This window comes from Staphylococcus cohnii species complex 1663, from assembly GCF_041008415.1.
GTDB classification, from domain to species: domain Bacteria; phylum Bacillota; class Bacilli; order Staphylococcales; family Staphylococcaceae; genus Staphylococcus; species Staphylococcus ureilyticus.
On sequence record NZ_JBFDVL010000006.1, the window covers coordinates 57,672 to 115,342 of the forward strand.

General features: G+C 32.4%; 47 protein-coding genes and 1 riboswitch (2 of these 48 cut by a window edge). Of the genes, 30 read left to right on the forward strand and 17 right to left on the reverse strand.

Annotation, left to right across the window (positions count from 1 at the left end; translation table 11 throughout):
• Positions 1-876, forward strand: the 3' portion of a protein-coding gene (locus tag AB1J10_RS08775) for a BCCT family transporter (protein WP_103161376.1). 747 nt of this gene lie to the left of the window's left edge; only the last 876 of its 1,623 coding nucleotides appear in the window; the start codon falls outside the window, past its left edge; it ends in the stop codon at positions 874-876.
• Between the two features lie 201 nt (positions 877-1,077).
• Here the strand turns inward: AB1J10_RS08775 and cudC are convergent, their stop codons facing one another.
• Positions 1,078-1,632 carry a choline uptake/conversion transcriptional regulator CudC gene (cudC, locus tag AB1J10_RS08780; RefSeq protein WP_046206624.1) on the reverse strand — a complete coding sequence of 185 codons (555 nt, stop codon included), beginning with the start codon at positions 1,630-1,632 and terminating at the stop codon, positions 1,078-1,080.
• A gap of 204 nt (positions 1,633-1,836) precedes the next feature.
• Between cudC and betB the strand changes: the two genes are divergently transcribed.
• Positions 1,837-3,330 carry a betaine-aldehyde dehydrogenase gene (betB, locus tag AB1J10_RS08785; protein ID WP_107520873.1) on the forward strand — a complete coding sequence of 498 codons (1,494 nt, stop codon included), beginning with the start codon at positions 1,837-1,839 and terminating at the stop codon, positions 3,328-3,330.
• A 50-nt stretch (positions 3,331-3,380) separates the two neighbouring features.
• Positions 3,381-5,063, forward strand: a complete 1,683-nt coding sequence (betA, locus tag AB1J10_RS08790) for a choline dehydrogenase (protein ID WP_046206626.1) — start codon at positions 3,381-3,383, stop codon at positions 5,061-5,063.
• Between the two features lie 370 nt (positions 5,064-5,433).
• Here betA and AB1J10_RS08795 read toward each other — a convergent pair whose 3' ends face one another.
• Positions 5,434-7,590 (reverse strand): bifunctional glycosyltransferase family 2 protein/CDP-glycerol:glycerophosphate glycerophosphotransferase, encoded by a 2,157-nt coding sequence (locus tag AB1J10_RS08795; protein ID WP_046206627.1) that lies wholly within the window; start codon positions 7,588-7,590, stop codon positions 5,434-5,436.
• Positions 7,591-7,979: 389 nt separating this feature from the next.
• On the opposite strand from AB1J10_RS08795, the gene AB1J10_RS08800 reads away from it, so the two are divergent.
• Entirely contained in the window at positions 7,980-8,606 is a 627-nt protein-coding gene (locus AB1J10_RS08800) for a nitroreductase family protein (RefSeq protein ID WP_064209169.1), read from the forward strand.
• A 384-nt stretch (positions 8,607-8,990) separates the two neighbouring features.
• A complete protein-coding gene (locus AB1J10_RS08805; RefSeq protein WP_107520866.1) occupies positions 8,991-10,133 on the forward strand; it encodes a CapA family protein in 1,143 nt (380 codons plus the stop codon).
• Between the two features lie 105 nt (positions 10,134-10,238).
• On the opposite strand, the gene AB1J10_RS08810 is transcribed toward AB1J10_RS08805, so the two are convergent.
• Positions 10,239-11,177 (reverse strand): nucleoside hydrolase, encoded by a 939-nt coding sequence (locus AB1J10_RS08810; RefSeq protein ID WP_107520865.1) that lies wholly within the window; start codon positions 11,175-11,177, stop codon positions 10,239-10,241.
• A 211-nt stretch (positions 11,178-11,388) separates the two neighbouring features.
• Between AB1J10_RS08810 and AB1J10_RS08815 the strand changes: the two genes are divergently transcribed.
• The 10 genes from AB1J10_RS08815 (at position 11,389) to argB (ending at position 23,642) form a co-directional block, all read left to right on the forward strand.
• Positions 11,389-12,801, forward strand: a complete 1,413-nt coding sequence (locus AB1J10_RS08815; RefSeq protein WP_046206630.1) for an MFS transporter — start codon at positions 11,389-11,391, stop codon at positions 12,799-12,801.
• A gap of 461 nt (positions 12,802-13,262) precedes the next feature.
• Positions 13,263-14,642: a DUF6583 family protein gene (locus AB1J10_RS08820; protein WP_240162563.1), complete on the forward strand. Its 1,380-nt coding sequence runs from the start codon at positions 13,263-13,265 to the stop codon at positions 14,640-14,642.
• A gap of 19 nt (positions 14,643-14,661) precedes the next feature.
• Complete coding sequence (locus tag AB1J10_RS08825) at positions 14,662-15,828, forward strand: ABC transporter permease (protein ID WP_064209172.1); 1,167 nt, start codon at positions 14,662-14,664, stop codon at positions 15,826-15,828.
• Positions 15,825-16,748: an ABC transporter permease gene (locus AB1J10_RS08830; RefSeq protein WP_369003100.1), complete on the forward strand. Its 924-nt coding sequence runs from the start codon at positions 15,825-15,827 to the stop codon at positions 16,746-16,748. The genes AB1J10_RS08825 and AB1J10_RS08830 overlap by 4 nt, the downstream gene beginning before the upstream one ends.
• Positions 16,749-16,758: 10 nt before the next feature.
• Complete coding sequence (locus tag AB1J10_RS08835; protein ID WP_107520863.1) at positions 16,759-17,424, forward strand: ABC transporter ATP-binding protein; 666 nt, start codon at positions 16,759-16,761, stop codon at positions 17,422-17,424.
• Between the two features lie 205 nt (positions 17,425-17,629).
• A complete protein-coding gene (locus tag AB1J10_RS08840) occupies positions 17,630-18,967 on the forward strand; it encodes a gluconate:H+ symporter (protein ID WP_046206635.1) in 1,338 nt (445 codons plus the stop codon).
• Positions 18,968-19,342: 375 nt separating this feature from the next.
• Positions 19,343-20,542, forward strand: a complete 1,200-nt coding sequence (rocD, locus tag AB1J10_RS08845; RefSeq protein ID WP_070037177.1) for an ornithine--oxo-acid transaminase — start codon at positions 19,343-19,345, stop codon at positions 20,540-20,542.
• A 32-nt stretch (positions 20,543-20,574) separates the two neighbouring features.
• Complete coding sequence (gene argC / locus AB1J10_RS08850) at positions 20,575-21,606, forward strand: N-acetyl-gamma-glutamyl-phosphate reductase (RefSeq protein WP_107365480.1); 1,032 nt, start codon at positions 20,575-20,577, stop codon at positions 21,604-21,606.
• Between the two features lie 23 nt (positions 21,607-21,629).
• On the forward strand, positions 21,630-22,868 hold the full coding sequence (gene argJ, locus AB1J10_RS08855; RefSeq protein WP_107365481.1) for a bifunctional glutamate N-acetyltransferase/amino-acid acetyltransferase ArgJ: 1,239 nt from the start codon (positions 21,630-21,632) through the stop codon (positions 22,866-22,868).
• A 12-nt stretch (positions 22,869-22,880) separates the two neighbouring features.
• A complete protein-coding gene (gene argB / locus AB1J10_RS08860; RefSeq protein WP_107365482.1) occupies positions 22,881-23,642 on the forward strand; it encodes an acetylglutamate kinase in 762 nt (253 codons plus the stop codon).
• A gap of 174 nt (positions 23,643-23,816) precedes the next feature.
• Here argB and AB1J10_RS08865 read toward each other — a convergent pair whose 3' ends face one another.
• Positions 23,817-25,049, reverse strand: coding sequence for an ArgE/DapE family deacylase (locus AB1J10_RS08865; RefSeq protein WP_046206645.1), 1,233 nt, complete (start codon positions 25,047-25,049; stop codon positions 23,817-23,819).
• 551 nt (positions 25,050-25,600) lie between these two features.
• On the opposite strand from AB1J10_RS08865, the gene ssuE reads away from it, so the two are divergent.
• On the forward strand, positions 25,601-26,140 hold the full coding sequence (ssuE, locus tag AB1J10_RS08870) for an NADPH-dependent FMN reductase (RefSeq protein WP_046206646.1): 540 nt from the start codon (positions 25,601-25,603) through the stop codon (positions 26,138-26,140).
• A 135-nt stretch (positions 26,141-26,275) separates the two neighbouring features.
• On the opposite strand, the gene AB1J10_RS08875 is transcribed toward ssuE, so the two are convergent.
• Both AB1J10_RS08875 and AB1J10_RS08880 read right to left on the reverse strand, forming a co-directional pair.
• Entirely contained in the window at positions 26,276-26,935 is a 660-nt protein-coding gene (locus tag AB1J10_RS08875) for a hypothetical protein (RefSeq protein ID WP_369003101.1), read from the reverse strand.
• Between the two features lie 320 nt (positions 26,936-27,255).
• Positions 27,256-28,845 (reverse strand): L-lactate permease, encoded by a 1,590-nt coding sequence (locus AB1J10_RS08880; RefSeq protein ID WP_369003102.1) that lies wholly within the window; start codon positions 28,843-28,845, stop codon positions 27,256-27,258.
• Between the two features lie 357 nt (positions 28,846-29,202).
• Between AB1J10_RS08880 and AB1J10_RS08885 the strand changes: the two genes are divergently transcribed.
• From AB1J10_RS08885 to AB1J10_RS08905, 5 genes are all read left to right on the forward strand, one after another.
• The gene (locus AB1J10_RS08885) at positions 29,203-30,468 is read left to right on the forward strand and encodes an MFS transporter (RefSeq protein ID WP_070037186.1); all 1,266 of its coding nucleotides are present in this window, start codon (positions 29,203-29,205) and stop codon (positions 30,466-30,468) included.
• Between the two features lie 581 nt (positions 30,469-31,049).
• Positions 31,050-32,081 carry an ornithine carbamoyltransferase gene (gene argF / locus AB1J10_RS08890; protein ID WP_164987244.1) on the forward strand — a complete coding sequence of 344 codons (1,032 nt, stop codon included), beginning with the start codon at positions 31,050-31,052 and terminating at the stop codon, positions 32,079-32,081.
• 176 nt (positions 32,082-32,257) lie between these two features.
• Positions 32,258-33,796, forward strand: coding sequence for a PTS transporter subunit EIIC (locus tag AB1J10_RS08895; protein WP_107365483.1), 1,539 nt, complete (start codon positions 32,258-32,260; stop codon positions 33,794-33,796).
• Positions 33,797-33,865: 69 nt separating this feature from the next.
• Positions 33,866-34,633, forward strand: coding sequence for a glucosamine-6-phosphate deaminase (gene nagB, locus AB1J10_RS08900; protein ID WP_064209186.1), 768 nt, complete (start codon positions 33,866-33,868; stop codon positions 34,631-34,633).
• A gap of 400 nt (positions 34,634-35,033) precedes the next feature.
• Entirely contained in the window at positions 35,034-35,165 is a 132-nt protein-coding gene (locus tag AB1J10_RS08905) for a beta-class phenol-soluble modulin (RefSeq protein WP_019469020.1), read from the forward strand.
• A 118-nt stretch (positions 35,166-35,283) separates the two neighbouring features.
• Here the strand turns inward: AB1J10_RS08905 and AB1J10_RS08910 are convergent, their stop codons facing one another.
• The 6 genes from AB1J10_RS08910 to AB1J10_RS08935 form a co-directional block, all read right to left on the reverse strand.
• A complete protein-coding gene (locus AB1J10_RS08910) occupies positions 35,284-36,498 on the reverse strand; it encodes a NupC/NupG family nucleoside CNT transporter (RefSeq protein ID WP_064209187.1) in 1,215 nt (404 codons plus the stop codon).
• Positions 36,499-36,507: 9 nt separating this feature from the next.
• Positions 36,508-37,419, reverse strand: coding sequence for a pseudouridine-5'-phosphate glycosidase (locus AB1J10_RS08915; RefSeq protein ID WP_107365484.1), 912 nt, complete (start codon positions 37,417-37,419; stop codon positions 36,508-36,510).
• On the reverse strand, positions 37,403-38,512 hold the full coding sequence (locus AB1J10_RS08920) for a carbohydrate kinase (RefSeq protein WP_107365485.1): 1,110 nt from the start codon (positions 38,510-38,512) through the stop codon (positions 37,403-37,405). Before AB1J10_RS08920 ends, AB1J10_RS08915 begins: the two co-directional genes overlap by 17 nt.
• Before the next feature lie 539 nt (positions 38,513-39,051).
• Complete coding sequence (locus AB1J10_RS08925; protein WP_064209189.1) at positions 39,052-39,870, reverse strand: hypothetical protein; 819 nt, start codon at positions 39,868-39,870, stop codon at positions 39,052-39,054.
• 321 nt (positions 39,871-40,191) lie between these two features.
• A complete protein-coding gene (locus tag AB1J10_RS08930; RefSeq protein ID WP_107365275.1) occupies positions 40,192-41,487 on the reverse strand; it encodes a TcaA second domain-containing protein in 1,296 nt (431 codons plus the stop codon).
• A 14-nt stretch (positions 41,488-41,501) separates the two neighbouring features.
• Positions 41,502-42,326, reverse strand: coding sequence for a zinc ribbon domain-containing protein (locus AB1J10_RS08935; protein ID WP_107365276.1), 825 nt, complete (start codon positions 42,324-42,326; stop codon positions 41,502-41,504).
• A 282-nt stretch (positions 42,327-42,608) separates the two neighbouring features.
• Here AB1J10_RS08935 and AB1J10_RS08940 point away from each other — a divergent pair, with 282 nt between their 5' ends.
• The 5 genes from AB1J10_RS08940 (at position 42,609) to AB1J10_RS08960 (ending at position 47,860) form a co-directional block, all read left to right on the forward strand.
• Positions 42,609-43,505, forward strand: coding sequence for a DUF7916 family protein (locus AB1J10_RS08940; protein WP_046206659.1), 897 nt, complete (start codon positions 42,609-42,611; stop codon positions 43,503-43,505).
• A 292-nt stretch (positions 43,506-43,797) separates the two neighbouring features.
• The gene (locus AB1J10_RS08945) at positions 43,798-45,738 is read left to right on the forward strand and encodes a BglG family transcription antiterminator (RefSeq protein ID WP_046206660.1); all 1,941 of its coding nucleotides are present in this window, start codon (positions 43,798-43,800) and stop codon (positions 45,736-45,738) included.
• Positions 45,739-45,748: 10 nt separating this feature from the next.
• Entirely contained in the window at positions 45,749-46,189 is a 441-nt protein-coding gene (locus tag AB1J10_RS08950) for a PTS sugar transporter subunit IIA (protein WP_046206661.1), read from the forward strand.
• A gap of 5 nt (positions 46,190-46,194) precedes the next feature.
• Positions 46,195-46,479: a PTS sugar transporter subunit IIB gene (locus AB1J10_RS08955; RefSeq protein WP_107365277.1), complete on the forward strand. Its 285-nt coding sequence runs from the start codon at positions 46,195-46,197 to the stop codon at positions 46,477-46,479.
• 22 nt (positions 46,480-46,501) lie between these two features.
• Positions 46,502-47,860, forward strand: a complete 1,359-nt coding sequence (locus tag AB1J10_RS08960) for a PTS ascorbate transporter subunit IIC (RefSeq protein ID WP_107365278.1) — start codon at positions 46,502-46,504, stop codon at positions 47,858-47,860.
• Between the two features lie 52 nt (positions 47,861-47,912).
• Here AB1J10_RS08960 and AB1J10_RS08965 read toward each other — a convergent pair whose 3' ends face one another.
• Together AB1J10_RS08965 and panE are read right to left on the reverse strand one after the other, a co-directional pair.
• On the reverse strand, positions 47,913-48,731 hold the full coding sequence (locus AB1J10_RS08965) for an acyl-CoA thioesterase (protein WP_070037220.1): 819 nt from the start codon (positions 48,729-48,731) through the stop codon (positions 47,913-47,915).
• Positions 48,732-48,774: 43 nt separating this feature from the next.
• On the reverse strand, positions 48,775-49,692 hold the full coding sequence (gene panE / locus AB1J10_RS08970; protein ID WP_107365279.1) for a 2-dehydropantoate 2-reductase: 918 nt from the start codon (positions 49,690-49,692) through the stop codon (positions 48,775-48,777).
• Positions 49,693-50,216: 524 nt separating this feature from the next.
• Here panE and AB1J10_RS08975 point away from each other — a divergent pair.
• Positions 50,217-51,068 carry an NAD-dependent epimerase/dehydratase family protein gene (locus tag AB1J10_RS08975; RefSeq protein WP_369003103.1) on the forward strand — a complete coding sequence of 284 codons (852 nt, stop codon included), beginning with the start codon at positions 50,217-50,219 and terminating at the stop codon, positions 51,066-51,068.
• A 378-nt stretch (positions 51,069-51,446) separates the two neighbouring features.
• Here AB1J10_RS08975 and AB1J10_RS08980 read toward each other — a convergent pair whose 3' ends face one another.
• The 3 genes from AB1J10_RS08980 to AB1J10_RS08990 form a co-directional block, all read right to left on the reverse strand.
• Complete coding sequence (locus AB1J10_RS08980; RefSeq protein WP_103161323.1) at positions 51,447-52,460, reverse strand: zinc-dependent alcohol dehydrogenase family protein; 1,014 nt, start codon at positions 52,458-52,460, stop codon at positions 51,447-51,449.
• An 85-nt stretch (positions 52,461-52,545) separates the two neighbouring features.
• Entirely contained in the window at positions 52,546-52,848 is a 303-nt protein-coding gene (locus AB1J10_RS08985; protein WP_046206668.1) for an ArsR/SmtB family transcription factor, read from the reverse strand.
• A gap of 468 nt (positions 52,849-53,316) precedes the next feature.
• Positions 53,317-54,174, reverse strand: a complete 858-nt coding sequence (locus AB1J10_RS08990; RefSeq protein ID WP_046206669.1) for an ABC transporter substrate-binding protein — start codon at positions 54,172-54,174, stop codon at positions 53,317-53,319.
• 383 nt (positions 54,175-54,557) lie between these two features.
• A riboswitch (SAM riboswitch) is annotated at positions 54,558-54,667 on the forward strand.
• Positions 54,668-54,760: 93 nt separating this feature from the next.
• On the opposite strand from AB1J10_RS08990, the gene AB1J10_RS08995 reads away from it, so the two are divergent.
• The 3 genes from AB1J10_RS08995 to AB1J10_RS09005 form a co-directional block, all read left to right on the forward strand.
• Positions 54,761-55,576 (forward strand): MetQ/NlpA family ABC transporter substrate-binding protein, encoded by an 816-nt coding sequence (locus tag AB1J10_RS08995; protein WP_064209198.1) that lies wholly within the window; start codon positions 54,761-54,763, stop codon positions 55,574-55,576.
• Positions 55,577-55,628: 52 nt separating this feature from the next.
• Complete coding sequence (locus tag AB1J10_RS09000; protein WP_107365281.1) at positions 55,629-56,561, forward strand: lactate/malate family dehydrogenase; 933 nt, start codon at positions 55,629-55,631, stop codon at positions 56,559-56,561.
• Positions 56,562-56,798: 237 nt separating this feature from the next.
• Positions 56,799-57,671, forward strand: partial view of a BglG family transcription antiterminator gene (locus AB1J10_RS09005; RefSeq protein ID WP_107365282.1) — the start only. Its footprint extends 990 nt past the window's final position; 873 of the gene's 1,863 nt are visible here — the first part of the coding sequence; the start codon lies at positions 56,799-56,801; its stop codon lies beyond the right edge, outside the window.

Sequence of the window (57,671 nt, forward strand, 5' to 3'; positions counted from 1 at the left end):
GGTTTGAAAAAAGGAATTAAAGTTTTAAGTGATGCGAATGTTATTTTATCTTTTGTATTACTAGGATTTGTATTTATTGTTGGACCGACTGTATTTATTATGGAAACGTCCATCACTGGTATGGGTAACATGATTAAAAATTTCTTCCAAATGGCTACATGGATTGAACCATTTGGAGGTATAGGTGGTCGTAAAGAAACGAATTTCCCACAACAATGGACGATTTTCTATTGGTCATGGTGGATTGTATATGCGCCATTTATAGGATTGTTTATTGCGCGTATTTCTAAAGGACGTACACTTAAAGAAATTGTGCTTGGAACAATTGTTTATGGGACGTTAGGATGTGCACTGTTCTTTGGTATTTTTGGAAACTATGCAGTTTATTTACAAATCACTGGTTCATTCGATGTGATCCATTTCTTAAATACGCATGGTACAGAGGCTACTATTATAGAAGTTATGCATCAATTACCATTCCCTAATTTAATCATTGTACTATTCTTGTTATCTGCATTCTTATTCTTAGCGACTACATTTGATTCAGGTTCATATATCTTGGCTGCAGCTTCTCAAAAGAAAGTTATCGGCGAGCCATTAAAAGCAAATAGATTGTACTGGGCTTTTGCATTATGTCTATTACCATTTGGATTGATGTTAGTAGGTGGTGAACGAGCGTTAGAAGTTTTGAAAACAGCTTCTTTATTAGCTAGTGTCCCGCTGTTGGCTATATTTGTCATGATGATGATTTCATTCTTAAGGACATTGTCTGAAGATAGATTGAAACTAGAAGATAGAGCCGAAAAATATAGGGAAGTAGAAAGACGTTCGTTACGTATAACACAAGTAAGAGAACGGAAAGAAAATGATAAGTAATATAAAACAAGCGCACCACTATCTTATTTTACGGTGAGATAGTGGTGCGCTTATTTTGTATAGAGACAGTGATTCGGATTACTTTGTAAAACGAGTAGCATGTATAGTATTCAATCACAATTAACACATACTTAAAGCTGAGACATTATAAACTGTCTCAGCTTTTTAACTAAAAATGTTAAAAGCAAGCTTCCAACATAACTATGACTCTTTTTTTTCTGGAATTGGGAAATATTTAAATATTTCACCAGATTCTAATGCATTGCTTAAATTATCTAACCATTCATAATAAGGTAAAGTATCTAATAATTGTTGTTTAACTTCCTCTGCTTCAGATTTTGTAGCTTCATCTGCTTTGCTGTTATCAATAATCTTATCAAGGATGGCTACTGCATCATGAACACCTTCTGAATTAATAACAATTTCACGACGCCATTTGCGTGAAAAGAAATTACTAAAGAAATTAAAGAAATCTTTTTCAGCGACAAAATGTTGTTTTCTACTTCCCCTTGTGAATTGTTGCTTAACAATATCAAATTCTTGCAATCTTTTAACACCAGCACTCATGCTGGGTTTGCTCATTTGTAATTGTTCTCTCATTTCATCAAGTGTCATACTGTCTTCAAAGAGCATTGTTCCAAATAAGTTTCCTACACTTCTATTGATGCCGTACAAATCCATGGTTTCGCCAATAGCATTAATAACGATATCCTTAGCTTCCTCTAATTGATAATCAGGGTTGGTCGAATGTACCAATTGTCCACCTCCGTTCAAGTCCTTATAGAGTTAAGTGAAAAATAAATAGTGAGTTTCTATAGTTTACCTTCCATATAAAAAAGATGCATGCATAAACCCCTATCATATTTAAACACATTTGACACTTTTTCAACTACTATGATAACATAAAGTTCATAAAATTCGTTAAATAAAAATTTAACAAACTTAACGGAGGTAATTTTAATGGAACTTGTAGATCATTTATCTCGTCTTCAATATATAGATGGAGCATGGGTGGAAAGCTCAAATAAGCAAACAAGAGAGATTATTAATCCATATAATCAAGCAGTTATTCTTGAAGTAGCAGAAGGAACTGCAGAAGATAGTGAACGTGCAATTTTAGCAGCAAGACGCGCTTTTGAAGCAGGAACATGGGCTAATGAAACAAGTGAAAATAGAGGTAAGAAAGTTAGAGCAATAGCTAATATGATCGAAAAACATCGTGAAGAATTAGCGAAACTTGAAACGTTAGATACAGGTAAGACATTAGAAGAGTCTTATGCTGATATGGACGATATTGCAAATGTATTTAACTTTTTCGCTGGGTTAGCAGATAAAGATGGGGGAGAAATTATTGATTCTCCTATTCCGAATACAGAAAGTAAAGTCGTTAAAGAACCAGTTGGTGTAGTAACACAAATCACACCTTGGAATTATCCTTTACTTCAAGCATCTTGGAAAATTGCGCCAGCATTAGCGACTGGTTGTTCTTTAGTAATGAAACCAAGTGAAATTACACCATTAACAACAATCCGTGTGTTTGAATTGATGGAAGAAGTTGGCTTCCCTAAAGGTGTCATTAACCTAGTATTAGGTAAAGGTTCTGAAGTTGGAGAACCACTATCAGCACATAAAGATGTCGATTTAGTTTCATTCACAGGCGGCATTCAAACAGGTAAACATATCATGAAACAAGCGGCAGATCATGTAACAAATGTTGCTTTAGAACTCGGTGGTAAAAACCCTAATATTATATTCGAAGATGCAGACTTTGAACTTGCAGTTGATCAAGCGCTAAATGGTGGCTTTTTCCATGCAGGTCAAGTATGTTCAGCTGGTGCAAGAATCATAGTAGATAACAAAATAAAAAAACAATTTGAACAAGCGTTAATTGAAAGAATTAAAAATATTAAATTGGGTGACGGCTTTAACCCAGAAACTGAAATGGGTCCAGTAATCTCTGCAGAACATAGAGAAAAAATAGAGAAATATATAGAAATAGCTAAATCAGAAAATGCCACTATTGCTATCGGCGGTAAACGCCCAGAACGTGAGGACTTACAAGACGGCTTATTCTTTGAACCAACAGTGATTACTGATTGTGATACTTCAATGCGTATCGTTCAAGAAGAAGTGTTTGGACCTGTAGTAACAATCGAAGGTTTTGATACAGAAGCGCAGGCAATCACACTAGCTAACGATTCTATTTATGGACTAGCTGGCGGTGTATTTACTAACGATGTTGGTAAAGCAGAACGTGTCGTTAATCAATTAAGAATGGGCACAGTTTGGATTAACGATTTCCATCCATATTTTGCGCAAGCACCATGGGGCGGATATAAACAGTCAGGTATTGGTAGAGAACTTGGAAAAGAAGGTCTAGCAGAGTACCAAGTTGAGAAACATATCCTTCGTAACACAAAACCAGAGCCTGTAAATTGGTTCGGTAAAGCGTAACGTTAATCACAAAATTTACGATGAAGCTTATAACAGGAGGCTATATAAAAATGAGAGAAGCATATGATTATATTATTATCGGAGGCGGTAGTGCCGGATCAGTATTAGGTGCGAGAATTAGTGAAGATGTATCTAATAACGTACTTGTACTTGAGGCAGGACGTAGTGACTATCCTTGGGATTTATTAATCCAAATGCCAGCTGCTTTAATGTATCCAGCAGGCAATAAACTGTATGATTGGATTTATGAAACTAACGAAGAACCACATATGGACGGTAGAAAAGTAGGTCATGCCCGTGGTAAAGTGCTTGGTGGTTCAAGTTCTATTAACGGCATGATTTATCAAAGAGGTAACCCAATGGACTATGAAAAATGGGCAAAACCTGAAGGCATGGATAATTGGGATTTTGCACATTGTTTACCATACTTTAAACGTTTAGAAACAACATTTGGTTCAAGTAAAGATGATCCATACCGTGGCCATCATGGTCCGATTAAATTAAGAAGAGGCCCTGCATCGAATCCATTATTCCAAGCGTTTTTTAATGCAGGTGTAGAAGCGGGCTATAACAAGACACCAGATGTTAATGGTTTCCGACAAGAAGGATTTGGTCCTTTTGATAGCCAAGTTCATAATGGTCGTCGTGTTTCAGCTTCAAGAGCATATTTACATCCAGCAATGAAACGTAAAAATTTAGACGTACAAACACGTGCTTTTGTTACTAAACTAAATTTTGAAGGAAATAAAGTAACTGGTGTTACATTTAAGAAAAATGGTAAAGAACATACAGTTCATGCTAAAGAAGTCATTTTATCAGGTGGTGCGATAAATTCACCACAATTATTACAATTATCTGGTATTGGTGATTCAGAACATTTACGTTCTGTAGGTATCGAGCCACGTTTACACTTACCAGGTGTAGGCGAAAACTTTGAAGACCATTTAGAGGTATATGTGCAACATGCATGTAAACAACCTGTATCAATGCAACCAAGTTTGAATAAATTGAAAATGCCATTTATTGGTTTGCAATGGATATTAGGTCGTAAAGGTGCTGCAGCATCCAATCATTTTGAAGGTGGCGGCTTTGTTCGTTCTAACAATGAAGTAGATTATCCAAACCTAATGTTCCACTTCTTACCGATTGCAGTAAGATACGATGGTACTAAAGCGCCAACTGCACATGGTTATCAAGTTCACGTTGGTCCAATGTACTCTAATTCACGTGGCCACTTGAAGATTAAATCTAAGGATCCATTTGAAAAACCGGATTTCGTCTTCAATTATTTGTCTACTGAAGAAGATAAACGTGAGTGGGTAGAAGCAATTAAAGTAGCTAGAAATATCTTGTCTCAAAAAGCTTTAGATCCATTCAATGGTGGAGAGATTTCACCAGGACCTGAGGTTCAAACAGATGAAGAAATTATCGAATGGGTAAAACGTGATGGAGAAACAGCATTACATCCATCTTGTAGTTGTAGAATGGGACCAAAATCTGATGAAATGTCAGTAGTAGATCCTGAGACATTTAAAGTACATGGTATGGAAAATTTACGTGTCGTAGATGCTTCAGTTATGCCACGTACGACAAATGGTAATATCCATTCTCCAGTATTGATGATAGCTGAAAGAGCTGCTGATGTAATTAGAGGTAAAAAACCATTAGAACCTGAATATATTGATTTTTATCGTCATGGTGTACATGATAAAGACGCAGGTACAGTAAAATAAAGTACATGCTATTAATATATAAGAACCTCCTATTTTCATTCGTAATAAATGAAAACGGGAGGTTTATTTTAATGGATTGAAACCATTGGTTATGAAATAACAACCTCTTTAATTTATGAAGCTGAATACGCTAAGTTGAAGGTGTGTTTCCTTTAAACTATAGTACTTCAGTGACAGTGATTTAAGAACGTATTTTTCTCCAAGTATAGTCTGCGTGCAAGACTACTAGTTTAAACTACTTACACATATTGTACTTCAGTGGATCAAAGATGTAGGATTTTAAAAATAATAGCGCGCTAATCCATCATGGATTAGCGCGCTTGTTTGTACATAGCCATATATAAGCTATGCGCATGATATCTTTTAATATTTATTGATTTTTGGTAATTAAATCAGCGATTGCTTTAGCAGCATTACCATTTTCAATTGAGCAAAAATCATTATAAAATTTATCAATTTTAGGTTTATAATCAGTTTCAATTTGATTTAAATGTTGTAAATCTTCAGCTAGTTGATATGCATCTTGATAAATAGGTCCTGGTAAATCTTTGTGATAGTCTAAATAGAAGCCTCTTAAATCTTTAGCATATTTATCTAGATCATAAGCAAAGAAAATTTGAGGTCTTTTTAATACGCCATAGTCAAACATTACAGAAGAATAATCTGTGATTAAGCAATCAGAAATGAGATATAATTCTGAGATGTCACTATAGTTTGATACATCGATTGCAAAATCTTCATAACCTCTTAAGTCTAATGCGTTAGCAATAAGATAATGCATTCTTAATAGAATAACATAGTCATCACCAATTTTTTGCTGTAAATTATTTAAATCGATTTTTAAGTCGAATAAATATTTTCCTTTTTTGACAAATTCATCATCACGCCAAGTTGGTGCATACATAATTACTTTTTTGTCTTTAGGTAAATTTAAGTTTTCTTTAATTTCTTGAATGTAAGCTTGATCATTTGCACGATTAACTAAGACATCATTTCTAGGATAACCAATTTCAAGTATTTTCTCTGGTGGCATCCAAAAAGCTGTTTCAAATATCTTAGATGAATAAGCATTTGGAGAGACAAGGTAATCCCATCTGCTTGTTTCTTCTTTGAAATTACGCTTATAGTTATCAGTTGTTGTTCCAGGCATACGGATAACTTTCATATCATTTGCTAAGCGTTTTAAAGGCGTGCCGTGCCATGTTTGAATATAAACTTGGTTAGCTTTTTTATTTAGGTATAATGGGAGTCTTGCATTTGTTACCCAGTATTTTGCACTAGCGTAAGCTTCATAGTATGCGTTAGAACCCTTTTTAACTTTTTTGGCAGGTCCTGGTAAATAGACTTGATCAGGTTTTCTGAATACCCAAATAAATTCATAGTTTGGATGGTATTTCATCATATACTCATAGATATACTTTGGACTGTCACTATAATTTTTACCACCAAAAGCTTCGAAAACGATTGTATTCGGCTTAACTTTGTTTTCGCTATCTGTAAGTTGATATAATGAACGGTTTTTATTTTTTCGACGTAAAACAACATTTTTAGCTAAGCGTGCACGCTTTCTAAATCGATTTACTTTAAATGCCGGCTTTTTCTTATTAAACATAAGCATTAATGATTCTAAAATAAATAATGGTTTCTCGCTTTTGAATATTGTAGTCATTAACTGTCTTGTGACTTTTGGTAAAAGCTCACTATTTGATTTATATCTTTCAGGTGTTTTTCTTAATGATGGCTCAAACGAATCTCTATATAAATTTTTCATCTTAGTTTTAATGAATTTTTTGTTTTCTTTTAAAGGCGCACGTTTTACAGCGTCTGAAAAACTATAAACGTAGTCATTAAAAATAATATTGAAATCTTGAGTTGACAACGTCGGTTTTTCAAACGGATCATAAATTTCTCCTTTAATATAGAAAGGGAATCTACTGATTCTTACAAAACCGTTTGAATATTTAATGAATTCTAAGACGAAAGACCAGTCGATAAAGATATCTAAATCTTCATTGAATTTAATATTATGTCCACGCATAATTGCTGTTTTAAAAACGATATTACAAACAGAATGTTTACGTAGAAATTGATTTGATTTTGTTTTAGTGTTTAAATATTGCACTTTCACTAAATTTTGATCGACGTATTGTGGCACATCTAAAGTGAAAGAATGAATAGGTGCAATTAAAGCATCGTATTGATTTAAATGTTTCATATAGAAAGCTAACGCATAAGACGCAAGATAATCATCAGAATCTATAAATATAAAATAAGGTGATGTTACTGAATCTAGCGCAATATTTCTTGCATAAGCATGTCCGAAATTTTGAGTTAAATCAATTTCTTTAATTGAGATGTTCCAATCTTTGATTGTTTCAGTTGCAATAGCTTTTGAACTATCAGTTGAACCATCGTTCACTAATATTAATTCAAAATCTTGGAACCTTTGATTTTTTAAACTGTTTAAGCAATTTTCAATATAATCTTCGGAGTTGTAATAAGTTACAATTACTGATACAGATTTCATTATTTTACCTCTTTTTCCATTAACTCTATTTATTATTTGAATAGCATACTTGTGCTGATAATATTCAAAATAATAGGGTGTTTTTTTAAAATAACTTCACCGTTTAGGAGTTAAAACGGATTTATTTATTTTACTACAATATAAATATATATTCAAAACATCAACTATTGTTTATTTTCAATTACACTTTTATAAAAATTATTGAAATAAACGTTTTACTTAAATCTTAATTATTTTGATAAATTAATAACTTCATTATAGGGAATTCTAGAGGCAAAATAAAATATTTCCAAACTAGAAATCATTAAATATTTAAACAGATGATTTGTAAAATATAACAAATTGCGTATAATTTGATTTTGTAAAAAAAGATTAAGGAGAATTTTGGAATGAAGAATAATGATTTTGAAGATGTTGTGTTAAATAGGAAATCTGTAAAAGTGTTTGATGAACAAGTTAAAATTCCTAGAACTGAAATGGATGAGATGATACAAAAAGCAACAAAAGCGCCATCGTCTGTGAATATGCAACCGTGGAGATTTTTAGTGGTTGAAAGTGAAGCAGGAAAAGAAAAATTGAAGCCACTTGTTCGTTTTAATACCCGTCAAAATGATACATCCGCAGCTATGGTTATTATATTTGGCGATATGCAAAATTATGAATATGGAGAAGACATCTATCATAATGCAGTTTTAAATGGTTATATGCCTGAAGAAGTAAAGGTTGAAATGTTAGGCAAAATATTGCCTTTATATAAAAGTTTAAATCGTGCAGAAATGAATGATATTATTAAAATTGATAGTAGCTTAGCAGCAATGCAATTTATGCTCGTTGCTAGGTCTTATGGTTATGATACAAATCCTATTGGTGGTTTTGAAAAAGATCAAATTGCTGAAGCATTTGATTTAGATCCAGAACGCTTTGAACCAGTAATGATTGTTGCTATAGGAAAAGCTAAAAATCCGGGTCATGACTCTTATAGATTGTCAGCGGAGACTGTTACAAAATATGTTTAAAATTTATAATTTTAAGGAAGCTAAGTTAAATAGTATTAACGACTTGAATATTAAATGGCTGAAGAATGTTAATAATTTATCGTTAGCTAGCTATGAATGTCATTTTTAAGATGACTAAAATGATAAATTAGCAAAAAGCAATAAATGCTTGAACATAAAAAGTTGATACTCAAAAATAAGCAGGTGAATCTAAATAAGGTTTGCGTGCTTATTTTTATAGTATTTATTAAATAACCAAAAAGTACATTTCTATAAATATGTGTAATAAAAGCTTAACTTTTTGAACTTTATTATGTTATAAATAGTTTATAAATGTAGGAAACGGTAGGATTCGTAATTAAAAAAACAAGCTAACAATTTATATTGTATAGTAGAGGTGTTTGTGTGTTGAAATATAAAATTTTACTTCCTTTATTGTTTTTGTGTTTTATCATAGTTGGTGCATGTTGCTTATTAAATATTAAGCATTTGAGTCAGAACGTTTCATTTTATGCGGTGGGGGATAATTTAATTCATCCAGCAGTTTATCATGATGCTTCAGTGAATAACGGAAGTTTTGATTTTAAACCAATGTATAGTCATTTGAAAAAAGATATTGAAGCTTCGGATATAGCTTATATAAATCAAGAATCTCCCATTGGTGGAGATAGCAAAGGATTGTCTGGGTTTAAGCGCTTTAATACGCCAGAAGCTATAGCAAAAGATTTATCTGACTCAGGGTTCAATTTAGTGAACGGTGCTAATAATCATGCATTAGATCAAGGGACGAGTGGACTTATGAATGAAATTGAACTTTGGAAGCAATTTGATGATATTGAATATTTTGGAACATATAATTCACAAAACAATAGAGATACAGTTCAAATTATGAATAAAAACGATATTAATATAGCTTTATTGAGTTATACATATGGCACGAATGGTATTCGATCGGATAAACCATATTACATAAATTACTTTGATGAAAAGCAAATAAAAAGAGACGTGGCTAAGGCAAAAAAACAAAGTGATGTTGTTATCGTTTCAGCACATTGGGGTAATGAAGGTAAACATAAACCAAATAAAACACAACAGAAATATGCGAAAGTGTTTGCTGATGCTGGGGTAGATGTAGTGATTGGAACGCATCCCCATGTCATTCAACCTGTGAAGTGGATTAAGGGTAAAGATAATCATAAAACATTAGTGGCTTATTCCCTGGGAAATTTTTTGAATGGTCAAGCAACAGGTGATGAAAACAATGTACTGGGAGGTAATTTAGCGTTCGATATTGAAAAAACACCGAAGCAAACTAAAATCAAGCAAGTCAGATGGAAATCACTAGTAACACATTATGAGCTGGAACCGACTTTATATAGCAATAAGGAACAAAATTTTAAAATGTATCCTTTAAATCAATATAATAATGAGTTAGCACGTAAGCATGGTTTAAATCAAAAAAATCAAGGTAATGTTAACGTGGAACGTTTGGAGGAAATCACTAAAGCAAACATTGATTCTGAATTTGTGACTAACGAAAGTTTCTGATTATTATTTATTTATAAAATGAATATGCTTATTTAATAGCATAAAAAGAAGAAGCGTAATCAATTCACATGTTTTGATTGTGCTTCTTCTTTGAGTTATGTGTATTTATTTTACTTGCTTAGCTAAACTTGTAATGTAATTAAAAAAGCTATCATGTTCAACATGATGTATCACAGAAACTAACCGGCCATTTGCTTCATCGATATATGTACATCCTTGACTAGGACCATCAACATGAACAGAAGTTTTTACATCGTGTTGTTTTACTAAGTCTGGTTTACCGACATAAGCAGTTGTTAAAACATCCCATAAGAAATATGTAGAATTTGTTTGGAAATGTGTGAGCGGTGGCACAGCAGCATAACTTACACCTAAAAAATCAACACCAGTATAAGCGCGTTCGTTGGCCCACATTTGTCTAATGTCCCAAGTCATAGGTACTTGATTCGTACTTTCTAAAGCGACCATATCAATCTTTAGTTCTGTATCAAAAATGGTTTTAACAGCTTCAGGGTCCCAAAATGCATTCCATTCAGCTGTGCCGTCATGTTCGGGTTCTTCTACATTCCCTTTTTCTAAAAATGTGCCTCCCATCCATACTAACCGTTCAATATTATTTACGAGTTTTGGTTCAACGGAGATAGCTTTAGCTAGATCCGTAAGCGGCCCAGTAAATAATAATGTAACTTTTTCATCGCTCGCGTTTACTTTTTCGATAATATCTTCATATGCCTCATGTGTTAATATTTTAGAATGTTGCGAAGTAGGCTCATTCAGTATAGGTAATGCATCCATAAAGAAAGCATGCATACGCCAATCTTTTGGGAAAGGATTTTTGCCGCGTGCTTTTGATGCTGCTACATGGACAGGCGTTAATGAAAAACGATTTATTATTTTTTGTGATGCACTCACAGCTGGTTCTATGTAACTGTCAGCACCGATTGCACTGACACCAATCAAATCGACTTCTTCCATTTGAAGTAATAAGAAAAGTGAGATTAAATCATCTACACCACCATCATGATTAAAATAAACTTTTTTCATAAATATAATCCTCCGAATTCAATGATTTTAAATCATTATACCAAACTCAGTTATTAGTATAAGCAATTTAAACAAAAGTTCATAAATCTTTAGCACGTGATATTAAAAGCCACAGGGTGGGAAAATTCTGAAAATAAAAAATGTAAGTGTTTATATATATGCGTAAAGGTTATGTTATATCTATGGAAGTAAATAAGGGGTGTTTTTATTTGTGAAGTTTAAAAAAGAAAAAGTGAATCATGTAGATTCAAATCAAGCTAAAAAAGGTGTAGTAGCAACGGGGATAGGTAATGCAATCGAATGGTTTGATTTTGGATTGTATGCACAATTAGCAGTGGTGATCAGTGCGAATTTTTTCGGTAATTTGCCACAAGAAATGCAAATTGTGTCAACCTTTGCAGTTTTTGCTTTTGCATTTATTGTAAGACCAATTGGAGGAATATTTTTCAGTCATTTGGGAGATAAATATGGTAGAAAAATAGTTTTATCTACTACCATTTTATTGATGGCTGCCTCTACATTAATGCTCGGTTTGTTACCAACGCAGGAACAAATTGGTATTTGGGCACCCATACTATTATTAGTAGTTCGAATGATTCAATCATTCTCCACTGGTGGGGAGTATGCAGGAGCGATGACTTATATTGCTGAGACATCTCCAGATAAAACACGAGGTAAATTAGGCAGTGGACTAGAAATAGGAACACTTGCAGGAAATATATTAGCTGCAATACTTGCTGGTACAATGTATAGTTTGTTGAATGACCAGCAAATGGCTGAATGGGGTTGGAGAATTCCATTTATTATAGCAGCGCCATTAGGTATTGTTGGTATTATACTTCGTTCGAGTCTTGATGAAAGTCCAGCTTATGAGTCCACATTAGAAGAACAAAAAGAATTAGAATATTCATATTTAGATATTTTTAAATATTATTGGAAAGACGTTGTAGTTTGTTTTACAGGCGTAGCTTTCTTGAATGTAGCCAATTACATGGTATTGTCATATATGCCTTCGTTCTTGAATACGACGATTAATTTAGGTGGGACAATGGGTTCAATATTAAGTACAATCACTATGTTGCTCATGATTCCAGCTGTATTTTTCTTTGGGTGGTATAGTGATAAAATTGGAAATAAACGTACGATTATATTTGGTTTAGCAGGTTTCAGCTTATTCTCAGTGTTAGCATTTTGGTTAATGAGCATACCGATGTTGCCTTTAGTTATCTTAGGTTTATTTATCATTGCATTATTTATGTCAACATTTGAAGGTGTTATGCCTTCAGTGTTACCAAGTATGTTCCACACTAAAGTCAGATTGCGTACGCTATCGCTTGTATATAATATAGGTGCTGCTATTTTTGGTGGTTTAACACCATTTATCCTTTCTACACTTGTAGAGACAACTGGCCAACAAATTGCACCTTCCTATTATTTGATGTTTATAAATATTGTTGGCTTAATAATCTTTGTAACAATGTTCAAATCAACATCTAATAAATCTTTAAGAGGATCATATCCAAATGTAGAATCCCAAGAAGATTACGAAGATGTGATTCAAAATCCAAAAGATGCATTGTGGTGGGAAAAAGAAGTTAAACACGAAAAACGTAGCACAACATAGCATGATTGAAATCACAGTTTTTTAACAAAATATTTTAGAATTTTGGTTTTAAGATTGAGCCTCAAAAGGTTGCTAATAAAAGTAATCTTTTGGGGCTCATTTTATATTCGTATTGAATTTCATTGATAATAATCATTTTACAAATTAAGAGGAAATATAAAGGTGACTACATATGTATTGAGTGCACAATTGATTGGATGTAATGATATATTACAAATATTAAAAATGTTTGATAATTAATTTAAATAACAATTGAAAAATAAAAGAAAAATCAAATAAATAAATTAATATTAAGTCTTTTATGGTATTATTAAAACAATCAAACTTAATGGGAGGTTGAGGGGTATGTCTAAAACAGTAAAAATAATTGTCGCAGTTGTGATTGGTGTGCTTTTAATTGCCGGTATTGGGGGAGCTGCTTATTACTTTTTATCAAAAACACACCTAAAAACACATATTTATTGAGCGAAAAGGAAACAGCTAATCAATTTCAAGAATATGCTAAAGATCGATTTGAAAATGAATTTAAATTTCAAGATAAGATGAAAGATGAATCATATCTGATCAATTTAAAAGGAGATGCCGATGTGCCTAAAAATTTATTAGAATCATCAGGTGTTCCTAAATCTGTCGTAGATGCTTCTGAAGTGGGATTGACAGTGGGACACGATCCTAAAAAAGAAAAATCAATTTTGGCTTTAAACCCAACGATAGCAGATAATGAAATCGGTAAGTTTCAATGGGCTGCAGACAAAGACAATCAATATTATGCATCACCATTATTTAACGATGTTTATAAAGCTAAAAATGATGAACTTGTAGATGCTTTTGAAAAAATAACTGGAGATACATCAAGTACTACAGGTAAAGAGAATGTAGTGACAAATGATACATTAAACTTAAATTCATTATTATCGGGGTCACAAATTTCACAAAAAGATATAGAAAAAATAAGTAGTAAATATACAGATGTAATCATTGATAAATTAGACAAAGATAATTTTGAAAAAGAAAATGCTACGATTGATGTAGATGGCGATGAACAAGATGTTAAGAAAGTAACATTGAAACTTAGCAAAGGCGAAACAAAAGCGATTGTGAAATCAGTTTTGGAAAAAGCTAAGAAGGATAAAGATATTAAAAAAATAGCCGAAGATCAATTCAAAGCAGAGGATTATGAAGATAAAATTGATGAAGCGATACAAGAAGTGAAAGATAAAGATAAAAATGATTTTCCAAGTATTAAATCTGTAATTTGGGAAGAAGATAATTTAATTTTAAAACGTGAATTAACTGCTAAAGATAAAAATGATTCAGAAGTAAAATTAACAGGAACGAATCAAATTGATGATGATAAACTAGCAGTGAATTATAAAATTGCTGCAGATGATACTGAGTTATCATTAAAAGGTAAATCTACAAAAGACGATGATAAGTATAAAGACAATTATACAATTGGGGCTAATGAGCGTTACAAAAAATCTACGATTAAGTTATCAAACAATGAGACTCAAGATGGTGACAAACGTACAGACAAAGGTAAAGTGAGCGTTGATGCAAATTATCGCAAAACTGAATTTGAATATAATAATCATTTAGAAACCGATGTGAAGAATAATACGCAAAAGCAAGATTTTAAATTGACTACAGATATTCGATATCAACCAGTAATATTTAATATCAAAGGTGAAACAAAACTTAAAGAAGATATTAAATTCGAAAAATCAGGTGCCAAAGATTTAAATGGATTGTCCGATGATGATTTGAAAAAATTACAAAAGGAAATTTCTAAAAAAACAGAAGGTATCATTAAAGATTTAGCCAAAGATTTTAAAAAATAACTAAAAGGAGAGTGGTAAAATGAAAACATTACAATTGTTTCGCATTTACCACTCTTTTTTATTAAAAAAATGGTATTTACTACTATATTTATTGATTATAGTTATAGGGTTGTTTACTACTTTAATAGTGATTCAACAATTAAATCAAGATAATGAGAAATTTAGAATTGGTGTTGTGGATAAAGATCGATCTCCAGAGACGCAAATCATATTGAAATCACTAGGTGATGGTGCGAATTTGGGGAAAGATATTAGCATAAAAAAATATGACCAAAAAGTAGCTGAAAAAAAGTTAGAGAATAAAGCATTAGAGGGTTATTACGTGTTTGAAAAAGGTATGACACAGGATTTTTATAAAAATGGAAGTTTGCCTATTTCAGTACATACATATGATCAACAGTCTACCAAAAGTTTAGTCATTAATCAGTTAACAGACTCAGTATATCAAAGGCTTATGTTATCGATGGGTGGAGGTCTAGCCTATACAACGTTGTCCTCACATAATGATAAAGATCATACATTAATGCTGCTAACGGATTTATTGTTTACAGGACTAAATCGTGCTGGCGCATTTGAATATGAACCTATACATATATATGACAGTGCAAGTTATTATGTAATTACAACGTATTTAACATCTATTTATATTTTTGCTTTGTCAATATTTACTATTTTGAAAATGAATCAAACGACTGCATTGTGGTCAAGATTAAGCATGCACCATTTTTCTTTTGAAAAATTAACACTGATAAGAAGTTTATTTACACTTTTTTATACAGGATTATGGACGATTTTTGGTGTGCTTTGGTTGATTAAATCCTTGCCAAATCAGTTTGAAAGCTATAATTGGTTAACGATTGTAATTCAACTGAGCTATTATGTCTTGATGATTATCATTTGGTTAACCATTATTGATTTAATTGCTTTTAAATGGATGAACTATGTACTGAAAAGTATATTGAGTATATTGATTGTTCTATTGTCAGGGATGACGATACCAACCATTTATTTTAAACATTCTATATTAGGGATGGTTGATTACTTACCATTTAGTTTTGTAACAAATCAAATGCTGGAAATTGTATTGAATAATTATATTTTAGATGTACCAATAACTTTTTATAGCAGTTTATTTATATCAATTTTCATCTTAGTCTTGATATTGATTGGGAGGTATCGCTTATGATTCAACCCTATTTCTTCATAATTATAAAAAAACAGTGGAAACAACATTTAGTCTTTATGTGTATCTTATTATTCTCTTTAATTGCTATTTGGGGGATATATAAAACACTAAATAAATCATTTCAAATTCCTGTAGCAATACAAGATTTAGATCAATCTGCAGCGTCTAAAAATTTAATCAAAAACATCACAAGTAACGAATTCATTACTCAAATAAAAGTGCCAACTGAAGAAACGTATTTGGATGAATATATAAAAAGAAAAGAAGCGGTAGTAAGTTTACAAATACCTAAAAATTACAGTCAAAAGTTGCATGATAACCGTTTAAAAGAAACAATTTTATTATATGGAAGAGATGATTTTATTGGTGATATTACCTTAGAAATCATAAGCATGTCATTATATGAACAACAGATACCTAATATCGTTAAAAGTCATTTAGATGATAATGGTGATCGTACATCTTTGAACACAGTAAATAAAATATTGAATGATAAGACACCTCAATCTCAAATTGTACATTATTTTGTAAAGTCACATTCAGATACTTCTATTTCATTGAGTGTTGTTTTTGCGATATTGTTGAGTATGAGCAGTGTGCAAATTATTTTGCACCAAAGATTAAAACAGAATGGGCCTTTGAGAAGAATTTTTTTAGTTCAATATAGTCAGGTGAAATTGTATCTTACTTACATACTGATACATACGATGCTATTGTTAATGATATTAATCATAAGTGCATTATTGTTTCATCAATCGTTAACATGGATATTTTATTTGAAATCACTGTTTATCATTGTATTATTTGAAGCCGGTGTTGCTTTTTTATTATTTAAAATTAATACACTTAGTCATAGGTTATTTATGACGTTTATATATGCGCTTGTCATGAGCGTGATTTATATCCTTATACAAATTTAGGAGGGATGGGATGATAACTTTAAAACATGTGCAGAAACGATATCATAATAAAACAATTTTTCAATCTCTGAATATGACTTTTGAAAACCAACAATTAACTGTGCTATTAGGTGAAAATGGTGCTGGAAAGTCGACACTATTAAGAATGCTTGCGGGGTTAGAACAACCTAATCAAGGGGAAATTACGTACTTTGGAAAAAAATTGTCTAAAAAACAATTACAAGCAATGATTGGATATGTACCACAAGATATTGCATTATTTGAGCATATGACTGTTGCTGAAAACGTTAATTGTTTTAAAGCATTATGTAAACATCCAATATCTGATGCGTTAATTACAAAATACATGGAACAATTAAACATCAAAGATTTAGATGTTACTGTTTCTCGTCTATCTGGGGGGACGAAGCGTAAAGTGAGTGTATTAATAGGTTTACTGAATCATCCACGAGTTCTGATACTAGATGAACCAACGGTAGGCATAGATTTAAAATCAAGGTTTGATATCCATCACTTACTCAATCAAATGAAGCGAAATTGTTTGATCATATTGACAACACATCATTTAGATGAGGTAGAGGCATTGGCTGATTGTATTAAAGTCATAGGCGTCGATCCGTTTTATAAAAAAGTATTATCAGACAAACAATGGCAATTTGAGCGTTATCATAATTAACTTTAAATTTCTAAATCATTTGTTTACTTATATTTAAAAAAGTACTTACAAAGTGAGTGTCAATCATTTATTTTGTCTGTGCTTTTTTATTTTTAAGAAATCTTAAAACCACAAAATAACAACGTTGTTATTAAAGGCGAAAAGGTGTATAATGTTAGTTTGTGAATTCGCTTTCATAAAATCGATTTTGACTGGGGGACTTAAATTGTCATTTGTGAGTGAAAATTTACCGATAATATCACTTATTATTGGCGTAGCATTGCTATTATTTTTAAATATTAAATTAAAGATTAACAGTATTTTTTCTTTGATTTTTGCAGCTATTGCTGTTGGCTTACTGAACGGTATGAAGCCAATGGTAATCTTAGATACAATTAAAGATGGATTAGGTTCAACGTTAGGTAGTCTTGCACTAATTATAGGATTTGGTGCAATTTTAGGTAAGTTAATGGTTGATTTTGGAGCAGCTCAACGAATAGCTACCACGCTAATTGATAAATTCGGTGCAAAGCATGTGCATTGGGCATTGATTATTATTGGTGCTGTCTTTGGTATTTCTGTATTTTACGAAGTGGCTTTTATGATTTTAGCTCCTTTAGTAATTAGTATTGCTATAGAAGCTAAAACACCATTTATGAAATTGGCTATTACTATGGTAGCTGCAACAACACTATCTCATAGTTTATTTCCACCTCAGGCAGGTCCGACTGCATTGGTAGACGCCTATCATGCTGATATGGGGATGGTATATATCTTGGGAATCATCGTCTTTATACCTGGTGTAATGATTGCTGGTATCCTTTTACCGAAAGTTATGAAAAATTTGAATTACCCTGTGCCACCGTTGTTGCAGAAAAATAAAACGTTTAGTGAAAGAGAAATGCCTAATTTTGGGATGAGTTTATTAATACCACTCATTCCTGCGATTTTAATTTCACTTTCAACAATATTAAGTATGTTTCTAACGAAAGACACTTTATGGCATGAAATTGTATCATTTTTTGGGAGTGCAGAAATTAGTCTTATAATCGCAATTCTTACATCAATTATTGTCTTTGGATTGAGAAAAGGTAAAAAGATGGATGAGTTGATGAAATCTTTCGAAAGTGGCTTGAAAGGTGTGGCAACGATTATATTTATCGTAGGTGCTGGTGGTGCATTTAAAGAAATTATTTTAAAAGCAAATGTAGGCGATTATATTGCGGGAATTATGCAAAATACAAATATTTCACCTCTAATCATGGCGTGGTTAATTACAGCACTTATACGTATTGCTACAGGACAAGGGGTGGTGTCAGCAATAACTGCAGCTGGAATTGTAGGGCCTTTAATTCCTACATTTAATGTTAATCCAGTATTGATGGTTCTAGCAACTGCTGCTGGTAGTAATACAATTACACATGTGAATGACGCATCATTTTGGTTATTTAAAGAATATTTTAATATAACGATTAAAGATACATTTAAAACCTGGGGTCTTTTGTTATTTACATCTTCTATTGTTGGTTTGGTTATTGTATTAATCATGGATCTGTTTATGTAAAGTAACGATAGTATGAGCGGAATGAAAAATGGTGATTTTTTTCTACTCTATATCTCTTTTTAGTTATTTAATATGGCATTTTACTTAAATATATCTTTTACCACAATTGTTAAAACGATTGAATGTATGATTTGAATGGTAGGTACGAATATTATCTTAAATATTAAATGATGATATGCAAATTGTATACAATGATTTATGTGCATCTATTGAAATTTTTATAATTTTGATAGATGCTTTTTGCTTATTTTAAAGCATTTTTAAATATTTTTATTAAAAATTATTTAAATAAACCTTTGACTTATTATATTTAAAAGTGTAATATTCATGAATATTAATACAAATAATAGAATAATAATAAGGTTGGTGTATTTAATGAATACGTTATTCGAATTAACAGATCAATATAGTTCAAATAATTACAGTCCCTTGAAATTAGCATTAACAAAAGGTAAAGGTGCTCATGTATGGGATGTTGAAGGTAAGCGTTATATTGATTGTATAGCAGGCTTTTCAGTGGTCAATCAAGGACATTGTCACCCGAAAATTATTGAAGCATTTCAAGCGCAAAGCGAGCAAATAACTATGGTATCGCGTGCCTTATATAGTGATAACTTGGGACAATGGGAAGAAAAAATTTGTAAATTAGCAAATAAAGACAAAGTGCTACCCATGAATACTGGTACTGAAGCTGTGGAAACAGCAATTAAAATTGCACGTAAATGGGGCGCTGATGTCAAAGGTATTAAAGAAAATGAAAGTGAAATCATTGCTATGAATGGTAACTTTCACGGTCGTACGTTAGGGTCTTTATCTTTATCTGCACAAGATAGTTACAAAAAAGGATTTGGTCCATTGTTAGAAAATATTAATTATATAGAATTTGGAGATATTGAACATTTAAAACGGTTGATTAATGACAATACATCGGCCATCATTTTAGAGCCAATACAAGGTGAAGGTGGCGTGAATATCCCCCCAGACTATTTTATTCAAGAAGTACGTCATTTATGTAATCAACATAATATTTTATTCATTGCTGATGAAATCCAGGTTGGACTAGGTAGGACAGGCAAGATGTTTGCTATGGAATGGGAGGGCGTAGAGCCTGATATTTATTTACTAGGCAAATCATTGGGGGGTGGACTTTACCCTATTTCAGCTATCTTAGCAAATGAAACAATCATGAATGTTTTAACACCAGGCACGCATGGTTCTACATTTGGTGGTAATCCACTTGCTTGTGCAGTATCGATAGCAGCCATAGATGTTTTATTAGATGAAAATTTAATTGAGCATTCAGCTGAGTTAGGACAAACACTGTTGAATCAATTACAACTTATCGATAGTCCAATTATTGATGATGTCAGAGGGAGAGGGTTATTTATTGGTATTGAATTAACAGAACAAGCACAGCCATATTGTTTAGAAATGATAGAAAAAGGCGTGTTGTGTAAGGAAACACAGGGCAATGTTATTAGAATTGCACCACCGTTAGTCATTAATGAAAATGAGATTAATCAAATTGCTGATGTGATTAAAGAAGTACTTGAAAAAAATAAAAAAGCACATTAAAAATTCTGAATATTCAGAAAGGGATGAGGAAGATGATTACAGTTGGAATAGTAGGTGGAAGTGGTTATGGTGCTGTAGAACTTATACGTTTATTACAACATCATCCTAACGTCATAATTAAATATGTATTTTCGCATTCTAAGATTGATGAACCAATCAGTAAAACATTTCCACATTTAAACCATATCGCACTTAATTATACTGAATTAAATGAACAAGCGACGTCTTGTGATGTTATATTTTTTGCAACACCTTCAAATGTCAGCAAACATTTAGTGCCAAATTTAATTAATAATGGTGTTAAAGTGATTGATTTATCAGGAGATTTTAGACTGACAGATAGAAACCTATATCAAACATATTATGGTGAAGCAGCAGCAGAACAAGATTTTTTAGATTCGGCCCTTTATAGTATTGCGGAGTGGAGTGAAATAGATTCACAACGCACAAAGTTGATAGCGAATCCTGGTTGTTTTCCCACTTCTATTTTATTGGCGTTACACCCTCTGATTTCTCAAAATGCAATCGATGTTCATTCAATTATTATTGATTCAAAAACAGGTGTTTCAGGAGCAGGACGTGCATTAGCACAACACCTCCATTACGCTGAAATGAATGAAAATTTTAGTGCCTATGCAATTGGAAACCATAAACATAAACCAGAGATAGAACAATATGTATCTAATATTGCTGGGACAAAGTGCGATGTGATGTTCACACCACATTTAATACCGATGACAAGAGGTATTTTATCTACAATTTATGTGAAGTTAAACAAGTATATGACAGCAGAGCATTTACATGATATTTATAAAAATAATTATGAACAGAAACCATTTATAAGAATTAGAGACTTGGGAGAATACCCCAAAACAAAAGAAGTGTATGGTAGTAATTTTTGCGATATAGGTCTGTATGTAGATGAAAAAAATCAAAGGGCTATTATCGTATCAGTTATAGATAACTTAGTTAAAGGTGCGAGTGGTCAAGCAATCCAAAATTTAAATTTACTTTATGACTTAGGCGAGACAACTGGTCTGAATCAGCTACCAATTTATCCTTAATGAAATGCGAAAGGAGAGATGAGATGAAAGATATTGAAACGATAGATACATTCAATCAAATCACTGTAGATATCAATGGTGACGTTGGATCGCCATTGGGGTATATGGCTGGTGGATTTCATGCTGGCCTAAGAAGAAAGAAAAAAGACTTTGGATGGATTTACTCTACGACAAAAGCGACTGCAGCAGGTGTATATACGCTTAATCGTTTTAAAGCAGCACCACTTAAAGTAACTGAAGATAGTATCAACATCGATCAAACATTGCAGGCAATTGTAGTTAATTCAGCAAATGCGAATTCATGTACTGGAGATAGAGGTATACAAGATGCGAAAGATACACAAAGTTGGGTGGCTGAACGATTAAACATAGAACCACATCATGTTGGTATTGCTTCAACAGGTGTCATTGGCTCATTTTTGCCTATGGATAAAATGAAACATGGCGTCGATCATGTTTTAAACGATGCGTTTAACCAGAGTGACTATTTTAATCAATCGATTTTAACGACAGATACGACAACGAAACATGTGTCTGTAAAAGTAAATATAGACAACCAAATAGTGACAATAGGTGGTACAGCAAAAGGCTCTGGGATGATACATCCCAATATGGCAACCATGCTTGGTTTTATAACGACAGATGCAAAAGTTGGTAGTGAGCCATTGAATGAATGTTTAAAACAAATTACAGATCACTCATTTAATATGATAACCGTAGATGGTGACTCTAGCACGAATGACATGGTTCTATGTATGGCAAATGGTCAAGTTAATCATCATTGGCTAGATGAAAATCATCCTGAATGGCAAAAATTTGTTTACGCCATCAATTATGTTGCACGTTATTTGGCTCAGTCGATTGCAAAAGACGGCGAAGGTGCGACTAAATTGGTGACAGCTAGAGTTAAAGGGGCAATAGATATCCATGAGGCAAGAAAAATGGCGAAAAGTATTGTTTCATCCAATTTAGTTAAAACAGCAATTCATGGTGAAGATGCAAATTTTGGAAGAATTGTAACAGCGATGGGTTACGCATCAAAACATATAAATCCTCATGCGACAAACGTATCATTATGCCAAGTTGATGTGGTTAAAGCAGGCATGTCAGTGGCATTTGATGAAGCTTATTTAAAAAAACAATTGGAAGCAGACAATATCATTATAGAAGCTACTGTAGGTGATGGATATGGGGAAGCTACCGCTTATGGCTGCGACTTATCATATGAATACGTGCGCATAAATGCGTCGTATAGAACTTAAGAGGTGTTTGATATGGATTACATTGTAATTAAAATAGGCGGGAGCACTTTAACGAATATGCATGATTCGATAATTGAAGATATTGTTGCATTAAAAAAGCAAGGTTATAAACCATTAATCGTCCACGGAGGTGGGCCTTTTATAAATCAATCTTTGGAATTACAAGAAGTAGCAACAGAATTTAAAGATGGTTTGAGAGTTACTACCCATGAAGTACTTTCTGTTACGACTCAAACATTAATTGGACAAGTGAATCCTAGTTTAGTCAATAAAATCAATCAATTTGGTATTCAAAGTATTGGCATGAATGGCATAGATGCGCAATTATTTGATATTAAACCATTAGATTTAAAATATGGTTTTGTTGGCGAACCTATTCATATAGATACAAGGGTTATCGCGACTTTAACACAATCTTTTCTACCAGTCATCGCATCTATAGGTGTAAATCAAATGACGCACCAGGTATATAATATTAATGCCGATACGCTAGCGTATAAAATTGCGCAAGCTTTACATGCACCAATTTATTTATTAAGCGACATTCCGGGTGTTTTAATCAATGAAAAAGTACAACCGTCATTAAATGCGAAAAACATCGAAACATATATTGAACAAAAATTAATATATGGTGGTATGATACCTAAAGTCCAAGATGCTATTAAAGCAATAGAAAAGGGATGTCAAAAAGTAGTTATTGCAGCAGGAAATGAAGCGCACATTATTCAAAAATTGCAACATGGCCATAATGTAGGTACTACAATTTGCAAGTAACAATGTACAAAAGCGTAAATAACAAATTTTTAAATGTGTTGTTTTGTTCCACTATTGTCAGGACAAGGTTTTAACAGTATGTACACACGTTTACCTTATCACGATGTTATAAAAAAAGCTCAGAACATAGTGTGTCTGAGCTTTTTTAAATGGCTGAAGTTAATTTAATTAAAACTAAAGCTTTTTAGAATAAGTTGTTAAAAGTTCACTGTAAAAATCAATGAATTTTAAATACATGTCTTTTTCTACACATTCATCAATTTGATGTGGTTTAATACCTGGACCAAATACTAAGAATGGGAAAGTTTCATCTTTATTTTTTAATAAGTTTGAAGCATCAGTAACGCCACCGATTGGAGAAGCGATAAAGTCCTTGTCAAATAGAGATTGAGCTATGTTCTGAGCAGTATTAATTAAGCTGTTATCACCAGTAGTGAGTACTGGATCTAGGTCTAAGTATAGGTCGCTTGATAAATTTGCACCTTTATCATTATGGTTTTGAATTGTGTTTGAGAATAACGTTTTTACTTGTTCATTATCATATTCTGGAATTGTACGAATATTAAAATCTGCATCTGCCTCTTCAGGAACAGAGTTCACCTGTACCCCACCGTTAATTAATGTATTGCTAATAACTAAACCTTGAAGTGCAGATTCTACGTCTTCAAGTGCTGTTGTTGCAGGCAATGATGGCTTAATTCTTTCAATGAATTTTGTGAAATCTAGCGCTTTTCCCTGAACTTCTTTTGAAATTCTAGCATAGGCGTCATCAATATCTTGTATAAATGAGATTAATGGTTTTATGGCATTAGTGCCCATTACTGGCATAGAGCTATGTGCTGATTTACCGTAGGAAGTAATACGATAATCCATTGAACCTTTATGTGCATACACCATGATATCTTGGCAAGGTTCTGCTATAAGTAATGCATCAACGTCATCCATATAACCCTGTTCGTACAAAGTTTGAGAACCAAGTTGCTCCATTTCCTCACCACTAGTTGCTAAAAATCTAATACGACCATGTTGCAGTGCTTGAGAAGATTTAATATCAATAAGTGCAATTGCTAACGCAGCAAGTCCTGACTTCATATCTGCTGCGCCACGACCATATAAAAATCCATCATCCTCAGTAAGCGAAAATGGATCGTATGTCCATTGAGATTTATTACCAGCAGAAACAACGTCCATATGACCTGAAATACCGATTACCGGCTTGCCTTCACCGATTTCAGCAATGAGGTTAGCACGTCGTTCATCAATTTTTTGAATTTTTGATTCAATTCCGTAGTTAGAAAATAGTTTCTGTAAATAATTACAAACTTCAAGCTCATTATCATTTACTGTTTCAATCGCTACAATATCTGATAAGATTTGTACTTTTTCTTTATTAGAAAATGTACTCATTGTGTATCACTCCTTTGTATGTCTAAATTAAGTATACATCTAGAAAAAAAGGTTTTTAAAGCGAAACGATTTTTTAAAAAAGAATATAATAAAATTATTTATATTGTGGAATTTTTTAGAGTTGAAACAAAAAAACTGATTTTGTACTATTACACTCAACCGTGTATGATGTTTAGAATTAATAATGTGTTAAGAAATTAAAAAAATGCATCAACAGGCGAATTAAAGGTCATAGCTTTTGAAGCAATAACATAAGTGATAAGTTATCAATGGGTTTAGATAATAATCAATATAAAGTGCTAAATGACAATATAATTATTTCCAAGGAAATGCCTAATCAATGTCATAAATTTAATATATAAACTTATTGATACAATAATAATTGCGATAATTCAAATCATTTCCTATGATTTTACCTATATTTGATGATACGCTAAAGAAGTGGAATTTGTTTCCAATGGATTCTATTTTTTCATATATTTATTAATAGATAAGCGTGTAAATGTCGAAGGTATATATGAAAAATTTTATATAGAAAGGGGATTATCATTTTGGCAAAAGTAGCAATTATTGCTGGAGGCAATAAACTAAAATCAAGACTCACAGGTATTATAGATTACGCGGAATCGTATTTGAATGCTGAGGGCATCGAGACAAATGTCATCCACGTACATCAATTAGATGCTGAGGCTTTAATTACTGCAGATTTTTCTAATGAATCGATAAATGCTACGCACAAAACGATTGAAGATGCGGATGGTGTTATTATAGTATCTCCAGTATTTAAAGCTGCCTACTCAGGTATCGTGAAAACATACTTAGACTTGTTACCACGAGGGGCATTTACAGGTAAAACGGTACTACCATTAGCCTTAGGAGGCACGTTTGCACATGTGCTAGCAATCCAATATAGTCTTGATCCAGTTATTAAAGAACTAGGTGCAGATACTATTCATAAAGGCAGATTTATATTAGATAAGCACATCACACAAAATGAAGATGGTAGTTATGGTTATGACCAAGAAGCGAAAGATGGTTTAAATAAAACTTTAAAGAAATTTGTCAGTGACAAGTCACAAGTTAAAGAGTAAATTTGATTGTAAAACTGTTAAAATCAAAATATACGATAAACTTAGAATATGACGTTATAAGACGGTGTTAATAAAAAATGAGCACACAGTATCAAAACTTGCTAAATTGATATTGTGTGCTCATTATTTTTAGATTTAAAGTTTATTTAAGTGCCATTGAGATTGGTTATCCATGCTTAACTTAAATTCATTTGTTTGAATGCACATGGGATGAGATTCGGAAAACTGGTCAGAAAACAGCCATTTATTATCTTCCGGTGTCAGTAAAATAAAACTGTCATCATAATGATCGCCGATAAAGTTTAAATCATGTGGTGCAAAGGGTTGCTTTTCATATGTATTTAAATGAAATTTCGACAATGCTTTAAAGACTGCCTTCGTTTCATTACATACGAATCCAATTTCACTAATTCTTGAAAATTCAGGTTCATCAGTTATATTAGAAATGCGTGCAATGAGTTCCACGACGTTCCCTGAAGGATCTTGAAAGTAAAAAGAATGTGCAACAAAAGATTCGAAATACGTCGTATGCTGACCATCCTCCATCAATAGAAATAAAATATTTTGATAATGTTGTTTCATGTCGAAGAAATGGTTGTAAGGAATGTCAATCGCAAAGTGATAAAATGGTTGGACATCGTTGTTTGCTTGTTGAAAACACAGATGCGTCTCTCCAATTTTAACTGTAAAAGCCTCTTGGCCAATCATCCAAACTGGACATTCTAAAATTTCTTCATAAAATTGGAATGTCTTTTCAAATTCTGAAGTGAATAATTTAATGTTTTCAATTTTCATAAACAAACCCCACCTAATCCTCATGTTTATCATATAAATATAAGAAATAATTTACTTGTACTTTATCAAAATAATAATCAATATGATAATAATAAGAATTTTATATGAAATAATACGCATTAAGTAACAATATGTTCTATTTAAAATAGTTATATAGCGTTGGTGATTTATAAAACTTCATAAAAAGGCTGAGACAATTCAATTTGTCTCAGCTTTTTTTCTTATCGCCGTGCGATGAAGAAGTAATTTTAAATCAATTAAATATGAATATCTCACTTCATTTTTAAGTTCAAGATATTTGTATCTCAGACTTGCATAGACTAAGCGAAAAATAATGAGATAATATACGCGCTAATCCCAACTAGAATACAATACAGAAGTGCAGGGCCTAATGTTTTTCTTATGACACTACCTTCTTTACCAGGCATATTAACTACCGCACAAACTGCGACCACATTATGCACACAGATCATGTTACCGGCAGCTGCACCAATGATTTGTGCAGCTAATACAATAAATGGATCTGCACCAATAGAGTTAGCAATGTTTAATTGAATAGGTGAGAAAGTCAACGTTGATACAGTAGCACTACCTGTAATAAACGAACCTAAAGCACCTAAGAATGGTGCAACGAATAGCCATACAGGACCTAAAGTATTAGCCATATTTTTGGCGATATATTCTGGCATACTTATTAAATCATGCGCATTGATACCTGAGTTGATAAAAACATGCACCATTGCGAGTGTGGCAATTAGTGTAATACCAGTAATTTTTATTGTTGATAAGGATGTGATACTTGCATTACCTAAATCCTTAATAGATTTTCTTTGAATTATAATGGCGAAAATTGCTGATAATAATAAAATTGTCCCAGGTGAATAAAGAAATTGCCATTCAGATGATATTTCAGAGAAATTTAAAATATTATTCCAAGAAAAATCAAGAACATGTGTGGTGAAATATTCAACACTTGGAACCGTTCTCGTTAATAAAAGTAAGATAACAACCATTACATAAGGTGCCCAAGCAGTTAGTAAACTCATAGAATGTTCTGTACTATCTGCTTCGTATGTTTTATCTAAGCCATCTGTCCACACTGTTTTAGGTAACAACCAACCCTTACTTGCAGTTAAGACGGCAACTACTAAACCAGTTAGTGAGCCTAATATAGCAACAAATTCTGCGCCGAAAACATGTGCATATACAAAGGCAGATACTGCATATACAATTCCTATTAATGCTAGCCATGGTAGCATTTCAATAATAGATTTTAACTTTTTATTTTTCCCAAAGAAAATAATCATCGTAGAGATAACGATGATAGGTATGAAAATACCACTCAATAAATCTAATATAGTTATTTGCTCAGCTGTCGAATGGAAAAAGGATTGATTTGCTTCTTTTAAAGTACTTAATCCAACAATAACTGGCGTGCCCACTGCTCCGAAAGACACTGCAATACTATCGGCAATTAAAGCTGTAACAACAGCTATCATAGGTCTAAAACCTAAAGCAACTAGTAAAGGTGCTGTAACCATTGCTGGTGTACCAAATCCTGAAGCGCCTTCAATAAGTGAACCAAATAAGAAAGCGACAATGATGACTTGGACACGCATATCTGGTGAAATTTTCTTAAATCCTGCATTGATACGGTTTACTGCACCCGTTTGGCGTAATGTATTAAGTAACACGAGCGCACCGAATAAAATATAAAGTATCGTTAATGTTTTGTGCGTACCTTGAAGTATTGAAGCTATAACGACATTACCTTGCATCCCCCATACAAAAATCCCTAAAACTGTTACAACGATAGCGCTAATAATCATCCCTTTTAAAGCTGACATACGTAAGAGTACAAGAAATAAAAAAGGTATGATTACTGCACTGAAAGCGACTAATAACATCATTTTATATAAAACTCCCTCATAAAAATTTAATAATCATCTAGTCATATGATGTTTAAATAACTCTCATTGTAAACGTTTACAAATAAATTTTCAATCATGTATAAAAAATGAATTTTTCATATAAACAATTTAAATCGTATACAAATATTTTTCGTTGATTTTAATAAGCTGTATTTTCGGTTTTACTTATTTATATCTTAAAACGAAAATAAATGAAAATAAATTTGCGTTATTAGAAAAAATATAATAATATAATGATAATATTTGAAAGCGTTTACAAAAAATGATTACAAAAATTGCAAGAAAATATTTAAATTAATCTTAATATCAACGATTGATTTATAAGGGGTGCGTAATATGAGTGATAAATTAACTAAAATGGGAATGCCTCCAACGTTATTTTGGGGATATGTTGGTGTATTAATATTTATGATGGGAGACGGTTTAGAGCTAGCATGGATTAGTCCTTATTTACATGATCATGGTCTATCCGTGCAACAAACTGCGATTTTGACCACTTGCTATGGTGTAACGATAGCTATTGGTTCTTGGTTATCAGGTGTCTTGGTAGAAATTATCGGTCCAAGAAAAGTGATGCTGTTAGGAACAGGGTTATATATCATCGGTCATGCAATATTTGTTGGTTTGGCAATCCCAACGATGAACTATAATATCATGATTCCGTCATATGCAATAAGAGGGTTTGGCTATCCTTTGTTTGCTTATTCTTTTTTGGTTTGGGTTGCTTATCGTTCTCCGCAAAAGCGTTTAGGTGCTGCAGTAGGATGGTTTTGGTTTGTGTTTACAGGAGGGCTTAGTGTCCTAGGATCATTTTATTCTTCTTTTGCGATTCAACTAATTGGACACTTCTTTACATTGTGGACAGCGATTATTTGGGTGTTAATAGGAACATTTTTAGCAGTATTTGTAAATAGAGACCAGTTTATGATTGAAGAAAAAGGGCACGGATTTAAAGAACACTTTAGTGAGGTACTTGCAGGTATAACGATACTAAAAAGGGAACCGCGTGTGGCAGTGGCCTGTGTTGTTAGAATCATAAACCAGGCGGCACAATATGCTTTTCCATTATTTCTGCCGATTTATTTAGCTTCCAAAGGTATTGCTACTACAACTTGGTTAAATATTTGGGGAACAATTTTTATTGCTAATATTATATTCAATCTAATATTTGGTGCGTTGAGCGATAAAATTGGCTGGAAAAATACGATTTCTTATATTGGTGGTGTTGGATGTGCGATATTTACGTTAGGACTATATTTTGTGCCAGAGTTATTTACAGGTAATGTTTTTATTGTGGGTACGGTAGGATTTCTATGGGGGATGTGTTTAGCAGGCTTTGTCCCTATTTCTGCACTTGTCCCTTCTTTAGTTCATGATGGTGATAAAGGACCAGCAATGGCAATATTAAATTTAGGCGCTGGTCTTTGTGTATTTGCAGGACCAGGGTTAGTGGCATTGTTTTATGATAGTATTGGTGTTAAAGGCATGATGTACTTAATATTTGGATTATATGTTGCTAGTGCAATTATGACACGTTTCTTAAAGACACCTGAGGAAAGGGAACGTAGAAAGTCTAAAAATTTTGCATCATACAGTAAATAATCTATTATAGTAGCTATAAAAAAGTTAGGATATGGCTTAATGGATGATTTTTTAATAGCTTCAGCTAACGATTAATAAATAATAGTAAACGGGCGAACAGTTTCAAAATGAGGGGTTTTGATATTGTTTGCCCGTTTTTGTATTCATTTTAAGGGATGATTATGCAATGATTTTGAGATGACGTGGGATAAATATAATTATTTTTCTTGGAAACCACCTGAAACAAAATGAGCAGCAATTTGCTTAATAGTGGCAAATAGTAAATCTAACATGTATGTTCACCTCCATGAGCTAGTGGTTACATGTTCAATTTACTATATATTATTAAAATATTGTGTAGGAAAGCACAACTTAGTTAAATCATTGCCACGGTGTTTATTGTCAGACATCTTACTTGCTTGACTGTTGCAAATAAGATCGTGATTGTATGGAAATATACATTTAGCGTAGGTTATACTTCAAAACTAGTAAAATAATTAAACGATTTAAAAATATACAATAAATAGTATATTTATACTTGAAAATAACTCTATTTAAGTTTAATATGTATATAAATCTTATAAATATATTGGAGTGATGAAATTGGGGCGTACACAACAGATTTAAAAAAACTAGCATTGTTAAAAGGTAAGAGCTTTTTGAAAACGAGTGACTTTACTGCAGATGAACTAGTCACTTTGATTGACTTTACCGGAGAATTAAAAGAAAAGAAAAAGCGAGGCATTCCTCACCCTTATCTTAAAGGTAAGAATATTGCTTTATTATTTGAAAAACCATCTACAAGAACACGTTCAGCATTCAGTGTAGCAGCAAACGATTTAGGTGCCTTTCCAGATTATTTTGGTCAAGGTGAAATTCATCTAGGTGTCAAAGAATCGACAGAAGATACAGCAAAAGTATTAGGGAGTATGTATGATGGTATTGAATTTAGAGGTTTTTATCAAAAAGATGTGGAAAGTATAGCGCAACATGCCGAAGTTCCAGTATGGAATGGTTTAACAAACGAATGGCATCCTACTCAAATGATTGCAGATTTTTATACTTTAAAAGAACACCTAGGCACATTACAAGGCAAAACATTGACTTATGTTGGTGATGCTAGAAATAACGTAGCACATGATTTATTGGTTACCGGCGCAATATTAGGTATGAATATTCATATTGCAGCCCCTCAATCGCTACAGCCTGATCAAGATATTCAGCAACTTGCTAAAAATTATGCAACACAATCGCACAGTAATATTTTAATTACAGATAATATTCAACAAGCAGTTTATAAAGCAGATGCAATATATACAGATGTCTGGTTTTCAATGGGAGAAGATGAATCAGTTCAAACACAACGTATTGAAAAATTACTTCCATATCAAATTAATGAAGCTATGCTTGTCAATACAATGAATCCAGATGTTATTGTATTACATTGTTTGCCCGCCTTCCATGATGTGCATACAAAGGTGGGACAACAAATCTATAAGACTCATGGTTTAACTGAAATGGAGATAACAGATGATGTATTTAAAGGTGAACATGCTGTTATATTTGAGCAAGCGGAAAATAGATTACATTCAATTAAAGCAATTATGGCAGGAACATTAGGGGATATTTTTTAACACATATCTTAATTGAATAAATAAAGAGACTCACAAAGTAACGTGGCTTTGTGAGTTTTTTTCATTAAAAAAGAAGGCATATATCACCATTATGAAAATGTTTTTCATAATGGTATTTTATATCGATTAATATTTTCTTTGATTGTATATTTATGATAATTAGGAGGTTAATGACTATGAGTAAATTGTTTGAAAAGGCACAACAATTTGGTAAATCATTTATGTTACCTATCGCTATATTACCGGCAGCTGGATTGTTGTTGGGAATCGGTGGCGCATTAAGTAATCCGAATACAATCAAAGCATATCCTGTGTTGGATATTAACTTATTGCAAAATATATTTGTTCTTATGTCATCAGCTGGTAATATTGTATTTCAAAATTTACCAGTAATTTTTGCCATAGGTGTTGCAATTGGATTAGCTAGAAGTGATAAAGGTACTGCAGGATTAGCAGCATTGCTAGGATTCCTTATTATGAATGCTTCGATGAATGGATTGCTAATCATTACAGATACGTTAGCAAAAGGCAATTTAGCAGAAAAAGGACAAAGTATGGTTCTAGGAATTCAAACAGTAGAAACGGGCGTGTTTGGTGGGATTATCACAGGAGTTATGACGGCGCTTTTACATAATAAATATCACAAGATTTCTCTTCCATCATATTTAGGATTTTTTGGAGGATCTCGTTTTGTTCCAATTATTACAGCAATCTCTGCAATCATACTCGGGGTTATCATGTTCTTTATTTGGCCAACAGTACAGGGGTGGATATTTGGTGTAGGAGGTATCGTAGATAAAACTGGTGTCATTGGTACTTTTTTCTTTGGATTTATATTAAGGCTATTGGGGCCATTTGGTTTACATCACATTTTCTATTTACCGTTTTGGCAAACTGCATTAGGTGGCTCGTTAGAAGTTAAAGGTCATCTTGTTCAAGGCACTCAAAATATTTTCTTTGCTCAACTTGGTGATCCAGACGTAACGAAATACTATTCAGGTGTTTCGCGTTATATGTCAGGTCGTTTTATAACAATGATGTTTGGACTATGTGGTGCAGCTTTAGCAATTTATCATACTGCGAAACCGCAACATAAAAAAGTCGTGGGTGGGCTAATGCTATCTGCAGCATTAACTTCATTTTTAACAGGTATTACAGAACCGTTAGAGTTCAGTTTTTTATTTGTTGCACCAATTTTATATGTGATACATGCATTTTTAGATGGTTTAGCGTTTATGATGGCAGACGTATTTAATATTACGATAGGTCAAACATTTAGTGGTGGCTTTATAGACTTTTTATTATTCGGCGTTTTGCAAGGTAATGCTAAGACGAACTTTTTATGGGTAATACCGATTGGCATCGTTTGGTTTATTTTATATTATATTATTTTCAGATTTTTAATTAACAAATTCAACTTTAAAACACCTGGTAGAGAAGCGGAAACAACTACAGAAACTGTTGAAACGACAGAACGTGCTAAAACAATTATCGAGGGTTTAGGTGGTAAAGAAAATATAGAAATTGTCGATTGTTGTGCTACAAGGCTAAGAGTGACATTAAAGTCAGACGCTCCAGTCAATAAGCAACTGCTGAATTCTACCGAAGCTAGAGGTATCATCCAAAAAGGTAATGGTGTACAAATTGTTTATGGACCACATGTCACAACGATAAAAAATGAAGTAGAAGAGTTACTAGACAGTGAACAAGCGTAATTTATAAAATATTCAATTTATCATTAAACAGAGGTAATATACAGAAATTAGAAAGTGATTGGTGAGTATATGTATATTTTAAATTTAGAGAATAGACAACTTGCAAGTCAATATGTTGCGACTGAACTGTTAAAGCAAATAAAAATGAAACCGGATTCAGTATTGGGTCTTGCTACAGGAAATACTATGACAGATGTTTACAAGTATTTAAAAACATTGATTAATCATAATCATTTGCAACTAGATCAAATAGTGACATTTAATTTGGATGAATATGTGGGTTTAAGCGCAGACAATGAACAAAGTTATCACGCATATATGTATCGACAGTTATTTAAACATCATCAAACGTGGCATAAAGAAAATATATTTATACCACAAGGAGATACCAATAATTTAGAACAAGAATGCTTAATGTATGAACAATATTTAAAAGATAAAGGACCTACAGATATACAAATTTTAGGTATAGGTGAAAACGGGCATATAGGATTTAATGAGCCTGGTTCGTCGTTTGAAAGTATTACAAGAGTTGTAGATTTATCTTCTTCAACGATGAAAGCAAATAGTCGTTATTTTGATTCAATAGAAGATGTTCCTAAGCAAGCAATTTCTATGGGACTGGCATCTATTATACGTGCGAAACGTATTATTTTGTTAGCGATGGGTAGAAATAAAAAAGAAGCCGTCTCACAATTAATAGAGGGAGAAATTTCCGAAACGTTACCTGCATCTATATTACATCAACATCCTCATGTTGAAGTAATTGTAGATAATGAAATATTCGACACATTAGATCAAGATAAAGTTCAGCGATTAGAAAGGCATTTGTCATAAAGATATTTGAATACGTTGTATTTTGGCGAGACGCTTGAGGTAACAGGACAAGCTGAAGACTATAGGATGAAGTCGTCCCTTAAGAAAGCGAACCAACAATACGAAGTATTGAATAAAAAGGAAGCACTCAGATGAATTGAATTAAATCATCTGAGTGATATTTTTTTAGGATTTATGTCCCAGACGCATTATTTCTGTCATTATAAAAATAATATAAAACTTTATCATTGAATGACAACTAGGAAACATTAATTGTAAAAATTAAGTATTGTAATAACACTTAGGCACAAAAACATACAAATTAGGAAATGTTTACAACAATATTAATATTTATTATTATAATTTAGTTAAAGGTAATCAACCTTTAACAAATCATATATTGAGAAATGAGGTGTGTTAAATGTCTGATTTCGTAAACGCAATCAGTGAAGCTGTAAAAGCAGGTTTAAGTGCTGACTGGGTAACAATGGGAACTAGCATTGCTGACGCATTAGCTAAAGGCGCTGACTTCATCTTAGGTTTCTTTAACTAATAAATAATGTAAAAGGCTGAGACAAATTGAATTGTCTCAGCCTTTTATTATTCAATGCTAGCTATAGATTACAATATCATTTAAAGTTATTTGGATTTATGTAGTCATTTTTTAAAGACTATAATACTAAACCAACGATTGATGCTGAAATAATTGAAGCAAGTGTTGAACCTAGTAGCAAGCGTAGGGCAAACGAAGCCACCTTATTGCCTTGTACATCACTAAATCCTTTGATAGCACCAACGATAATGCCTACAGTACCAAAATTAGCAAAACTAACGAGATATACAGAAATGATACCTTGTGTACGTAGTGTTAAATCTCCAGCTAATTTTTGATAGTCTAACATAGCAACAAATTCGTTAGTGATTAATTTAGTTGCCATGAGTGATCCAGCTTGAACTGCTTCGTTCCAAGGTACACCTATGATGAAAGCAATCGGTGCAAAAATAAAACCGATTAATTGTTTGAAATCTAAACCGACAAAATTAAATAATACTGTGACTGCTTCCATCAAAGAGATGAATGCAAGGAGCATAATGGCGACACTTACGGCAATTTTAAAGCCGTCCGTAGCACTATCGCCAATCATTTGGAAAAATGGAACATTTTTCGACTTTGTTTCATCACTATTTGAATTGCTTTTATCTGAGGATAAGTTGGAAATTTCCACGTCACTATCATCTGATTGATATGGATTGATGACACTTGCGATAATTAAAGCACTGAAAATATTGAGCATAACGGCAGTAACTACATATTTAGGTTCGATCATTTGCATATATGAACCTAACATAGCCATACTGACAGCACTCATACCAGAAGTAGTAATCGTATATAATTTCTCTTTAGATAATTTAGGAATCATTTCTTTAATAGTTAAATAAACTTCTGGCTGTCCTAACATAGAAGTTGAGATAGCAAAGTAACTTTCGAGACGACCCATACGTGTGATTTTATTGATAATAATACCAACATATTTAATGATAAACGGAAGAATTTTAAAATAGTTTAACACACCGATTAATACAGAGATAAATACTAAAGGTAGTAAAACGGTAATAAAAAACGTTGAAGCACCTTTGTTTTGTAAACCACCAAAAACAAACTCGATACCAGCTTTACTAATATTGATTAATTCTTCAAAAAATGAACCTAATGTGGTTAATATCGTTAAACCAATAGTCGTATTCATCATGAATACTACAATGATGATTTGAACGATTAACATAATGACTGGTTTTTTGAAATCAATCGCCTTTCTGTTATAGCTAAATAAAAAAGCGATGAATAATGCAAAAAATATACCAGTAATGGCAAATATGATTGACATAAGTATCACCTACAATGTATTGAAAGCAACTGCAATTTTTGCGCCAAGTACCGCATTGTTCTCAACTAGTTTGATATTTGTATTTAAACTCTTGCCTTCAGATTTTTCGACAATTTTACCAAGTAAAAATGGCGTAGAATCTTTTCCACTAATACCTTGCGTTTCTGCTTCTTTAACTGCTTCTTCAATAATACCGTCAATATATGATTTAGGTAATTCATGTTCTTTAGGAACTGGGTTAGCGATAACAACGCCACCTTCAATATTCAAATCATTTTTAACTTTACAAATATGTGCGATATCATCTGGAGTTTCAGAAAAACTGTTTAGTTTAATACCGCTTTGTCGTGTGAAAAATGCTGGTAATTCATCTGTTTGGTAACCTATTACGGGTACGCCTTTTGTTTCAAGATATTCCATTGTTTTTGGTAAGTCTAGTATAGATTTAGCGCCAGCACATATTACTGTTACATTTGTTTTACCTAACTCTTCTAAGTCCGCTGAGATATCCATTGTGTTTTCGGCACCTTTATGTACACCACCAATACCACCAGTTACAAAGAATTGAATTTCTGCTAATTCTGCACTCATCATTGTTGATGCAACTGTAGTTGCACCAATCTGTTTAGTAGCGATTACTTCTGCAAAATCACGACGTGAAACTTTTGCGACATTATCACTTTTAGCGAGTAATTCTAGTTCATCATTTTCCAGTCCAATTTTGATTTTTCCATCAATTAATGCAATGGTTGCTGGAATTGCACCATAATCACGTATGATATTTTCAACAGCCGTAGCCATTTGCACATTTTGTGGGTAAGGCATACCATGTGAAATGATTGTTGATTCTAGTGCTACGATGGGTTTTTTATCTGCTTTAGCTTGTGCTACTTCTTTAGAAAATTCAATATATTGCTTCATTTTTATAGTCCTCCAAATCTCTAAATAATTGTTTCTTATCTAAGTTTTGCCTCACGGTGTATTCAGTTTCAATTGTTTTTCGAGCATTCATCATGCCTGTTGTCAGTATGCTTTCAGTGTCTAGTTCATTTAACCAACTAAAAATGACTGCACTAGAGAAAGCATCACCAGCTCCTGTTACGTCTACGACATGTTGTGAAGGTATCACAGGTTTAATGACTTCTTCGTTACTATTTCTAAAAATAAGTTCTTTTACACCATTTGTAATCACAACATTTGAAGCGCCTAACTTATTCCATTTTTGTGCAGCTATACGCAAATCATCAGTGTTTTGTATAGTCATATTTAAATAAGTTTCGGTTTCATCTCTATTAATAATAAGCCAATCGATAGCATGTAATGAATCAGGCATGTTTTTCATTTTTGGAGATGAAACGGGAATAACTATTAATTTAATGCTATGCTTTTCTGAATAAGCACATAAAAAATCCATTGCACTTTTTGAAATGTTGAGGTCTGCGATGATACATTTTGCTTTTATTAATAAATGTGTACGTTTAATTAAAAATTCTGGAGTAATATAATCATAGACCTCCATATCTGCTAAACCGTATTCCATATTACCGTCGTTATTGATTATTGCTGTATAGGAACCAGTGTTTGCGTTTTCTATTTGTTGAACGTGGTCTAAGTTCATGAATGGGGTTGATAATTTATAAATCATATCCCATTCGCTGTCATTACCACTCACAGATAAAAATGCGACTGTTTCGCCCATACGTCCTAAATTCTCTGCTATATTGCGTGCAACCCCACCTATAGATCTCGTTGAAGTAACAGGATTAGACGTTTCTAATTGTAAATCGTTATGAACATAAAATTTTCTGTCTAAGTTCGCAGCACCAATGCAGACAATTGGATAATCTTCATTTAAAACATACGCTTTCCCTAAAACATATTCTTTGCGGATAAGTCCAGATATAATATTTGCAACTGCTGGCCGAGATAATCCAATAGATTGTGCTAATTCTTGTTGTGAAATGAATGGATTTTCTTGAATACGCTTTAAAACTTCCTGTTCATTTTTATTCATATGGCAACCTCCTTTATGCAAAATTAAACTTAAGTTTACAAATTAAACATTTGTTTAAGTTGATAAGATAATAGCACGAATATTCTGAAATGTATACGCTTACATATAATAGTTCGTAAAATTGTAAAATCTATATATTCACGAAACAGAAATTTATATATGCTATATGTCGCTAAAAATCAAGGGTTTTATGGCGTTTGATCATTTGTGGAATTTATTAAAATGCTTTGTATGAAAAAATTTAAAATTAATATTTGAAGTTCAATAAATTAATGTTTAAATTTTTGAAAATATAATTCAAAATATTAATGAAATAGAAAAGAAGTGTAGTTGTTTTTCAAGTAGGCATATATCCAATAATTTTGTAACAAGGAAATAACTAGAAAAATAAACGAGTACACACTTATATAAACATATCAGACAGTAGGTAAGCTTAAATAAAAAAACTGCCGACAAGGTGCGTCCTTAGTCGACAGTTATTATTTAGCGAATACAATCTATATCTCGTATTTTTAAAAGCATATATTTATTTTTTTGCGTTAACTTTCAACATCTTCATTATTTGTTTGTTCATCTTTACTAAACAACGAAGAAAATTTCGATTTTATATCATCTAGTTTGCTATTTACTTTATCTAATTCTTCTTGCATTTTATCAGTATTACCATTATCTTTTTCGTTTTTTGCCTGTTTTAAATCATCTACTGTAGTTTGGTATTTATCAGCTAACTTATTTGTTTTATTAGAATCAGCTTCTTGTTTTAGGCTATTAATTTTATCTTGTAATGCTTGTAATTTAGAATCTGTTGCTTCATTAGAATTTGAAATATCTGACTTTAACGATTGAATATCATCTTTGACTTGATTGTTCTGACGTTCGAAATTGACATTATCACCTTGCGTATCATTCGATTGATTTTGATTGGCAGTGGATTGTTCACTTGTTTCATTACCAGTTTGTTGATTATCATTGTTATTATTCATAAAAGTACTAACTGCAAAAATGACAATGATGACTAATAAAGCCACCAGACCTAAACCAAGCCAAAATTGCTTGCGCTTTGATTTTTTATTTTCTTCTAATAACTGCAACTCTCGTTCACGATCTCGCTGATTGTAGCTTGTTTCCGACTTGTAATCATTGTACTTATGGTCATTATAAGATTCACTGTTTTTCACAGTACGACGATAAGGATTGTATAAGATCTTTCCGTAGATATCTTGTTGTTGTTGGTCATTCACAGTGTGAATATTTAAATCAGTATTAACGTTTCCATATTTGTCTAGCGCAATAATTTTTCCATCATCTTCAATTTTTAAAATTTTAGGATAATCATTGAAAGAGTTGTTGTTAGTCATTTTTTCACCTTCAATTGTATTTAGATATTAAGTGCTTACTTTTAAATTACCCAACTCTGGTAGTATAAACATTGCTTGTTTTAATAATCTTAAGTATATATTACTAACTTCTCATTAATAAAACATCATCATTTAGACTGAGCTAATGTATTTGGTGTAATGTTAGTTTGCTTTAACAAAGATAAAAATAAAAGGGGCGGGACAGAAATCTTTTTTAAAATATCAGATTTCTATCTCACTCCCTTGTATAGTGTGTTTAAGTATTAATGCAATGTTATGGACTATTACAAGTAACATGTTGTATTTACTACTTGTAGTTTATTAGTATCCTGAATCTACTTCTTCACCGTCTTCGTCATATTCAGTTACGTAACCATCCTCATCAATTTTATAAGAACCTGCTAGGTCTCCGTCTTTATCTGTGAAAGAGAATCCCCAACCGTCTCCAGTTTTTTCTGGTTCTTTATAAGTATAATTATCTGTATCCAAAGTGCTACCTTCATAAGATTCGACTTTATCAATAACATTATCACGCGTTACTTTTTCGTCAGAACTGGCGTTACTACTATCGTCGTCATCAGAATCTGCTTCTTTTTCGATCATTTTGTCTTCATAATCGCTTATTGCATCATCGTCAAATGATAAAGATACGTCTATTTCATCTTCATCATCTTTAGGACTAGAAACATTTTCTACACTTGATTTGAATTGTTTGCCTTCAACTTCAGTTGTAGCATAGACTTCGATTTTTTCATCTGGTGCATAAGGACCGTAAGTGACAGATTCATATTCGTCAAAATCTGATTGTTCATCCCCATTAATATAAAGTTTAAGAGAATCAGAATCTGCATAAGTTGAATCAATACTAACTGTAAAACGTTTTTGCTTGAATTGTAAATCTGCACTGTTACTTTCAGACATATCGATATGAATAACGCCGTCGAATTTTTTATTATCAACCTTTTGTGTTGCTTTTAAATCATATATGCCAACTGGAAAATCATCGAGTGTCTTCGTCTTACCTTGTTTTAATTTAACTTGGGTTGTTTTGTCATTAAGGTTGTAAGATAGCGTTGTGTCTTCTTCTGAGGTAATCGAAACAGGCTCCTTACTAACATTAAAAATGTAATTTTTGAATATGCCCCATTTTTTTCCATCTTCGGTAATATTAATTAAAGCAGTGTCACCAACAGTGACAGCATGTTCATTTGATTTATTTTCTTTAATATTTTTTGCACTACTTTGAAGTTCATCAGCAACACGATCTATGCTATCAGTTTCGTCAATATATTTATAAATAGCTTTAGCTTCATCTTTAGAAATAGCTTCACCATTTGCTTTTAAATGGTTGGCTAGGCGATCTGTATCTTTGTTTTTTAAATCTTTAGAAATGGTTTCTGCCTGTTTTGTAGGTGATAGTTGCGCGTCAATTATTTTATAAGTAACAAACAAAGCAATAATAATGACTAATATCACTGCAATAATAATAAATATAGGTAATTTTGATTTACGATTAGGTGGTTGATGCGTTGTTCGTTGTTGAACAGGCGTACCACATTGAGTACAAACGCGTTGACCAGGCTTGATTTCAGCACCACAATTACTACAATACTTCATTTGAAATATCCTCCTTAATAACCTGTATTAAAAAATGAACTTAAATCACTTAATGTATTAGAAACAGTACTTTCCACTATAATACGTAAAATGATTCCTAAAATGATGATATAGATAAATATAGAATAAATGACAGGCATACGTATAAGTTGATTGTGGCTGTATTTCGTAATTAAATATATTGGTGCAATGAGTGTAAATAATATAGCAATAATGATAAGGAATACTGCAAAACTTGGAACATGAATTGCTAAAAATAATAAACCAAACAAAAGTGTAATAACAGAAAGGGTGTTGACTAAAACGAAATCTGAAAATACTTTATGTAACGTCGAATTAATATTTAATATTTTTATTAGTGCAAAAGTGATACCAAATAGTACTGTAATTGCTATTAATAAGAAAAGTGAAATGTTAAACACAACGCTTGCTTTACTTGTCATGAAATATGCAACTTCTGCAGGTATCAATATCGTTAGTAATATAATGGATAAAAGTAATCCTGCTATGATTAAACTGAAAAGTGTTTTGTAAGAAAAAAAGTGAGGACTCACAAGTTCTTTATCAGGATGTCTGAAAGCAGTTGAAAAGAACGTTTTAGCTTCATTGAAAATATCTGAAGTATGCTTTGAAAACTGCTCATTTTTATGATTAGACTGTGTTGAATCATGTGTTGATATTTGTGTTGCATTAGACTCCATTGAATTTTGTTCGGATGCATAGTTCGGTTTGTTTTTAGTTTCGTTTGTTGTATTTGTTTGATGAGATAATTTTGTACCACACTCTCCACAAAATAAATCTGATGCTTCAATAGGATTTCCACATTTTGGACACTGCATAAAGCTTCCCCCTTGTAATATGTATATTAAAATATAATATTATCACATTTATATTTGTGTTACACTACTATTTTGAAAATTAACTAAATTTAAATTCAAAAAAATGAAAATGCATATAGTAGTAGATTTTATTTAAAAAATAATAATAATAAGTAGAGGCTGTGTATAATGAAATATAGGGGGATTCAGTGACGTCGTTACGGAAGAAAGAACATCATTACTATATCATGTAGTTATAATAAATAGATGACAGCTAAAGTATATATTAAGGAGTGGAATACAATGGTTAAGCGAATACTGAGTAACAATGCTTCAGAACTACTAGCAATGTCAGGTGAAGAATTAAAACAGAGCATTAAGGCGAGTGCTGGGCGTGTAGTTTTATCTGAAAATATAGTTACAGAAACGCCTGTCGTGCCTGATATTACCAATGCTGAAATAGCGCGTGCGTTTGGTGCTGATTTGATTTTATTAAATGGCTTTGATGCGTTTCATCCAAAAGTAAAAAATATAGATGAACACGAACAGGTTATAGAAACATTAAAACGACTCGTGGGTAGACCCATTGGTGTGAACTTAGAACCTGTTGATGACGGAACAAATATGTATGAGCAACACTTAGAAATTGCAGAAGGACGTCAAGCAAGTCCTGAAACGGTTCAAGTACTTGAAGCATTAGGGGTGGATTTTATATGTATGACTGGAAATCCTGCAACTGGTGTATCTAATAAGAAAATAGTTGAAGCAATCCAAAATACAAGAAATCATTTTTCAGGTTTGATTATCGCTGGGAAAATGCATAGTTCAGGTGTAGATGAGCCTGTGATTACCAGGGCATATGTAAAGCAATTTATTGAAGCGGGTGCTGATATTATACTAGTACCTGCTGTCGGTACAGTGCCAGGTTTCGATGAAGCGCAACTTAAAGATATTGTCAAAGAAGTACATCGTGAAGGGGGACTTGTCATGTCAGCAATTGGTACGAGTCAAGAGAGCGCTGATCCGAGCACTATTAGAGATTTTGCCATTCGAAATAAAATATGTGGCGTGGATATTCAACACATTGGTGATGGGAGTTATTGTGGTTTAGCTCCTGTGGAAAATATATTTGAATTGAGTAAGGCGTTGCGTGGAGAGAGACACACGATATCGATGATTGCACGTTCCATAAATCGCTAATAAAAACGCCATGCATAAATCCATGGTTACAAATATTCATTGGCTTATTTTAGTTTGATTAAATACATTAAAAATTATAGGTACGGAGAAGAGGATGCAACACATTAACGTTGGATTCTCTTTTTAATATTTTATTGAAGTATTTATATAAAATTATAATTAAATAAATTATAATTTTAAAAAGTGATCGTTTATGATAGATGTGCAACTTTTCGGATTATGAGACGAAAGAGATTACACATCTAAAAATGAAAGTAAGCGGTTACAATATAAATATAAGGAGGTTGCTCATGTGTTAAGCAAGAGACAGCATCATATCTTAACATTCTTACTTGAACGTGAATCCTTTATAACTATTCATCACTTAGCTAACCAATTCAATGTTTCAGAAAGGACGATACAGTACGATTTAGAATATATAGAAAGTATGGCAAAACAATTGGATTTAACGATTTTTAGAAATAAAAATGCAGGTATAAAGATTGAATCTAAAAAACCTTTGGATGATATTGTTCCTCAATATATAGCGACTTCAATACATTATTCTAAAGAAGAAAGAATTCGATATATCATATTAAAGCTTTTTGAATCTAATACACCAACATCTTCTAACACGTTGGCCGATATGGTTTCTGTGACACGTAGAACGATCGTTGAAGATCTGAAAAATGTACAGACTTGGTTATCTTCTTATAATTTGAATTTAAAATATATTAAAAACAAGGGATTTATCATACAAGGTGAAGAAACAGATTATCGAAAAGCATATGCGACACGTGTCCATGAATATTTTCAAAACCATACACATCAAATAGGGCATAAGCTATTTTCGAATAAAGCATTGGAAACGATTCGATTAACTGTAGTGTCAGTATTATTTGAAGCGGATTATCAGTTAGTCCAAAGTGCAATTGATGGTCTGATTTATCATATTTTAATTGCAATACACCGAACGAAAGAAAAGTTTGTTTTTGAAATACCAGATATGGAATATAACAAATTAGCGGAAACAGACCAATTTCGCGTGGCATTACTTATAAAGGCATCTTTGGAAGAAAAACTCGATATACAATTCCCTAAAAGCGAAGCAGGCTTTATTACATTACATTTGCTAGGGGCTAAAACTTCAGAGATGAATCAAAAAAACGAAACAATAGATGATTTAGAAATTCTAACCGAACAATTGATAGAACGCATGAGTGGTGACTTAGGCATAGATTTAATTAACGATACTAAATTATTAAATGGCTTAATTGTTCATTTAAGACCAGCAATTCACCGGTTGAAGTTCGATATGACGCATAATAATCCTCTGACAGATGAAATATTTCAACAGTACCATCACATCGTAGAAAGATTACGCAATCATATTTGGGGCGTGGAAGAGAATTATCGTATTTGCTTTGACAAAGATGAACTTGCATACATTACGTTACATTTTGCTTCAGCAATTGAACGTATTTCAGCAATTACTACAAATGCTCTAAAAGTAGTTTTACTGTGCGGCTCAGGCATCGGTACTTCACAATTATTGAGAAGTAGAATTCGACATATTTATCCTGAACTTGAAATTGTAGATGCTTATTCAATCTACGAAATTGATGAGACGTTATTAAAGCATGAAGGCGTTGACTATATCATATCAACGGTACCGTTTGAACATGCTTCAATACCTATACTCAATGTTTCTCCATTTTTAGATAAAAATGACCGTCAACAAATTAACACAATTATTAATAAATCAAGAGAACAATATGTGTATGATATCAAAGGACTAGGGCCTACTCTAAAAGAAGTCTTACCAAAAAATAGAATTTTAACACAACAACCTTCGCTTTGTAGAAATGATGCAATTAGGCAAAGTATTGAAACTTTGATTGATACTCAAATTGTTGATTGTATTTATGCCGATGAAATCATTGAACAATTAAATGCATTTGGACCATATATGGTTATCAGTCCGCACATTGCTTTAATTCATGCTAAACCAACACATGTTAAAGGGACAGTAGGTTTTAGTTTGACACACTATCAAAAAGGTGTTCGCTTTGGACATGAACAATATGATCCTGTATATATCATTGTGACGTTAGCAACCGCTCAGCCGCAAATTCATTTAAATGCATTGAGACAACTTAGTGAACTGATTATGAATGATAAAACTAGAAATATATTACTTTCAGGAAATATTGAAGCAATTATGCACTGCATAAATGAAGTGAGTCAACATTAAGGAGGGGAAAATGACTTTGGAAATTTTATCATCAGATAAAGTGCAAGTACTTGAACAGGTTAAAAGTTGGCGTGAAGCAATTAGTATAGCTGCAAATCCTTTGAAAGAACAAGGCTATTTTCAGCAAGATTACATTGATGACATGATTCATAGTGTAGAAAAATTAGGCCCTTATATAGTTATTGCTCCAGAAATAGCGATTGCACATGCTCGACCGAATAATAATGTAAAAAAGATAGGTCTAAGTTTGTTAAAACTAAATCAGCACATTAACTTTTCAGAAGAAGGGCACTATGCTTCATTGGTGTTTGTATTAAGTGCTATAGATAATGAAGGACACTTAGAAGTATTGAGAAATTTAGCTATAACTTTAGGCAATCAACAGACAGTAGAACATTTATTAAATGCACAAACATCAAGTGAAATTATAAATATATTTAAAGGAGAATGAGGACAATGAAAATTTTAGTAGTATGTGGTCACGGATTAGGAAGTAGTTTTATGGTTGAAATGAATGCACAAGAAGCACTTAAAAATATAAATGCACCATCAGACATAAAGGTTGAACATAGTGATGTTATGAGCGCGAGCCCTGATATGGCAGATTTATTTATTTGTGGGAGAGATTTAGAAGAAAACACAAAAAATTTAGGTGATGTCATTGTGTTAGATAATATATTAGATAAAGAAGAATTACAGCAAAAACTAGATGAAAAATTAAAAGATTTAAACGTACTTTAATCATTAATAAGGAGGTGGGACAATGAAGCCAATTCTTGATTTTATCGTCGATATTTTGAGTCAACCTGCGATATTAGTTGCCCTAATCGCATTGATTGGATTAATTGTTCAGAAAAAGTCAGCAACTGATATTACTTCAGGTACGATAAAAACAATTTTAGGATTTTTAGTCTTAAGTGCGGGTGCTAATGTAGTAACGCAATCATTAGAACCATTTGGTAAAATTTTCCAACATGCATTTGGTGTGCAGGGGGTTGTGCCTAATAATGAAGCGATCATATCAATTGCACTGGAACAATATGGTACGACTGCAGCGTTAATCATGGTGTTTGGCATGCTAGTGAATATCATTATTGCACGTATAACTAATTTGAAATATATTTTCTTAACTGGCCACCATACATTTTATATGGCCGCATTTTTAGCGATATTATTGTCAGTTGGTCATGTGACAGGTACGTTAACAGTGATTATTGGGGCGATTATTTTAGGTTTGATTATGGCAATATTACCAGCTTTAGCACAGCCTACAATGAAAAAGATCACTGAAAACGATCAAGTTGCTTTGGGTCATTTTGGTACATTGAGTTATTGGGCTGCTGGAGAAATTGGGAAATTATTTAAAAGTAAATCAAAATCGACTGAAGATATCAATTTTCCTAAAGGGTTAAGTTTTTTAAGAGAAAGTACGATCAGTATTTCTTTAACAATGACATTGCTTTATTTTGTAGCATCATTGTTTGCTACACCTACTTTCGTACATTCAGAAATCAGCGATGGGCAAAACTTTATTGTATTTTCACTTATTCAGGGCGTTACATTTGCAGCAGGTGTATTTATTATTTTAACTGGGGTTCGCTTAATTCTTGCAGAAATAGTGCCTGCATTTAAAGGTATATCTGAAAAATTGGTTCCCAATACGAAACCTGCGTTAGACTGTCCGATAGTCTTCCCTTATGCACAAAATGCAGTGTTAATCGGTTTCTTTGTCAGCTTTATTGTAGGTGTGATTGGGATGTTCATTTTATTCTTATTCGGTGGTGTCGTGATACTTCCAGGTGTGGTTGCACACTTCTTCTTGGGCGCTACGGCAGGTGTCTTTGGTAATGCACGCGGAGGTATTAGAGGTGCGGTAGCTGGCTCAGCTTTAAATGGCTTATTAATCACGTTCCTACCATTATTATTCTTGCCATTTTTAGGGGATTTAGGTGGTGCTGCTACTACGTTCTCAGATACAGATTTCTTAGTAGTGGGTGTCGTGCTTGGTAATGTAGCAAAATATTTGGGCATCATTGGTATTGTTGGCTTAATTGTTGTTGTCGCTGTAGTGTCAATTTTATTACAAAAACGTTCGAACCAAAAAGCGATGAAAGAACAGTAATCATAAAAATCCTAGGCTATGTAAAATCATAAACCTAGGATTTTGTGTTGTTTTATTCTTTATAGTAAACAAGTTGTGTTGTCGTAGCTAATAACGATCCATCAGCACTCCAAATTTCGCCGGTTTGGTCATAAAAACCGTTATTAAAATTTTGTGCCCGTGTATGTCCTAATACATGATGATTATTGTGTTTTTCTAATGCTTCCGTGTCAGAATGAAAGTAAACAGTAAGAGAAACTGTACCTATTGGAACAACTTTTTCACGACGGACGTATATTCTTGGGAAAAAGGCGTCACACATTGAAGCAAGTGATAAATAATCTAGTGGTCTATTTGGCTTGTCTTTCATCCATTGTAATGTAACTGAATCTGCATGATTTGATTTTGTGTAAGCTCTAGGTGCACCTTTTACTATTTTAATATCATAATGATTTACCCAGGGTGGGACTTCAGTTAATGATAAACTGTCTACACGTTCTGCATCTGGCACTTCTGGCTTGTTTAATTCGGTTGAAGACCATGTATCTCTTTTCTTTGCGGTAACTGCAGTCGCTGTGATAACTATTTCATGATGTTGGCACAGTTCAACATACCAATGTTGTGTAGAACGATTGGTTCTTGTAGGATTTGCCTTAATAATAAATGAGCCGTCTTTGACAGGTGCTGCGTAATTAACAGTAAATGAAACTGGGCTACCAAGACAGTCAGGATGTTCTATAATTGCTCGTAATAATGTTGATGCAATCACACCACCAAAAGGGCCAACCATATTGGCATAATCGTCAGAAGTATGTCCATGATAAACGCCAATTTCTTGTTGTTTTAGGCTTGTTGCGATATCAAAAGGGTGTGCGTACGTATTTAAGCTCATTGATATGCCTCCTTATAATTTTTAGCTAAGTTTTAAGAAGATTTTATTGAAGCATTTCTTTATAAACTTTGTGATTTTGATATGAAGCATAAAGCAATGGTGCGTTTAGTTGATGTTCTTCGGCTAAATTCAGTAAATAGCCTTGTAAGTGATCGGCTTCGATATTTAAGCCTTTTTCCATATCACGTTGCATTGATGTTTTGAAATGATATGAGAGCTTAGTAAGTCCTTTCATATACTGATTAACTATTGTATCGTCAATGGGCACTTGGTGACTTCTCATAATGGATGAAACTTCTTCATATAATGATTTGATAAAATCAGTGCCACCTTCACTATCACGTATTGGTCCGATTGGTGCATGCATCATCGTAGTTACACTTGATAATACTGTAATCATTAGATATTTTTGCCACATACCACGCATGATATCTGAAGTTAATATAAATTCAGATTTTGTATTAGCGAAAGTATCTTCTATTAATTTAGCTCTATCACTATTCGTACCATTTAATTCTCCAAAGAAAAGTTTATCGAAATCACTAGTTTGTACGACTTCACCAGTGGCATTCAATGAGGTTTCAATGATGCAATATCCACCCATGACTTTATTTTCACCAAAAACAGCTTGTAATTTTGGAATATGTGCAACACCGTTCAACAGTGGGATAATCACTGTGTGGTCCCCAACAAATGGTTTCAAGTCATCGATTGCTTGCTCAAGGTGATAGGATTTTGAAGATAGTAAAATTACATCAAATGGTTCTGCTTTGTCTTCTTTAGTAATCAATTGAGGGGTAAAACTATAATCACCGTTCTCACTATGGATGACTAAGCCGTTCCTTTCCAAATAAGATTTCCTTTTCGGTCTTACTAAAAAAGTGACATTTTTATGATTTTCTACTAAACGACCACCAAAATAGCCTCCAATTCCACCTGCTCCTAAGACTAAAATACGCATCTTAAACACTCCTTAATCTATGTAATGATTCATATTGTTATATATATACCACTAAAAGTTCAAAGTTACGCATTGGAAATGAACAGAAAATTTAAAGGCATGCTCATTGCATAATATACAATAAATTTTAAATATCAAAGAACATCCTTCATATTTGAGAAATGAGACTTAATAATCTAAGCCAAAATATAAAAACATTAAATTTTTGATGATTATGTAATGGATTGGCCGGGTAGTTGCAAAAGCAAGTGATATATAACGTAATTCATTGTTTATTGTTAAATACGCAGTGGGTATATTTAATAAATGAAGCATGGAGTGAAAGTGGTGATTACTATATAGCAATTATTTGAAATGTAGAACCATGCTCATATCATTATTTTGATATTTATAATGAACATGACCTTTAAGATGTTACATAAGCTTTTGAAGGTCACGTGTATTATCATCTTTGAAAGTAGTATAAAATTTAGACAAGAAAAATAAAAATGATTATAAAATGTGAATCATGAAGGAGGATGATTATGACGAAAGTATTTGTAACTGGTGCTACAGGTCTTATTGGCACGAAACTGACAAAGCGTTTACTTGAAGAAGGCTATGAAGTAGCTGGATTAACAACATCTAAAAAGGGTGAGGAGAAACTAGTTAATGCAGGTATTCAAGCATATATCGGTAATATTTTAGAATACGAAACGATAGAACGCAGTATTGGTGATTTCAAACCAGACATTATCATGAATGAAATTACTGATTTAAAGCAGGTTGATATGTCAGCTAACACAAAAGTTAGAATTGAAGGTACAAAAAATTTTGTTGATGCAGCAATTCAGCACGGCGTGGAACATATCCAATCACAAAGCATTGCTTTCGCATATGAAGGCGGTAATGGGTTGGCAACTGAGGATACGCCTTTAGATTACGAATCTAGTGGAGATCGTAAAATTACAGTAGATGGCGTTGATGGATTAGAAAAAGAAACAGCTCGAATAAAAAATTATGTCATTTTGCGTTATGGGTTATTATATGGTCCAGGTACTTGGTATGGTAAATACGGCATGATTTATAATCAATTTATGAATAATGAAATTTCAATCACAGATGGTGTTCAATCATTTATTCATATAGATGATGCAATTGAAACAGCAATTCAGGCTTTAAGCTTTGATTCGGGTATTTATAATGTAGCAGATGATGATCCTGTAAAAGGCAATGTTTGGGCTGACTGGTATGCAAACTTATTAAATGTAACACCTCACATTAATATAAAAGCTGCAGCACCCTATGAACGCGGTGTAAGTAATGAAAAGTTTAAAAGGCAAGGTGGTAAATTAACTTATAAAACATGGAAAGTTGGAATGAATCCAATAAACTAGATTTAGAAATTTATTAGAAAGTGGCATAAACATTGATGCGAGATATTATTAATGTATGTTTTTTATGTAAAAAAGCCTTAACAGCATTATCGTTAAGGCTTTCTTAGATTTTTAATTAATTACATAATATTCAATAAAGCATAGTATTATGGTGTATATTAGTGGAGATAAAAATGTCTTTGAAATCAAAATAATAATGTTATTTACAATTTATACATCTGAATGATAAAGCGAAACCGCCTATATTACCAATGATGGACAATATGCCGTTATTGAGGATAGCTTTACATTGTGCATTATTTACGAATGTCAACACAGCACATCTAAAAGAACCCGAAGCTTACTCTAGTAAGTTTCGGGTTTAGTGTTTCAATGGCCCTACTTATTAAAATCTATAACAATCTTACCAAATGCACCTTTCATCTGATGCTCATATGCTTCTTTTGCTTGATCAAATGAATACACATTGTCAATTATTGGGTCAATATTTAGTTTATCTAAAGCTTTAGTAAAATCTTCAAAAGCTCTATGATGTCCTACATTAATACCTTGAATTTTGGCTTGTTTAGCAAGTAATGAAAATAAATTTACCTCTGCTTCCATATTTTCTAGAAAACCAATAACATAAATATTTCCTTGGAATGCTAAAGCTTCTATAGATTTTGCAATACTTGAGCCACCGACTACCTCGACAATATGTTCGACGCCTTTACCGTTTGTTAATTTTTGTACTTCTTTTTCCCAATCAGGGTGGGTTTTGTAGTTGATTACCTTAGAGGCACCCAGTTCTTTTGCTTTTTCTAGTTTCTCGTCACTACTACTTGTTGCAATAACCTCTGCACCTAATGCTGATGCAATTTGAATTGCAAATATAGACACGCCACCAGTACCTTGTACTAATACGCGATCGCCCGCTTTAATATTGCCATATTCAACTAAAGAGAACCAGACAACAAATGCTGCTACGGGTAATGTAGATGCCTGATTATCTGTATAAGTTTCAGGAGATAAAACAGTAGCACTTTCATTTAATACCATATATTCTGAAAGTCCGCCATTAACTGTAGCACCCAATGCATATAGTTGCTCATCACCTTTTGGCTTACCTTCTAACCAAGTTGTGAACATGTGAGATGTAACTCGATCCCCAATTTTAAACTTAGTAACATTAGAACCTATTTCTACAACTTCACCTGAAGCATCTGAGACAGGGACGAAGGGGAACTTGAGTAACTCTGGTGTATATACACCTTCGACAATAGCAGTGTCTCGATAATTAAGTGACACAGAATTTACTTTCACTAAAATTTGATTCTCATTAATTTTAGGTTTATCTACCTCGACTTGCTTTAAATTATCTAAACCGAAATTTTCTAAATGCCATGCTTTCACTATTAAAACTCCTTTTTAAAGTTATGATGGAAAATGAATCGTTATATCGCTAAATGACGATGTGAAAGAATAAAAAAGAACTAACTTATAGTTCTTTTTCAATCACTTTCCCTATATTTTTTATGGCTTTTTCATCCCTTTTATAATACGTCCATTTACCTAAACGTTTATAATTTACAAGGCCTGCTTTACTTAATATAGACAAGTGTTGTGATGCAGTAGATTGTGTCATGTCTAACTTTTCTTTAATTTGACTCACACAAACGCCTACATCTACTAAATCAATACCCTCTTGATAACCGAAATTACTTTTAGGATCTTTTAACCAATGCAAAATTTGTAATCTAGTAGGGCTTGCCAATGCTTTAAAAACTTCTAAATTTTCCATATCATTATATTACATCGTTATATTTCGATATGTCAATATATTATTACAATTTTCAACTCAATAATCGTTTTTATTGTATGAATGGTGAAACAGCTGAAACACCGCATGCAATAGTTATATTTTACATTTCAGTATCTCTTGTATTTGAGAAAAGAATGATAAATTGGACCGATGATAGATTTTGATATTATGTAATGAAACAAGTGTAGTGTTTTAAGTTAATTTTAGATATAGTTTTCAGGTATAAGTATTAGTAATTCAACAATTTGGAAATGGTTTTTATTCGGTCGACTATTGTTGTTCAAATATAATACTAAGATGCTGAGGCAAATGATGAATTGCCTAGCATCTTGTAATCTTTTGAGTTCAAATATTATCTTAAATAACTAACTATTTTTATAATTAATATCATCATTTATAACTAATTTTAAAAAACGAGTAAACTGATAATACAATTATAAAGATACATTATTCTTTAAGATTGGCTAAAGTTTTTGCAATATCTTCAGAGGCAAATAAGCCACGCAGTTTTGACCATTCATCTCTATTTACGAAATGAACATTATTATTTTTTACAGCATCAAGTTGGTCCCATTGATTACTGTTTTGTAATTTGTTTAAATCTTCATCATTATTTTCATCAATCATTATAATTAATCTTTCTGGATTAACCTCAACAAGCTGTTCGTATGACATTTCTAAATAATTTGATTCTCTATATGCAGGTAGTTTATCCGCAATGTTTTCACTAAGTGCATTATTGAAACCTAATTTACTTAGAAGTTCACCTACATACGTTTTGTTAGAATGTGCAGTTATACCTTGTTCAGAAACTACAGCCGCCAATGTTTCTTTGTTTTTATCTATATCAATTTGCTTGTTGAAATCATTGATTAATTCATTGTGTTTGTCTAAGCGCTCTTTAGCCTCTTTAGATTTATTAACTGCTGTACCAATACGTTGGAATATTTCTAAAGTTTCTTGATAGCCAGCATCAAAACTTCTAAATAAAATAGTAGGTGCAATCTCACTTAATTCATTATATATATCTTGATGACGATCAACATCTCCAATGATAAGTTGCGGAGAGGCAGAACGAATTGATTCAAAATCTGGATCAATACGAGTGCCAACAGATCTATATTTACCAACTGCTTCTTTAATTGGTGATATTAAATTTGTGCTATCATTATCATCAGCAATGCCTTTAACATCTATATTTAAAGCAACGAATGCATCAACAAAAGAAAATTCTAAAGCTACTGCTGAATGAATATCTTCTGGTAAATCAGTCGTTCCTAAATCATGTTTAAATTCAAAAGTCATTGTATTACCTCCTAATAGATAGTACAGTATTAATATTCCACTTAACTGTTATACAAAACGTAATAGAAATCTATATTTTCAAATGCCAACAATGATTATAAACGAATGTTTTATATTTTAGAAAACCCACACAATATTGGTGGTTTCATATACGGACATCATTATGTTTATTTGAAAATAGAAGTAAAACCATTATGTAAACTAACAAATTAAATAATTAAGATGTGAGTGCATTGCCGGTTCATAGTGTAAATATATTCGTTTCACATGGAACAATTTTATTAACATTAGATTAATCAATAATTAATTAGAATTTTCTAAAATTTATTGACTATACATGAGTGGAATGCTAGGATTAATACAACTCAAATACATAGGATTGACTCTTATTTAGAGAGGTGGAGGGATGTGCCCGATGAAACCCGGCAACCATCGTTAAACGAAATGGTGCTAATTCACAGAAAGTAATCTTGATTACTTTCAAAGATAAGAGAAGGTGGATACTTTCTCTTTATTACAATAAGAGAAAGTATTTTTTTACATAATGAATGAATTTTATTTTCAGACAAGGTTAAGGAGAGATGTTATGAAAAAGTTGATTAGTTTAACAATTTTAGTATGTTTTGCTGCAATACTCGTAGCTTGTGGTTCGTCCAAAGATAAAGAAAATAAAAAAATCACGATTGCTACATCACCAGCACCTCATGGCGAAGTTTTAAAACATGCGAAAGATGAAATGAAGAAAAAAGGGTATGATTTAGAAATTAAAGTTGTTAATGACTACAAAGTACCTAATAAACTTTTAGACAAAGGTGATGTTGATGCAAACTTCTTTCAACATGTACCTTATTTAAAGGCTGAAAGAGATGACCATAATTATAATATTGAGGAAGTAGGAAAAGTATTTACGACACCAATGGGCGTATACAGTAAAAAATATAAAGACATCAAAGACATTCCTAAAGGCTCTACAATCTACGTTTCCAATAATCCAGCTGAAGAAGGGCGTTTCTTATCATTTTTCGTAGATAAAGGATTAATAAAAATTAAAAAAGGTGTCAAAATTGAAGATGCCAAATTTGAAGATATCGTGGAAAATAAAAAGAATCTCAAATTTAACAATAAGCAGGGTGCAGAATTTTTACCTAAAACATATAAAAGTAAAGAAGGCGCAGCTGTCATCATGAATTCTAATTATGCGATAGATAATGGTTTGACGCCACACAAAGATGCTATTGCAATAGAAGGTAAATCATCACCATTTGCTAACATTATTGCAGTTCAAAAAGGCCATAAAGATGATGAAAAGTATCAAACTCTATTAAAAGTTTTACAATCTGAAGATATGAAAAAGTTCATAAAAAAAGAATATAATGAAGATGTTATACCGTATGAAAAATAAAAACATTAATTTATGATATAGGTTTTAACAAACAGAGGAGGTATGGTTACACATGTCTAAGTTAGGAATTGTCGGACTTGGTAGAGTGGGCAGCCAAGTATTGACAGACGTTCAATATTTGAATTTATTTTCAGAAATTGTATTAATTGATAGCAAAGAAGAAATTGCAAGCGGTGAGGCGCTTGATCATAATCATTCGCAAGGATTGTTTAATACAAGTCATGTGCGAATTAAAGCTGGCGCATATCAAGATTTAGCTGATGCAGATTTTATAGTAATTGCCGCAAGTATACAAACGGATAAAAACGATGGTGATCGTACACTATTGGCACAAGATAATCATGATATTATAAAAAATGTTATGAAACAAATTGCTGAAGTAACGCAAGAAGCTATTATTATTTTAATTTCTAACCCAGTGGATTCGATGGTATATTTTGCTAATCAAGTCAATTATCCAACTCATAAAATCATTGGAACGGGTACAGCATTGGAAAGCTCAAGGTTCAAAACCATTATCGCTCAGCATTACCAAATTGATCCTAAAAATGTTGAAGCTTTTGTTATTGGTGAACATGGTCAGTATGCAGTGCCTGTATGGAGCAAAGTGCGCATTCATGGTATGGAACTATCAGAGTATGAAGCTTTAAGTCAATCACCAGTAATTGATAAAGCACATATTACATCAATTATCAATGAAGTATCAATGGATGTTTTTTATCAAAAAGGGTGGACCAATGCAGCGATTTCCAGGGTGACTACTACATTGATACAAGCGATTGCTTTGAATCAACGCACAATTATGCCACTAACATCAATCAGTCAGGAATACGGGCTAGATGACGGGGCGTATAGTTTGCCGACATTAATTGATCAGCATGGTATTGTACAAAGATATCCTATCACATTGGATGAACAAGAAGAACAGCAGCTCGTTGAAGCATATCAATATATCAGACAAACAATTGATATAGCACAAAATTAAGTTCATTTAATATAGAGTGAGAAACATAAGTATCACATAGCATAAAAAATGGCGATTTCTAGATTTTATATAGAAATTGCCACTTTTTTATTTTGTACTCATATTTTTGTTTCATCATTATGTCAGAAGTATCATAGTGTGACTGCTTGCTTTAATATGAAGGTATGGATACAATGTATTTAAATATTAATATTGAATTTAATAAAAAATTAAACGATTAGAAAGCGCGGTGCAATCATGTTGATAAGACATGCTAAACTCATTAGGTTATTGTTGAACAACAGTAATCATTACCTAAGCGCAGATGAAATAGCTAATTATTTAAGTGTTTCCAATAGAACAGTGAGAAATGATATACAATACATTAATGGTGAAATTATAAATCGCTTGATTACAAGTGTTAAAGGGAAAGGATATAAACTCAATCATGACCATTATGATGAGACAGAATTAGAGACATTGATACATTCGTATTTAACAAAAGAAAATGAAAAGTTAATGAAAATTGGATATGAATTATTAATGTATCAGAAACCCACTACCATTGATCAAATAGAATCAGCATTTATGGTAACGAAAGCAGAAGCTAATGATTATATAAATAGAATAAAGGCTTGGTGTGCATCATTTGATATTAACGTTGAGGTCATTAAGAAAAAAGGTGTTACCATAACTGGTAATGAAATGAATATAAGGAATGCGATATTACATTTAAATCAATTGTCTAATAATGAAAAGACAGTAGAGGGTTTGATACTTAATGAAATACCTCAAGCGCACATCAAAACCATATGTCATATTATTAAAAACAGATTAGCACAACATTATATTTTTACTTCTGATATGCGTATTCAACAATTACTCATTCATTTAGTCATTATTATAAAAAGGGAAAAGATAAGTGAAGATTCATGGGTGATAAATGAAGAGGCTGAAGAAATAGCGATGCAGTGTATAGAAGATATCAACCATAAATTAGCTTATGGATTATCGAAAGATACAGCTAAGTTATTTTCTTTTTTCATTAGTTATTACTTTAATAAATATGATTTGGGTATAGAAACCTTTTTTGTTGAAAGCTATGTAGCGCGCATGATTCATCAAATGGAA

Bases quoted from the DNA above. Each gene is read 5' to 3' on its own strand.
- betB (WP_107520873.1), top strand. From the start codon at position 1,837: ATGGAACTTGTAGATCATTTATCTCGTCTTCAATATATAGATGGAGCA.
- betA (WP_046206626.1), top strand. From the start codon at position 3,381: ATGAGAGAAGCATATGATTATATTATTATCGGAGGCGGTAGTGCCGGA.
- AB1J10_RS08795 (WP_046206627.1), bottom strand. From the start codon at position 7,590: ATGAAATCTGTATCAGTAATTGTAACTTATTACAACTCCGAAGATTAT.
- AB1J10_RS08800 (WP_064209169.1), top strand. From the start codon at position 7,980: ATGAAGAATAATGATTTTGAAGATGTTGTGTTAAATAGGAAATCTGTA.
- AB1J10_RS08810 (WP_107520865.1), bottom strand. From the start codon at position 11,177: ATGAAAAAAGTTTATTTTAATCATGATGGTGGTGTAGATGATTTAATC.
- AB1J10_RS08825 (WP_064209172.1), top strand. From the start codon at position 14,662: ATGAAAACATTACAATTGTTTCGCATTTACCACTCTTTTTTATTAAAA.
- AB1J10_RS08830 (WP_369003100.1), top strand. From the start codon at position 15,825: ATGATTCAACCCTATTTCTTCATAATTATAAAAAAACAGTGGAAACAA.
- AB1J10_RS08835 (WP_107520863.1), top strand. From the start codon at position 16,759: ATGATAACTTTAAAACATGTGCAGAAACGATATCATAATAAAACAATT.
- rocD (WP_070037177.1), top strand. From the start codon at position 19,343: ATGAATACGTTATTCGAATTAACAGATCAATATAGTTCAAATAATTAC.
- argC (WP_107365480.1), top strand. From the start codon at position 20,575: ATGATTACAGTTGGAATAGTAGGTGGAAGTGGTTATGGTGCTGTAGAA.
- argJ (WP_107365481.1), top strand. From the start codon at position 21,630: ATGAAAGATATTGAAACGATAGATACATTCAATCAAATCACTGTAGAT.
- argB (WP_107365482.1), top strand. From the start codon at position 22,881: ATGGATTACATTGTAATTAAAATAGGCGGGAGCACTTTAACGAATATG.
- AB1J10_RS08865 (WP_046206645.1), bottom strand. From the start codon at position 25,049: ATGAGTACATTTTCTAATAAAGAAAAAGTACAAATCTTATCAGATATT.
- AB1J10_RS08875 (WP_369003101.1), bottom strand. From the start codon at position 26,935: ATGAAAATTGAAAACATTAAATTATTCACTTCAGAATTTGAAAAGACA.
- AB1J10_RS08880 (WP_369003102.1), bottom strand. From the start codon at position 28,845: ATGATGTTATTAGTCGCTTTCAGTGCAGTAATCATACCTTTTTTATTT.
- AB1J10_RS08885 (WP_070037186.1), top strand. From the start codon at position 29,203: ATGAGTGATAAATTAACTAAAATGGGAATGCCTCCAACGTTATTTTGG.
- AB1J10_RS08895 (WP_107365483.1), top strand. From the start codon at position 32,258: ATGAGTAAATTGTTTGAAAAGGCACAACAATTTGGTAAATCATTTATG.
- nagB (WP_064209186.1), top strand. From the start codon at position 33,866: ATGTATATTTTAAATTTAGAGAATAGACAACTTGCAAGTCAATATGTT.
- AB1J10_RS08905 (WP_019469020.1), top strand. From the start codon at position 35,034: ATGTCTGATTTCGTAAACGCAATCAGTGAAGCTGTAAAAGCAGGTTTA.
- AB1J10_RS08910 (WP_064209187.1), bottom strand. From the start codon at position 36,498: ATGTCAATCATATTTGCCATTACTGGTATATTTTTTGCATTATTCATC.
- AB1J10_RS08915 (WP_107365484.1), bottom strand. From the start codon at position 37,419: ATGAAGCAATATATTGAATTTTCTAAAGAAGTAGCACAAGCTAAAGCA.
- AB1J10_RS08920 (WP_107365485.1), bottom strand. From the start codon at position 38,512: ATGAATAAAAATGAACAGGAAGTTTTAAAGCGTATTCAAGAAAATCCA.
- AB1J10_RS08925 (WP_064209189.1), bottom strand. From the start codon at position 39,870: ATGACTAACAACAACTCTTTCAATGATTATCCTAAAATTTTAAAAATT.
- AB1J10_RS08930 (WP_107365275.1), bottom strand. From the start codon at position 41,487: ATGAAGTATTGTAGTAATTGTGGTGCTGAAATCAAGCCTGGTCAACGC.
- AB1J10_RS08935 (WP_107365276.1), bottom strand. From the start codon at position 42,326: ATGCAGTGTCCAAAATGTGGAAATCCTATTGAAGCATCAGATTTATTT.
- AB1J10_RS08940 (WP_046206659.1), top strand. From the start codon at position 42,609: ATGGTTAAGCGAATACTGAGTAACAATGCTTCAGAACTACTAGCAATG.
- AB1J10_RS08950 (WP_046206661.1), top strand. From the start codon at position 45,749: ATGACTTTGGAAATTTTATCATCAGATAAAGTGCAAGTACTTGAACAG.
- AB1J10_RS08955 (WP_107365277.1), top strand. From the start codon at position 46,195: ATGAAAATTTTAGTAGTATGTGGTCACGGATTAGGAAGTAGTTTTATG.
- AB1J10_RS08960 (WP_107365278.1), top strand. From the start codon at position 46,502: ATGAAGCCAATTCTTGATTTTATCGTCGATATTTTGAGTCAACCTGCG.
- AB1J10_RS08965 (WP_070037220.1), bottom strand. From the start codon at position 48,731: ATGAGCTTAAATACGTACGCACACCCTTTTGATATCGCAACAAGCCTA.
- panE (WP_107365279.1), bottom strand. From the start codon at position 49,692: ATGCGTATTTTAGTCTTAGGAGCAGGTGGAATTGGAGGCTATTTTGGT.
- AB1J10_RS08975 (WP_369003103.1), top strand. From the start codon at position 50,217: ATGACGAAAGTATTTGTAACTGGTGCTACAGGTCTTATTGGCACGAAA.
- AB1J10_RS08985 (WP_046206668.1), bottom strand. From the start codon at position 52,848: ATGGAAAATTTAGAAGTTTTTAAAGCATTGGCAAGCCCTACTAGATTA.
- AB1J10_RS08990 (WP_046206669.1), bottom strand. From the start codon at position 54,174: ATGACTTTTGAATTTAAACATGATTTAGGAACGACTGATTTACCAGAA.
- AB1J10_RS08995 (WP_064209198.1), top strand. From the start codon at position 54,761: ATGAAAAAGTTGATTAGTTTAACAATTTTAGTATGTTTTGCTGCAATA.
- AB1J10_RS09000 (WP_107365281.1), top strand. From the start codon at position 55,629: ATGTCTAAGTTAGGAATTGTCGGACTTGGTAGAGTGGGCAGCCAAGTA.